Genomic DNA, 57243 nt, shown 5'->3' on the forward strand with positions numbered 1-57243 from the left:
CAAGAAGAGCGTTTCCCATAACAAGCCTAATAAAACAAACCCCGGCTAAAAAACCGGGGTTTGTCATTAATCTGAAACCGCTCAAATGAGCGGTTTTTTGTATGCTATTAGCAATCGATTACAGGTTGCCAGCATTTTCAGACAGGTAAGCAGCTACGCCGTCTGGGCTACCTTGCATGCCTTTGTCGCCTTTGCTCCAGCCAGCTGGGCAAACTTCACCGTGTTCTTCGTGGAATTGCAGTGCATCAATCATACGCAGCATTTCGTCGATGTTACGACCCAGTGGCAGATCGTTCACTACTTGATGACGAACTACGCCTTCTTTGTCGATCAGGAATGAACCACGGAAAGCAACACCCGCTTCTGGGTGTTCAACATCGTATGCTTTACAGATATCGTGACGAGTGTCAGCAACCAAAGTGTATTTAACTTGACCAATACCGCCTTTCTCTACTGGAGTATTGCGCCATGCGTTGTGAGTGAATTGAGAATCGATAGAAACACCAATCACTTCTACACCGCGTTTTTTGAACTCTTCCAGACGATGATCGAAAGCGATCAACTCAGAAGGACATACGAAAGTGAAGTCGAGTGGGTAGAAAAAAACCACCGCTGGTTTGCCTTTGATTGCCGCAGTCAGATTGAAGCTATCTACAATTTCACCTGACCCCAGCACAGCTGCCGCAGTAAAGTCGGGAGCCGGACGGCCTACTAATACGCCCATTTTCTTTCCTCCATCTATGGATTGAGCAGTGAATAAAACATTCCGTTTTAACTACCCAAGCATTATAGGCGGTGGCAGCTAACTGACAACCTATTTATGATCCATATCACTGTTTTTAGAGTGTTATTAAGACAATTGATAACATTTGTCCAAAGCAATCGATGGTGTCTTAAGCAACTAACGGTTCGAGTTGTAACATATTCATCACTTGCGACTGGACAGCAGCAGTACACTTGCCGACAATAGCCTCCCCCATAAAAAGAACGATAAAACACAATATGAATGCTGTGGTGATTGCGGTCTGCCTGATGTTGGCAATGAGTATCGCACGAATAAATGTGGTTATCGCGTTAACCGTAAGTGCCGTGGCTGCCGGTTTAGTCGGCGGTTTGGACATAGATAAAACCGTGGCGGCATTTAACAATGGCCTAGGCGGTGGCGCACAGATCGCGTTGAGTTATGCCTTGCTGGGTGCGTTTGCGGTAGCGTTATCGCATTCAGGGCTGACCAACTTAGTGTCATCCTCGGTACTGAAATTTTTAGGCAAAGAGCAACAACACCAGAGCCGTGGCGTAGTACGTTATGTGCTGATTGCCGCGCTGGTAGCTATGTCTATCAGCTCGCAGAACATTCTGCCTATCCATATTGCCTTTATTCCAATCCTGATCCCGCCACTGTTGCAGTTAATGACGCGCTTGCAGTTGGATAGACGCTTGGTGGCCTGCTCGCTAACCTTTGGCTTAGTGACAACTTATATGGTGTTGCCATTGGGTTTTGGCGGCATCTTTTTGAATGATATTTTGTTGACCAACCTCAATAAAAACGGCTTATCGTTGACTTCAGCTGATGTGCCAACCGCCATGCTAATCCCTGCGGTGGGCATGCTGCTTGGGCTGCTAACCGCTGTATTCATCACTTACCGTAAACCACGGCAGTACCGTGAAGTCACCGAATTCACGGCCACAGAAGCTGCACGCGTGAGCAAGAAAGATTTAGCCATCGCAATATTTGCCATTGTGGCTACCTTGGCCGTACAACTCCGTACTGACTCTATGATCTTTGGTGCCTTGGTCGGGTTTATCATCTTTAGTTTTTCTGGCGCTCTCAAACAAGTCGATAAAGACGACGTGTTTACCCGAGGCACCAAAATGATGGCCAGCATCGGCTTTATTATGATTGCCGCTAGCGGCTTCGCATCGGTCGTCGAATCAACGGGGCAAGTCGCAGTGTTGGTACAAACCTTCGGTGAGGTGATTGGTGATAATAAAGGACTAGCGGCATTTTTAATGTTAGTGGTAGGCTTACTGATCACTATGGGCATCGGCTCATCGTTTTCCACCATCCCGATTATTGCCACCATTTATGTACCGCTTGCCTTGCACTTTGGCTTTTCACCGACCGCGACCGTAGCACTCGTTGGCACCGCAGCAGCACTGGGTGATGCGGGGTCGCCAGCATCCGACTCCACCCTTGGCCCCACCGCAGGTTTGAACGTAGACGGACAACATGATCATATTCGCGACAGCGTGATCCCGACCTTTATTCACTACAACATTCCGTTGCTGGTGTTTGGCTGGATAGCGGCGATGGTGCTGTAACGCAGCCAGCAATGCCCCATAATAAAAACGCCCGCATCGATTGCGGGCGTTTTTATTAACTTACGAGCAAGTTCAATTTATTTAGTGCCGAAGATCTTGTCACCAGCATCGCCGAGACCTGGCAAAATGTAACCATGTTCATTCAAACAACGGTCAACAGACGCGCAATACAGTTCAACATCTGGGTGCGCAGCTTCCAACGCTTTGATACCTTCTGGCGCAGCAACCAGCACCAAGGCTTTAATATTGCTACAACCGCGTTGTTTCAGCAGGTCGATAGTGGCAATCATTGAACCACCTGTCGCCAGCATTGGGTCGACCACTAAAGCCAAACGTTCTTCCAGATCGCTGGCGAACTTTTCAAAATATGGCACAGGTTCAAGGGTTTCTTCATCACGGTACATGCCAACAACAGAGATGCGAGCACTTGGAATATTTTCTAACACACCGTCCATCATGCCGATACCAGCACGCAGAATCGGTACAACGGTGACCTTCTTCCCTTTGATCTGCTCAACTTCCACAGGACCATTCCAACCTTCGATGGTCACTTTTTCTGTCTTTAAATCCGCTGTTGCTTCATAGGTTAAAAGACTGCCCACCTCGGACGCCAGTTCACGAAAACGTTTGGTACTGATATCGCCTTCGCGCATCAAACCAATTTTGTGACGGACTAATGGGTGTTTAACCTCAACAACTTTCATGGTAACTCTCCTGAACTATCTCGCGGGTTTGCCACAGACCAGCGTTGAGACTCGTCTGCAGCAGGCAAATTTGTGCAAGTTTAGTAGATTTGCCTGAAGTCGAAAACATAAAGTTTTGTTTATCAGTCAATTCGTGAGCCCTATCCGGTCAGGGATGCGCCACGTTTCGCTTTCGACCCCATCCTCAAGCTGTTAGAATAGCGCCGCATAATATTCATATACCCTGTACCCGAGAGGATCAAGTGAGTACTCCTACCCCACTGAGCTACAAAGACGCCGGTGTCGATATCGATGCGGGCAACGCCTTGGTTGATAACATCAAATCTGTTGTTAAGCGCACCCACCGCCCTGAAGTCATGGGGAATCTAGGGGGCTTCGGAGCCCTGTGCGAACTGCCGACCAAATATAAACATCCAGTATTGGTATCAGGCACCGATGGTGTAGGTACTAAGTTGCGTTTAGCCATCGACTATAAAAAACACGACAGCGTAGGTATCGACTTAGTAGCCATGTGTGTCAACGATTTGATTGTTCAGGGTGCTGAACCGCTGTTTTTCCTCGATTATTACGCTACTGGTAAGTTGGACGTAGAAGCCGCTACTGCTGTAGTGACAGGTATCGGTGAAGGTTGTCATCAATCAGGTTGTGCCTTGATTGGCGGTGAAACAGCTGAAATGCCTGGTATGTACGAAGGCGCCGATTATGATTTGGCAGGTTTCTGCGTCGGTGTGGTAGAGAAAGAAGCCATCATTGACGGCAGCAAAGTTGCTGCTGGCGATGCGCTGATTGCATTAGGCTCATCAGGTCCTCACTCAAACGGCTACTCACTGATCCGTAAAGTATTGGAAGTAAGCCAAGCTGACCCACAACAAGATTTAGCTGGCAAGCCGCTGATTGAACACCTGCTTGAACCCACCAAAATCTATGTCAAATCTGTGCTCGACTTGATCGAAAAACATCAAGTACACGCATTAGCGCACATTACTGGCGGCGGTTTCTGGGAAAACATCCCACGAGTACTGCCTGATAATGCCAAAGCAGTTATCAAAGGCGATTCTTGGCAATGGCCAGTCGTGTTTGATTGGTTGACCAAAGCAGGCAATATCGAAAAGTATGAAATGTACCGCACCTTCAACTGTGGTGTTGGGATGGTCATTGCGCTGCCTGCAGACCAAGTTGATGCGGCCATTGCATTGCTAACCAGCCACGGCGAAAAAGCTTGGCACATTGGTAAAATCGCCACTCGCGCTGACAACGAAGCAGCGGTGGAGATCATCTAATGTCGAAAGTGTGTCGCGTAGTGGTACTGATCTCTGGTAACGGCAGCAACCTGCAAGCCATTATCGATCAGAGCAGTAAAGCGCCTTATCAAGTGGTGGGTGTGATCACCAATAAGACAGACGCTTATGGTATTCAGCGTGCAGCAGCGGCAGATGTAGCCACCAGCACAGTGATTGCCCAAGCGGATGAACGCCGCGACCAATATGACCAACGTTTGCAACAAGCCATTGATAGCTATCAGCCTGATCTGATTGTGCTCGCTGGTTTTATGCGAATTCTGAGTGATGCCCTAGTTGAGCGTTATCAAGGCAAGATGCTCAATGTACACCCATCACTGCTACCACGTTTTACTGGGTTAAACACCCACCAGCGAGCCATTGATGCGGGTGATACCGAGCACGGTGCTAGTGTTCATTTTGTGGTGCCAGAGTTAGACGCAGGTCCTGTCATTTTGCAGGCCAAAGTCCCTGTATTTGAAGATGATACTGCCCAGTTCCTTGCTGACCGCGTGCATGAGCAAGAGCATGCCATCTATCCACTAGTGGTCAAATGGTTTGCTGAAGGTCGGTTGCAAATGGTGGACGGTGTGGCACTGCTGGATGGCAACCCACTGGCGGCACATGGCTACGCGGCTGATTAAATTAAAGAAATATTCATAAAAAGGAGCCTTGTGCTCCTTTTTTTATGCGGTCTTTCATAGTTTAATAAAATAGTCGGAAACATCATTGCAATTGTATGATAATTATCTTTGAATAGTGACAGTTTATAAGAAACGATGAGATGGGCATGAAAAATATTATCTGTGACATTGATGGCGTGCTAATGCACGACAACAAGCTGATCCCTGGCAGTGAGAAGTTCATCGCCCGGGTACTAGAACAAGGCAACCCATTAGTTGTACTGACTAATAATCCAGCCCAAACCGGTAAAGATTTACAAAACCGCTTGGCTTCCGCTGGCTACCCGTTAATCCCTGAAGAATGCTTCTACAGCTCTGCCATGGCAACGGCAGCATTTTTGAAACAACAATCTGGCAGCACTGGCGCTAAAGCCTATGTGATTGGCGAAGGTGCATTAACCCACGAGTTATATAATGCAGGCTTCACCATTACTGACATCAACCCAGATTTTGTTATCGTCGGTGAAACTAAAACCTTTAACTGGGACATGCTCCATAAAGCAGCACGCTTCGTGGCGAATGGGGCGCGTTTTATCGCAACCAACCCAGACACTCACGGCCCTAACTACTCTCCAGGTTGTGGCGCATTGTGCGCACCGATTGAAGTGATTTCTGGCCGTAAGCCGTTCTTTGTAGGTAAACCAAGCTCATTGATCATCCGCTCCGCGTTGAATCATATGGGCGCTCATTCAGAAGATACCGTGATCATCGGTGACAACATGCGGACCGATATCTTAGCGGGCTTCCAATCTGGGCTGGAAACCATTTTGGTGCTCAGTGGGGTGACCAAGCCGGAAGATATTGAACGTGAGCCGTTCCGTCCGAACCATGTATTCCGCTGCGCGGGTGAAATCGATATTTTGTAACGATTAATCGTACGCACCAGACTCAGCCCACCCGCAACAGAGGGTGGGCTTTTTTATCCAACCGACATATACAGTAACATTCTAGTTACATTCGTTATTAAATTCCTTGCTACTATGCCCGCAATAAATTGCGCTAATGGTAGGAAAATCTATGCGAGCTCTGCTCCCTCTTTGTGCGTTAACCCTATTGTTGGGGTGCAATGACGCCAGCTCAACAAAGGCATCAACCACAAAGGATACAAAAGCGACTGCGGTCGCAGCACATTTTAATGAACAGCTGTATCGGCAAGATCTCAAAACATTATCATCCGATGCGTTTGAAGGCCGAGCACCAACCACTCATGGCGAGCAAATGACGCTCGATTACCTCACCAAAGCCTTTACCGAGATGGGACTGACTGCGGCAGCTGATGGTAGCTACTTACAAGCAGTGCAGATGGTGAGTTACGAGGCTGACGAGCACCAACAGGTGACACTAGCAGGCGTGCCACTGCAATATCGTCAAGATATCGTGTTAAACACGCACCATAATGTCGAGCACGTTGCGATAGATAACGCGCCACTGGTATTCGTTGGCTATGGCATTAACGCGCCAGAATATGAGTGGAACGATTATCAGGGCTTAGATATGCACGGTAAAATTGCGGTCATCTTGATTAATGATCCTGGTTTTGCCCAACCCGATTCAGGCAAATTCAACGGTAAGGCCATGACCTACTATGGTCGTTGGACCTACAAATATGAAGAAGCTAGCCGCCAAGGCGCACTCGGAGCCATCATTATCCATGATACGGCACCCGCTTCGTATCCTTGGTCAGTGGTTGAACATAGCTGGACCGGCCCGCAACAAGATCTCGTTAGTAAAGCACAGGATTACCGCGTAGCCGTAGAAGGCTGGATGACACTAGATGCGGCGAAAAAAGTATTTGAAGCCTCAGGCTTGGCGCTAAATTCGGCCATGAAACGTGCTGCCCACAATGCCATCCAACTCCCACTGGAACAAACTGGCTCTATATTATTTAAGCAAACTGCGTCCTACACTCAGAGCTACAATGTGGTGGCTACCTTACCAGGCACCGATGCAAACAATGAGCACATATTAGTCACAGGTCACTGGGATCACTTAGGTCAAGATACCTCGTTAGAAGGCGACCAAATCTTTAATGGTGCGATGGATAATGCTACTGGCGTTGCCGGCATACTGGCCCTCGCCCGTCAGCTTAATCAAGCGGCCAAAGCGGGCAAACCATTAAAACGCTCAGTGACATTTGTGGTCACCACCGGCGAAGAACAAGGACTGCTGGGTTCCCGCTACTACACCGCTAATCCTATCTATCCCTTGGCGCACACCGTAGGAGTGTTCAATCTCGATAGCACTAACATTTATGGCCGCACTAAAGATGTCACCATCGTCGGCAAAGGTAAGTCAGAACTTGAGCTTTATATCGAACAAGCCGCCAAAAACCTTGGCCGTGAAGTAAAAGCCGAGTCACACCCTGAAGCAGGCGGCTACTTCCGTTCAGATCACTTCAGTTTTGCTAAACTGGGAGTGCCTGCCGTTTATGTTGCTGGCGGTAGCGAGCCGATTGATACAGCAACCGCCGCATATAAAGAGCGCATGCTGCAAACTATGCAAGGTTGCTATCACAACACCTGCGATGAGTACCATGAAGACTGGGATCTGTCTGGCACGCTCGATGATTTGCAACTGCACTATCAAGCAATTCGCGCTTTAGGCAACAGCGATGCTAAACCGGGCTATTACCAAGGTACGGAGTTTTACTCGTTGCGCCCAGCCAGTGGCATTGAGCTCAAAAAGTAACTGTCGCCAAGCTGATGGAACCTCGCTGTTCCATCAGCTTTTCGCCGCTACCGCTTATTTAATAACCGCTTAAAAATAAAGTCATTTCTATAGCGACAATTGGTTGTACTGCACAGCCATTACACTTTCGCCAAAATTAAACGCCCCCACAAGGTAAAAAAATATATTACTCACAAATTAACTGTTATTTTTGACGAATATTCATTTTAAATCGCAACATACTAAACTTGATCTCATAAAAAACCTAATTTTGATCAATATAAGACAAATTTACCACTTGCATTTTCACCGATTGCTGGCAAAGTAAGCGGCATATTGTTTGTGATTGCCCGGAGTTTTTCTTATGTGTTCGATTTTTGCCATTCTTGATATCCAGTCTGATGCGGCGTCACTGCGGCCAGTTGCCTTGGAAATGTCCAAACTCATGCGCCACCGCGGTCCAGACTGGTCCGGTATTTATACCTCTGACAAAGCGATTCTGGTGCACGAACGCTTAGCAATTGTCGATATTGAGCACGGTGCTCAACCGCTCTACAGCGAAGACGGCAGCATAGTGTTAGCGGTGAATGGCGAGATCTACAACCACAAAGAACTCAAGGCTCAGCTGGGTGATAAATATCGTTATCAAACCAACTCTGACTGTGAAGTGATTCTGGCGCTGTACCAAGAGTACGGTTGCGAGTTTCTCGATATGCTCAATGGCATTTTCGCCTTTGTGCTTTACGATGAGAAAAAGCAACAATTCCTGATTGGTCGTGATCATATCGGCATTATCCCGCTCTATACTGGCCATGATGCTGCGGGGAACTTCTATGTGGCATCAGAGATGAAATCGCTTATGCCCGTATGTAAAACAGTCGAAGTGTTCAAGCCAGGGCAATACCTGTTGAGTGGTGCCGCAGCACCAGTACCTTACTATCAACGTGAATGGCGTGACTACGAAGCGGTTAAAGATAATGCCGCCAGTGTGGATGAACTGCGTAGCGCGCTTGAAGCCGCAGTGAAACGTCAACTGATGTCAGATGTCCCCTATGGCGTGCTGCTGTCCGGCGGCTTAGACTCCTCGGTGATCTCAGCCATTACCCAAACGTATGCTAAGAAACGTATTGAAGATAACGACGAAACCAACGCTTGGTGGCCACAGTTACATTCCTTCGCCGTCGGTTTAAAAGGCGCACCGGACCTCATCGCAGCGCAAAAAGTCGCCGATGCGATTGGCACTATTCACCATGAAATTAACTTTACCTTCCAAGAAGGTTTAGATGCGCTAAAAGACGTGATTTATCACTTAGAGACTTATGACGTTACCACCATCCGAGCCGCCACCCCCATGTATTTGATGGCACGTAAGATTAAAGCCATGGGCATCAAAATGGTGTTGTCAGGTGAAGGTTCTGATGAGTTATTTGGCGGCTACCTCTATTTCCATAAAGCGCCCAACGCACAAGCTTTCCATGAAGAGTTGATCCGCAAGCTGGATAAACTCAACTTATACGACTGCTTGCGTGCTAACAAAGCCATGGCCGCTTGGGGCTTAGAAGCACGTGTGCCCTTCTTAGATAAAGAGTTTATGGATGTGGCGATGCGCCTCAACCCACAAGCGAAAATGTCCGGCAGCAACGGTAAAATTGAGAAACATATTCTGCGCGAAGCGTTTGAACATGCGCTGCCAGCTGAAGTCGCTTGGCGCCAGAAAGAACAGTTTAGTGATGGTGTCGGTTATTCATGGATTGATGGTTTAAAAGCCCACGCCGCTGAGATTGTTGACGATAAGGATTTAGCGAACGCGCGTTTCCGTTTCCCATACAACACGCCAGAAACCAAAGAAGCGTATTTCTATCGCGGTTTCTTTGAGGAGCTGTTCCCATTGGAATCTGCCGCACAAACCGTGCCCGGAGGCAAATCGGTAGCCTGCTCAACCCCTGAAGCGTTGGCGTGGGATGCGAGCTTCCAGACCATGGCCGATCCGTCAGGTCGTGCGGTACGCTCAGTGCACTCGGATGCTTATTAACACCTATTCGTTGTGCATTAAAAAAGGCGCTATAAGCGCCTTTTTTATCACTTTCGGCCCAACTCATCGACGAAAATAAGGAACTAATTTCGCCTGACGAGTGCGGCATAACGTTAAAATCTGCCGTTTTTCCATCGCGCTAGCCGTATGCCAAGCAGTAATTTCTGCCAACGTACGCCCACAGCCTAGACAAACGTCGTCCTCGTTTAAGCAACAGTTGCGCACGCAAGGTGATTGCAACTCATCATCACTAGGCACAGGGCGGTCACTCATGGCTTAGCCTTTAACGTAACTTAACGGCAAATCCAACACTTCAACCGACAAACTCGCCTCAACCATAGCCGCAATCGCATCGTAAACACCTTGGCTCAATGCCCGCTTTTGTTCCTCAGTTCGTCCGGGTAACAGCCTGATAGTAATATGTACAAAGTCGTCAGCTTCAGGCGCTCCAAGCCGAAAGAACTCATACGCCCGCGCACGCGTTTTAATCGCCATCGGATTGAACAAGCCACTGGCTTCAGTGGCTTGGTGGGCGCATTTAACTAACTCCGCCTCGGCAACCTGCTGCGCTACCGCTTGGCTGTATTCAATAATCACGTGAGGCATACGCTGCTCCTATTTCTATAGTGTTTGAATGATGCCGCTGATCAGGCCAATTAAGCCACCAAAAATACCGCCCCATACCACCAACCAACCTAAGTGACGACGGATCAGTTGCTGGACAATCTCTTTCACCATTTGAGGCGTCAGCTCATCCAGCCGCAGCGCTACAATCTGTTCTATTTTTCCGCGCAGATGCAGCATGGTGTCACCTTGCTGTAACTGTTGCTTCAGCAGCTCATTGAATTGCTCACCTTCAGCAATGTCGCTCAGTGACTGCTGCATCTTCTCAATAAAAGGCTGCTTCAATGGTGCTAACGCTTCCGCACCACCAAACATCGCCAACATGTTACCGAGCGATGATTGCGCCACCGTGTCCACTAAGGCATCAAACGCTGGCGCTAAGTCGATTTTATGCAACATGCCACTGATATCCAGCTTGGGTGCCGCCGACTGCTCAAGAAAGTTGTCGATATTCTGCTGATTAAAAAACTGCTCCATCATCATGGTGCTAATGGCACGTTTGAAGGCATCAAACCGCGCTGGGATCACACCAGAACCATAAAGGCCGGGCACCCTTTCAAACAACATGTAAATTGCCAGCCAGTTTGTCAGTGCGCCAGATAAGGCAAATAAACCGATACTGATCAAAATATTCTGCTGACATACGAGGCCAATCACCAAAAACAACGCCGCAACGAGGTTGGTAATCAGACTAACATTCACCTGCACTGGGCCAGATGCTTGAGACTGAGACAACACCATACTCCTACCTTGATAACAAACATCGCTATGTTAACCATGACATGCTACGAGTCAACTTCGCCATGACGATTTAAAAATCAATCGCCTGCGAACAGACTATTGCAAAGCCTTGTTAGTGGGTAAATGTCCACTAGCAATACAGCTTTGCCGATAAATCCTGTGCACCTTAGCAACTTAGCCGCTATGATGCTGTATCTACAAGCCTAAGGGATTGAAGTACACCTGTGAAAACATTAATCAACTTGTCACTGTCGCTATGTACCCTTGCTGCTATAACGGGTTGTGCCAGCAATACCGAGTTGGCACCGCTTGGACCAGTTACCGACGAATTTACCACGCAAATTCTTACCGATGGCACCAAGATGTTTACCTATCGTATCGACATGAAACGAGGTCACCCCAACGCCATCGCGGCTGATAACCGTCAATGGGCGCAGATGAACAACAGCCATAGCAACAGTCGCCGCGCCAGTGAACCAAGTTTACTGGAGTTGCATATGGTAGAAAACGTTAAACTGCGTCTACAACAAACTGGTTATTGTGCTGATAATTATTATGAATTATCACGCATGGTGATGAGAGAACATGCAGAATTGCGTGGAGAGTGCCACGAAGGGGCAAATGCCGAAGATAAATTAAAATTCCCGAATAAAAAATAACATTGTTAAATTTAACTTAATACTTTGCACAACGTTGTTTCTGGAATAAAAAAACGCGGAGCTTTATAGCACCGCGTTTTTAGCAAACTGTTAGTCAGTCTTAGCCGATAATTTGAACGTTTTCAGCTTGAGGACCTTTCTGACCTTGGGTCACAGTGAAGCTAACTTTTTGACCTTCGTCCAACGTTTTGAAACCGTCAGCTACGATAGCGCGGAAGTGAACGAAAACGTCTGGGCCCGCTTCTTGAGCGATAAAGCCGAAACCTTTGTCAGAGTTAAACCACTTAACAACACCAGTTACTTGAGACATAGTCTAAATTCCTGTAAATAAAACAATACTTAAGCCTTTGCGGCGGTGGAGCTGAAAATGCCGGTATTACTTATGTTTACAGGACGACACGGTCGAATTGAATACATAAAAATAAGCCCAACTTTCAAGCTATCCTGACTATAAATCATTCCCAAAATAAGTCAACTAACTTCAATGTCTACGGGAAGTTTTCGTACATATTTTTTATTAAATATTTATTGCAATCAGACTTTCTATTTAGAACGCTGAAAAATATCTATTTTAAAATCTATTTCGCAAATTAACCCGTTTAACTTCAATGTGTTTTTTTGCTGTTCAGAAAATTTCCAAGCGTATGGCGTCATTTGCAAAAAAGCACCACAAATGTCACCAGCGGGTAAGTCCATCGACCATTGCAAGCGCTCCTCATGCAGCAACTTAAAGCCTGACAATTGAGCTTGTCGCTCCGGATGTGGTCGCGGCTGCTCATAAATCAACTCTTTCACCGCAAAATGATGCTTTGGGCCAGCAGATACATTGATCACAATGCCTTTATCGGCGCAGATACGTGCAAGCTCATCATCACTGCCGGGGGCAAATATCCGCAACACCAAATCAGCAACGCCTGCGGCGAGCGGCAAATCAAACGCACTTGCCACCGCAAACTGAATATCGTTATAACGTTTGGCGGCATAGCGAACCGCCGCACGTGAGATATCAACCCCAATAACATCATGTTGCACTTGCTGCTGTAAACGAGAGGTGTAGTAACCTTCACCACAGCCCAGATCCACAGTGCATTTTGGGTGCAGCTCAAACTGTTCAATCAACGCGAGGATACGGTCAATCAATGGTTGGTAATGACCGCTGTCCAAAAACTGCCGACGCGCCGCCATCATCTCTTTGTTATCGCCTGGATCTTTACTGTTTTTCTTGTTCACCGGTAACAGATTGATATAGCCCTCTTTGGCAACATCAAAGTTATGCCCTCGCTCGCAGTGCCAAACATGGCTGCTGTGATTTAAAGGCTGCTGACATACCGGACACCGAAAATACATATTTCACCTTGCTATTCAATGAGAGAGCTTTTCCCCTCCTCTCCCACCATCATGTTTACTAACTCTGTTAACTCATCAGAAGCTAACATTTCATACAATGCTAAGCGCTGGGCATCTTGGCGTCCAAGACTGCAGTTGGCACTTTGGCCTAAGTTGCCGCGCTCCATTGCCACGCAGTAATGGCGATATACCCACTGCCGCTTGGCTTCTAATTGTTGCAGCAACTTGTCTATTGTCTGCATCAAGCTGGGCACTTGCACCAATGCGGTTTGCGTTGCAAAGGCTGTCAGTTCGCTATTGGCCTGCAATAGCTCGCTAAGCTCTAACACCAGTTGATTGGGGGCGGCAGTATAATCAAATGGTTGGTTAAGTACAGCCTTCGCGTGACTGATAGCACTGGGTTCACTGGTCAGATACTGGTCTTGCTCCAATGACACTAAGCTAAGAAAAGGCTCATCCATGTGTATCAGCAACCGCTCGTCTTGTGGGATGAACGTTACATCGATGCCCTGCTTTAACTGGGAAATGCAGGCATTTTTGCTCACTTTTAGCGCTTGATATACTCGACATCCCTGCCCGATGCTACGCGCGATGCTCGACACGGACACGGACACGGGCGCTGCGGCACAAGGAGACTCCGCATAAAAGCAGGGGTGTAACCGCAAGTTCACCGCCAATGCAGGGGGTTGCTCGCTATGTCTTACGATGATTTCGCAAATCGCCGTATTAGTGGCTTCGAGTAACAGCAGGTCATTGATACCGATAATCGGTAATATCTTAATACGACACGGCTGCAGCACATCAATCAGCTGCGGTGTCGACAATCGGTGTGGCAACATTCTAATCCATCAGAACTCATACTACTCAATACATATCACCATACACTGAATTGCGCCGCTTTGCGTTAGCGAGTGACTTACTATATGAATCAGTTAGCAAAATGAAGCATCGGAATTTTTCACCCACTTTGGCAAAAGTGGTAGACTGTCACAAATTTTCTGTATGAGTTGCAACTATGACGCAAGCGCCGCACGGAGCGAGCATATTTTGGCACGATTATGAAACATTCGGTGCCAGCCCAGCCACTGATAGACCTGCGCAATTTGCCGGGATCCGTACCGATATGGATCTGAATATCATTGGCGATCCAGAAACGTTTTATTGCCAAATTGCTCCCGATTATCTGCCTGCGCCAGAAGCGATTTTAATTACCGGAATCACGCCACAATTGGCCAACAATAAAGGCATGCCTGAGACTGAGTTTATGGGCAAGATTCATGACCTGTTCAGTGTGCCCAACACGTGCGTTGCGGGTTACAACTCGCTGCGGTTTGACGACGAAGTCACTCGCTATGGTTTTTACCGCAACTTTATCGATCCTTACGCACGCGAATGGCAACACGGTAACTCCCGTTGGGACATCATCGATGTAGTGCGTGCCTGTTATGCTTTGCGGCCAGAAGGGATCAATTGGCCAACCCGCGAGGATGGTAGCCCAAGCTTTAAGCTAGAACATCTGACGGCAGCCAACGGTTTAGGCCATGAAAAGGCGCACGATGCGATGTCAGACGTCTACGCCACTATTTCACTGGCTAAGCTGATTAAAGCACGGCAACCACGTCTGTTTGATTACTACTTTAATCTGCGTAAAAAGCAGCGGGTCGCCGATTTGATTGACGTCCTTAATATGACGCCGCTGGTACACGTGAGTTCTAAAATCCCTGCCGCTAATGGCTGTGCGACTTTGATTGCACCATTGGCATATCATCCAACCAATAAAAACGCCATCATCTGCATCAACTTAGCAATGGACGTGCAACCACTGCTCGATTTAGACGTAGCACAATTGCGTGAACGGATGTATACCGCCCGCGCCGAACTTGCTGAGGATGAACTGCCGGTTGGCATTAAGTTAGTGCACCTTAACAAGTGTCCGTTTGTTGCACCCGCTAAGACGTTTACCGATGAGCGCGCAGCGGCATTAGGCTTTGATAAAGACTTTGCCCGTGAGCAGTTTAAACGCTTGAAGAGTGCCCAGTATCTGCGGCAAAAACTCACTGAGCTATTCGAAACGGAATCGTTTAAAGCAACGACCGACCCAGATGTGATGCTGTACTCAGGTGGTTTCTTCTCTCCGGCAGATAAAGCCAAAATGGAGATGATCCGTAATACGGCACCACAAAACTTAGCGGCACTTGAGCTAAACTTTGATGATGCTCGCTTGCACGAGATGCTGTTCCGCTACCGTGCACGTAATTATCCCAACACTCTTAGCGATGATGAAAACCGCAAGTGGGCGCAGTTCTGCCAACAACGTTTGAGCGATCCAGATTACGTACTGCGTATTGAGAACCTGTTGGAAGAAACTGCTGATAATGACAGCAAGCAAAAGTTGCTCAAGGCCTTGGTGCTTTACCTTCAGTCGCTTTAGCTGCATCATGCTTACCCAATTCCGCTCGGATAATCGAACATGCAAGACAGATTTATCAAGCAGATAAGCCTGCTCCCTGCCAATTTAGCCAGTGAGCTAGTGCCGTTATTAAACCAGCAGTTTTCTGGCCATCTTGATGCGCAACAGGTGGCCACCCTGCTGGACAACACTGGCTTAACCAAAGCCGAGTTGATGTTCCAACTGCTCAATATTGCCAAAGCGTTAGCGCTTGCGCCAATCAGCCATTTCTATGTTGGCGCCATCGCCGAAGGTAACAGCGGCGATATCTACATGGGCGCGAATATCGAATTGCCCGGTTGCGCCCTGTGCCACTCAGTCCATGCTGAGCAACACGCCATCAGCCATGCGTGGCTAAGTGGTGAAAGCGGCATTCGCGATATTTGGATCAACGCTACGCCTTGTGGACATTGCCGCCAATTTATGAACGAGTTAGTTGATGGTGGCAATATCAACATCCATCTTCCGGATACCCAAGCGCAAACTCTGCAATATTACTTGCCCAATGGCTTTGGCCCGAAAGACCTCGGGATCAACCTGCCATTAATGCAAAAACAGCAGCATGAGTTATATTGCGAAGACCATAATGATCCGCTGATTATTGAAGCCCTTGATCATGCCAGTTTGAGTTACTCGCCTTATAGCCATAACCACAGCGCGGTGGTGCTTGAGCTCGCTGACGGTCGTACTTACTCTGGCCGCTACGCTGAAAACGCCGCCTTTAACCCAAGCATGATGCCGATGCAGATGGCAATAGCCAGTCTGGTTCGCCACAATCAAAGCTTTGCCGATATTAAGCGCGCCTTGTTGGTGGAATCGTCCGTGGGCAAGCTGTCGTTGATTGATGTCAGCAGCGATGCGCTGCTGTCAGTATCGATGGTGCCGCTCGAACATATCGTGGCCGAACCCGTGTAACGCGTCGCACCAATAAAAAACGCAGGTCATTGGCCTGCGTTTTTTATTGAATGAATGGGAGTTACTTTTGCTGACACTTCTTCTGCCGCGCCATCAAGCTTGAGGTATCCCAACGGCTACCGCCCATGGCTTGAACTTCCGCATAGAACTGATCAACTAACGCTGTCAGTGGCAAAGTAGAGCCGTTGCGGCGCGCTTCGTTCAGCGCAATGCCTAGATCTTTACGCATCCAATCGACCGCAAAACCAAAGTCATATTCATCTTTTAACATCGTTTTATAACGATTTTCCATCTGCCAACTTTGTGCAGCGCCTTTGCTGATCACCTGCACCACTTTCTCACCATCCAGCCCGGCGTTTTGCGCAAAGCTCAATGCTTCAGCCAAGCCTTGCACAATCCCCGCAATACAGATCTGGTTGACCATTTTAGTCAGTTGACCCGCGCCGCTGTCACCCATTAACACCGCACTTTTAGCGTAGCAATCAATAACCGATTTGACTGATGCAAACACTTGCTCGTCGCCCCCAGCCATTACCGTCAGCACGCCATTTTCCGCACCAGCTTGTCCGCCAGAAACTGGCGCGTCGATAAAGCTGATCTGTTTATCAGCCAACGCTTGCGCTAACTCGCGTGCCACATCTGCCGAAGCGGTGGTGTGGTCAACAAATACTGTATTGGCAGCCATGCCGTGTACGGCACCTTCGGCACCGAGTATCAACTCGCGCAAATCGTCATCATTACCGACGCAGCAAAATACCATCTCTTGTCCTTGCGCTGCTTCCGCCGGAGTGGCGCAGCAGCGACCACCGTGTTGTGCGACCCAAGCTTCGGCTTTCGCGGCGGTACGGTTATATACCGTGACCTCGTGCCCATGCTTCAGCAAATGTCCCGCCATAGGATAGCCCATGACACCCAATCCCAAAAACGCCACTTTAGCCATTGGAAGTCCTTAATCTTTTATCGGTAAAAACAAAAGGCATTTGCCGAAACAAACGCCTTTTAAGATGAAGGGTTATTTAAGGATGCACATGGGCTTCCATTTCTACCCCGATTTTTTTGCGCATCTCCATCAAACGAATCGCCGAGTCACGCAGCTCAATATCTCGCGCTGTTTGCGGCACCCACTCTGGCACCTCAGTTGGCGATCCATGTTCGTCCACCGCTACCATGATCACAATACAATGTGTGGTCAGTTGGCGGTCGCAGAATTTAGGATCGCAGGCTCGCACATCAATACCAATATGCATTGAAGTACGACCGGTGTAGATTACCTTAGCGCCAACCTCAACAATATTACCAACGAGGATCGGTTTTACAAATCGAATGCCACCAGCATATGCCGTGATGCAATACTTGCCGCTCCAGCCTGCTGCGCAGGCATAAGCCGCTAAGTCGATCCATTTCATTACCGCTCCACCATGAACTTTGCCACCAAAGTTCACATCACCCGGTTCAGCCAAAAAGCGGAGGGTAATTTCTCTTTCCATACCGGCCATTAATGTCCTCTCATTGTCCCGTAGGCTTGACGCAATCGCGCTTACCGTTTGAGTGTATTCGAATTTATCGGTTAAGGAAATCTTTAGTAAGCTCCCTCGCATGAATCATCGACACTTATTGACTGCTGATAGTGAGATGCTCTCGCCGCACTTAGCACTGATATGAGTTGGCTATGCCATCATTAATCTTATGTGCTCTATATCCTTTATTATAAGTTGATATATGACTGATTATTGTACGGTAAAAACACAAAAGGCGAGCCGTTAGCTCACCTTTTCATTACCATTTATGGCTTAGACTTTTTTCAACAACAGTGAACCGTTAGTGCCACCGAAGCCGAACGAGTTACATAAAGCGTATTCCATATTCACTTGACGAGCGGTGTGCGGTACGAAGTCCAGATCACACCCTTCATCAGGATTATCCAAGTTAATGGTTGGCGGAACCGCCTGCTCTTGTAATGCTAATGCAGTGAAAATTGTTTCTACCGCACCGGCAGCCCCCAGTAAGTGGCCCGTCATCGACTTAGTTGAGCTTACCATCACTTTATTGGCCGCTGCGCCAAATACCGCTTTAACAGCTGCCGCTTCAGCTTTGTCGCCGGCTGGCGTTGATGTGCCGTGAGCGTTGATGTAACCCACTTGCTCTGGATTCAAGCCACCATCACGCAATGCATTAACCATAGCTGCTGCCGCGCCTTTACCGTCTGCTGGAGGCGATGTCATGTGGAATGCATCACCACTCATACCAAAGCCAACCAGTTCAGCGTAGATTTTGGCGCCGCGAGCTTTAGCGTGTTCGTATTCTTCGACCACCATGACACCAGCACCGTCGCCGATAACGAAACCATCACGGTCTTTATCCCAAGGACGGCTAGCTTTGGTTGGGTCATCGTTACGGGTAGACAGTGCTTTAGCTGCACCAAAACCACCAACACCTAACGGGCTAGTCACATCTTCAGCGCCGCCAGCAACCATAACATCGGCATCACCGTAGGCAATAGTACGCGCCGCAAAACCGATGTTATGCACGCCTGTGGTACAGGCAGTAGTCACAGCAAAGTTCGGGCCGGTCATGCCGTACATGATCGACAGATGGCCAGCAATCATGTTGATGATAGTGCTTGGCACAAAGAACGGGCTCACTTTACGCGGACCGCCATTCATCAACGCGGTGTGGTTTTGTTCAATTAACCACATGCCGCCCATCCCCGCACCAATAGCGGTACCCACACGGGTTGGGTCTTCTTGCACCATATCCAAGCCTGAATCACTGATAGCTTGAATACCGGCGGCCATGCCATACTGGATGAACAGATCCATTTTGCGAGCATCTTTTTTGCTCAGATACTGTTCAACATCAAAATCTTTTACAGAACCGCTAAAACGGGTAGTAAATTCACTGGCATCAAATTTGGTGATGGGAGCAATACCGCTCTTGCCAGATAACAATGCTTTCCAAGTGCTATCGACATCATTACCGACTGGCGTAACCAGGCCAAGCCCGGTGATCACAACTCGACGTTTAGTCACTTTAGTCACCTTTTCGTAGAATAAACCTGCGTCAGCAGCGTAGATTAGCTCAGAAATAACTTTAAGAGAGGCTGCCGGCGGGGAACACTATAAAATAGTGGCGGAACAAAAACAGGCGGCAAAGTTGCCGCCTGTTTTCTAGAATTCAGTATTACTGATTTTTTGAAACGTAATCGATCGCTGCTTGAACAGTAGTGATCTTTTCAGCTTCTTCATCAGGAATTTCGGTGTCAAACTCTTCTTCCAGAGCCATAACCAACTCAACGGTGTCCAGAGAATCTGCACCCAGATCGTCTACAAAAGAAGCAGATGCTTTAACGTCTTCTTCTTTAACGCCCAGCTGCTCAACGATGATTTTCTTTACACGTTCTTCGATGTTGCTCATTAGTTTTCTTTCCTATTCAAATTACGCACTTGCGTAAGATTGCGAGTAGTTTATTCGATTCAACCAACATTGCAAGTCCAGTTTTCGTGGTCTAACCACGAATTAGACTCCAATGGCTTAGGATTTAGGCACAATCCTGACTATATTAATTCGCCAATAAGCCCTTAAACCATATACATCCCACCGTTTACATGCAAGGTTTCCCCTGTAATGTATGCAGCGGCATCTGAGGCCAAGAACAATACGGTGTTAGCAATTTCTTGTGCCTGTCCCAGACGTTCCATTGGAACCTGCGACATGATGGCTTTTTGCTGTTCTTCTGTCAGCTCGTCCGTCATATCTGTCTGGATAAAGCCTGGTGCAACCGCGTTTACAGTGATCTGACGCGATGCAACTTCACGAGCAAGCGACTTAGTAAAACCAATCAAACCTGCTTTAGCTGCTGCATAGTTAGCCTGACCTGGATTGCCCATAGTGCCCACTACAGAACCAATGCTGATAATACGACCATGACGTTTTTTCATCATGGCACGCAACACAGGTTTAGAGAGGCGGAACAATGATGTCAGGTTAGTATCGATGATATCTTGCCATTCATCATATTTCATCCGCATCAACAAATTGTCACGGGTAATGCCAGCATTGTTGACCAGAATATCAATATCGCCGACTTTTTCCTTGATCGATTTAAACAATTCTTCGATAGATGCAGGATCTGTGACATTGAGCACTAAACCGTGGCCTTTGTCACCCAAATAGTCCGCAATTGCGGCGGCACCTTTTTCACTAGTAGCGGTACCAAATACGGTCGCGCCCGCAGCAGCCAAGGTGGTTGCAATTGATTTTCCGATGCCACGGCTAGCACCGGTCACCAGTGCCACCTTGCCAGATAAATCGATAGCAATACTCATGTAAACTCCTGTTATTCAGTGATCGCAGTTAACGATGCGTAATCATTAACTGGCTTAGCGCTCAGCGCCTTGCTGATACGTTTTGTCAAACCAGCCAATACCTTGCCTGGACCAACTTCAAGTATTTCTGTGACATCATCGGCCGCCATCAGTTCAACTGTTTCAGTCCAACGTACAGGGCTATACAGCTGACGAACTAAGGCGTCTTTGATGGCTTCAGCCGCATCTGGTGAAGCCACGTCCACGTTATTAATCACGCGAATGCTCGGCGCATTGAAGCTAACGTTAGCTAATGCTTCAGCCAATTTATCTGCGGCAGGCTTCATCAATGCACAGTGAGACGGTACGCTAACTGGCAGGGCAACGGCCATTTTGGCACCGGCTTCTTTACAAGCTGCGGCTGCACGCTCAACAGCATCTTTTTCACCAGCGATAACCACTTGCCCAAGGCTATTGTAGTTAACTGGGCTAACAACTGCGCCTTGTGCTTGTTGTTCACAAATTTTAGCAATGGTGTCGTTATCTAAACCGATAATAGCAAACATCGCGCCAGTACCCGCGGGGACCGCTGCTTGCATCAGCTGACCACGCAGTTCTACCAGTTTTACCGCATCTTTAAAGGCGATGACACCGGCACAAACCAGTGCTGAATATTCACCCAAACTGTGTCCCGCCATTACTGCTGGTGCAGCTTTGCCACTGGCTTGATAGGCGCGCCACAATGCGACACTTGCAGTCAACAACGCTGGTTGTGTCTTATCGGTTTCATTCAATGTTTCGGCTGGGCCGTTTTGCACCAATTGCCATAAGTCGTATCCCAACACTTCACTGGCTTCAGCAAAGGTGTCAGTAACTATCGGAAAGTGTTCCGGCAAATCAGCTAACATGCCTACGGCTTGTGAGCCCTGCCCCGGAAATACGAATGCAATAGCGGTCATCTTTTTAACCTTATTCTTTGAAAATGGAATCTTAGAAGCGAACCAATGCGCTGCCCCAGGCAAAACCTGCCCCGAAGGCTTCAAGCAATAATAGCTGGCCGCGTTGAATTCTTCCGTCACGTACCGCCTCATCGAGAGCAATCGGTACTGACGCCGCTGAAGTGTTACCGTGCTTACCCACAGTCACCACAACTTTATCCATGCTCATGTCGAGCTTTCTGGCGGTGGCGGCGATGATGCGTAAGTTAGCTTGGTGTGGCACTAACCAATCAAGTTCAGATCTATCGACTTGGTTGTGTTCTAAAGTTTCGGTCACTAAGTGTGAAAGTTGCGTTACCGCGACCTTAAATACATCGTTGCCTTTCATGGTCATGTAGTGATTAACAGATTCGCTATCACCATTACGTGCTGGGAACGCACATTTCAGCAGATCACCTTGACGGCCGTCAGCGTGCAAATGGGTTGATAGAATACCCGGTGTATCACTGGCACCCACAACAACCGCTCCGGCACCATCACCGAACAGGATGATAGTACTGCGGTCAGCCGGATCGCACAGACGTGACAACACATCGGCGCCAATGACCAAGACTTTCTTAGCGGTGCCCGCTTTAACGAATTGATCAGCCACTGATAACGCATATACGAAACCAGAGCATGCTGCCGCAACGTCAAACGCAGGAATATTGTTAACCCCGAGCATGGCTTGAATTTCACAAGCAGCGGCAGGGAAAGCATTTGCCGCACTGGTGGTGCCACAAACGATTAAATCAAGTTCAGAGGGATCGATACCCGCCATCTCAATTGCCTTGAGAGCGGCTTGATGCCCCATAGTGGCGACAGACTCGTCACCACCGGCGATGCGGCGCTCAGAGATACCTGTACGTTCAACAATCCACTGGTCACTGGTTTCCACCATCTGTTCCAGATCCTGATTGCTACGCACCTGCGCCGGCAAATAACTGCCAGTACCAAGAATTTTTGTGTGCATAAAGAGAAATCAGCTGTTTATGTCTAAGAGAATCGACTCGAGACGAGAACTAATCTGGTCAGGAAGACGACGTGTAGCTTCGGTCACAGCCAGGCTGATTGCCTGCAAGTATGCGGATTGATCCGCATTCCCATGGCTCTTGACAACTATTCCGCGCAATCCTATCAGACTTGCACCATTATAGTGGTCGGGGTTCATTTGTCGCAGTACTCGCGAAATGCTAGGTGCTAATAATTTCGCCAACAATCTGACAAAGAAACCCTGCTTTAACCCTTGCTTTAGTTGATGTACCAACAGACGGGCGATGCCCTCTGAGGTTTTTAAGGTGATATTGCCGACAAAGCCATCACAAACAATGACGTCCACTTTGCCGGTATACAACTCATCGCCTTCAATAAAACCATGATAGTTGATTTCTGGCGTATGCTGCAGCAGCTGAGCAGCTTGCTGCACTTGTCCGTTACCTTTGCACTCTTCACTACCAACATTCAGCAGCGCTACCGATGGTCGCTGTTGCTTGTTAATCACTTCACATAGTACCGAGCCCATCACCGCGAACTGAAATAAGATATCGGCATCGCAGCTGACATTCGCGCCTAAATCCAATAGATAAAGCGGCTTATTGTTGACTGTCGGTAAACGGGTCACCAACGCTGGACGTTCAACACCGGGTAAAGTACGCAGCACCACCTTTGACATGGCCATTAATGCACCGGTATTACCTGCGCTCACGCAAGCGTCCGCCTCACCATCTTTGACACATTCCAAAGCTAAGCGCATCGAGCTTTGCTTTTTGCAGCGCAAAGCCACCACAGGACGTTCATCCATGGCAACGCATTCATCGGTATGTTTGATTGTGATTCGGCTACGGTAAGAGGCACCGCATTCTTGAAGAAGAGGTGTTATCTGGTGTTCATCGCCAACCAGAACGAGTTTGAGGTGTGGATATAATCGAAGTGCCTGCATTGCAGCAGGCACTGTAACGTGGGGGCCATGATCGCCACCCATCACATCCAACGCAAGCGTCAGATCTGTCATAAGACAATCAACAAATTACTTGTTGATTACCTTTTTGCCACGGTAGTAACCGTCAGCAGTCACACAGTGACGACGATGAATCTCACCGCTGGTCGCGTCTACTGACAGCTGAGCAGTGCTCAGAGCATCATGAGAACGACGCATTCCGCGCTTTGAACGTGATTTTTTATTCTGTTGAACAGCCATTGATCTGTCTCCTGGATTACTTGCTCTTCAGTTTTTCTAACACTGCAAACGGATTCGGACGCTCTTGCTGAGCTTCTTCGATCTCGCCTACGGCCATATCTTTCGAACCTAGATGACATTCTGCAACGTCATGCGAAGGTACTAAAGGAACGGCCAGCATCAATTCATCTTCAATTAAACTGTGAAGACGAACCTCACCAATCTCATCGCACTCAATAGGATCGTACGCATCCGGGAGCTCATCGATTTCTGCCTGTGTCCTACAAGGACTAAAGCAAAATTCAACTGCCGCCTCAGTGGTAAATAGTGTCATGCAGCGTTGACATAACAGAGTGAGCTCCGTCACAGCCTTCCCTTTCAGGTAGACTATCCCCTGTAAATCTACACCACACTCAAGTGACACTGCCACGTCGGAACAGTTGCCGGCACATAAATCAGCTAATCTTTTCAACGTTTGCCCTGGAACAACACCTTCGTAAACGAGGCGGCTCGTAGCAGCGCGGAGAGGATCAATTGAAACCGGTATCTTTACTGTTTGCATAAGCAGGCGCGCATCTTATAGTTTGACGCCCTTTGAGTCAAAGAAAATCTCGCGAGTCCACTCACAATTATCAGTGAATACGCTGTTCCGCGACTTCAAGGGCCGAAATTGACGGACGCTAATTTTACTCAAGCGAGTTAGCCCACACAAGCACCAAGCGAGCAAAATCACGCCAATTAATGCTGATCGGGTGCCATTTATGCTGTGATTGCATTCATCCACGACTCACGCAACAATATATGCCTTTGCTCTTAGCCTTAATCTTCATATGTCCGCCACACAATCACCCAAGCTCGTATTAGCTTCTACATCCACGTTCCGCCAAGCATTGTTGCAAAAACTATTGCTGCCGTTTGAATGCTGCGCGCCAAATGTGGATGAAACACCGCTACCCAATGAAACCGCCATGGCATTAGTAGCCCGCTTAGCCGCAGCCAAAGCACTAGCGGGGGCAGATCAATATCAAGATGAGGTGTTAGTGATTGGTTCAGATCAGGTAGCGGTCATTGATGGACAGATTGTTGGTAAGTCGCTTACTGAAGCAAAAGCTATTGCGCAACTGCAAGCCGCATCAGGTAAAGCCATCACCTTTTATACCGGATTAGCACTTTATAATAGTGCCACCAAACACACAGAAACTGAGGTGGATACTTTCACGGTGCAGTTTCGCCAATTAACCGACGCACAAATCCGTTACTACGTTGCCATCGAACAGCCACTATATTGTGCAGGCAGCTTTATGTGTGAAGGATTAGGCATTGCCTTATTTGAACGCATGGAAGGCAAAGACCCTAACAGTCTGATCGGCTTACCGCTCATCACCTTGGTAAAGATGCTTAACCAGCAAGGGGTGGACGTACTCAATCCGGCGAGTCTTACCGCCTAGGCTAAACTCTGCGAGCCAGAAAACAATAAAGCGTGCCAAGGCAAGCTTTATTCATAATAACAGGTACAACTAGGCGCTGCTGATCTGTCACGTTTGATTTTATGCTCAAATAAAACGCGTGATGAACGAGGCGCGGTCCGCTTACTTAGTAAACTAAGCAAGCAGGATTCAACAAAGGTCACAACAGTTAGATATATGCTAACAGCTCTAACGGTTGATGAATCACCGCTTTAGGCTGACAGCTCAGCAGCTTTTGCTCACCGTGCGCGCCGTAAGAGACGCCCACCGCTGCCAACCCAGCGCGGTTCGCCATTGACAGATCAAGCTGCGAATCACCCACCATCATACTTTTATTGGCCGCCACACCTGTCACGTTCAACAGTTGCTGCAACATGTCGGGATGAGGCTTAGATTGCGCTTCATCGGCGGTACGGCTGAGGCTGAAGAAACGGTCTAACCCCGTTTGTACTAACATGCGGTCCAGGCCAACACGTGACTTACCAGTAGCCACCGCTAATTGGATATCACGCTGTTGCAATTCGGTCAGCAGCTGTTCGATACCATTAAATAACGGCAAGGGTTCATCAGCTCGGCGTAAAAAATGGTACCGATAACGCAGTTGCAACGCCTCTAACGTGGTTGAACCCACTCGAGGAAATAACTGTTTAACCGCCTTTGATAGCGAAAGACCAATCACATCACGACACGCTTGCTCGCTAGGAGCTTCCAAGTCTAAGTCATGTGACATATCTTGTAGACAGTCGATGATACGGCCGATGGAATCCATCAGCGTTCCATCCCAATCAAACACAACTAATTGGTATGCACTTTGACTATTTGAGGCGTACGACACAATCCGCTCCTAACACTTCTTCAATTTATCGAGTAACTGTTGCAACTCATCATCTAATCGCGCTTGCACTTCCATCACCTCTTCGGTGCCTGGATGAGTAAAGCGCAATTGTGCCGCATGTAGGAACAAGCGGTTTAAACCGAGGGCTCGCATGCTATCATCAAACGCTTGTTCACTGTATTTCTCGTCACACGCAATCGGATGACCCACATATTGGCAATGCACTCTAATTTGGTGCGTACGACCAGTCACAGGGCTTGCCTTTACTAAGGTACCTTGCTCATAGCGCTGCATAATACGGAAATGAGTTTCCGACGGTTTACCTTCCGCGTTAACGCGCACGATGCGCTCACCGTGCGGCAAGGTAATTTTTAACAAGGGGGCCTTCACCACACGATCGTGGGCTTGCCAAGCGCCGCGCACCAAAGCTAGGTAATCTTTCTGCATCTGTTTGTTGCGCAGTTGATCATGTAGATGCCGCAGCGCGCTACGCTTTTTAGCTACCAATAACACGCCAGAGGTTTCTTTATCGAGACGGTGCACTAGCTCAAGAAACTTCTGTTCCGGCCGTAACGATCGCAAGCCCTCAATCAGACCATAATCCACCCCACTACCACCGTGCACTGCAATGCCTGCTGGCTTGTTCATTACGATGAGGTGTTTGTCTTCAAACAGAATACGTTCTTCAAGCTGAGCAACGCGATGCAGATGCGGCGATGGCGCAGTACGCGGATCACTTTCGCTAACGCGCACTGGCGGAATACGCACTACATCACCGTCCTGCAGTTTGTACTCAGGCTTGATGCGTTTTTTATTGACCCGCACTTCCCCTTTACGCACGATGCGATAGATCATGCTTTTAGGCACGCCTTTTAACTTCGCTAACAGGAAGTTATCGATACGTTGGCCGGTATTGTCTTCGTCGATGGTCAGCATCTGTACTTGCTGAAACTGAGATTCGTTGTTGGTCATCTTTTTCACTGAGGAAAGTAAAGCGCCTTATTGTACATGAAGTCGCGGGATTTCATTGCTCTAATTTTTTAATTCAGCTATATTTCAGCAGCTAACAGAAACGTGACTGCTTGATTTTTTAGCATTCTAATCTGTTTTGCACTGTGGGCAAGAGAAGTAAAGTTTAAAAACTATGGTCGCATGTCATTGATATGCAGGCTGTCGCTGAACACAAATGACATTTATATAGTGTTGACAGTCAAACCTGAAAAACAATTAGCATTTCATACTTTTATCTTGGCTTGCTCTACAATGAAACGAATATATTAATGTTAACCAGTTATCGAACGACACATATCGCCTTTGGCATTACTGGAACAATTTAACGAATTTATGGGGTTGGTTGACGTTTAACAACGAATTCCTTGTTTTTGTCACTATTGAAAATAAGCCATAAATAGGAAGCTACACGCAGCGACTGCGTCTAACAGCAATGAGCTCCTTTGCCTGGGTTCCAACCGTGAGGTTGCGAGCAGAGTCCCAAGGCCCGTAATGTAGCGCTAATGTGCCGTTTAGATGACCAAATAGAAGATTATTGTCATCATGAAACGGATGCTTATTAACGCAACTCAATCTGAAGAGTTGCGCGTTGCCCTAGTCGATGGGCAGCAACTTTATGATCTGGATATCGAAAGTCCAGGTCACGAACAGAAAAAAGCGAACATCTACAAAGGTAAAATCACCCGCGTAGAACCTTCTCTCGAAGCTGCTTTTGTTGACTATGGCGTTGACCGTCATGGCTTTCTGCCTCTCAAAGAAATCGCCCGCGAATACTTCCCACAAGGCTATACCTTCCAAGGTCGTCCTAACATCAAAGATGTGGTCAAAGAAGGCCAAGAAGTTATCGTGCAGATTGATAAAGAAGAACGCGGTAATAAAGGTGCAGCACTCACCACCTTTATCAGCTTAGCGGGTTCTTATTTGGTATTAATGCCAAACAATCCACGTGCAGGCGGCATCTCTCGTCGTATCGAAGGTGACGAGCGTACTGAGCTGAAAGAAGCCTTGTCTGAGCTTGAAGTGCCAAACGGTATGGGGCTGATTGTTCGTACCGCTGGCGTAGGCAAAGCCTCTGGCGAACTGCAATGGGATTTAAAAGTCCTGCTGCACCATTGGAACGCTATTCAAGAAGCAGCAAACAGCAAAAGCGGCCCATTCTTGATCCACCAAGAAAGTAACGTCATTGTACGTGCTATCCGTGACTATTTACGTCGCGATGTGGGCGAGATTCTGATTGACCATCCACGTATTTATGAAGACGCCAAACAGCACGTATCACTGGTACGTCCTGACTTTGTAGAGCGTGTAAAACAGTACAAATCAGAAGTGCCATTGTTCACTCACTATCAGATTGAGTCGCAAATTGAGTCAGCCTTCCAACGTGAAGTGCGCCTGCCATCTGGTGGCTCAATCGTGATTGACCCAACTGAAGCGCTAACCTCTATCGATATCAACTCTGCTCGCGCCACTAAAGGCGGTGATATTGAAGAAACCGCGCTGAACACCAACTTAGAAGCAGCCGATGAAATCGCACGCCAACTGCGTTTGCGTGACCTCGGCGGCTTGGTGGTGATCGACTTCATTGACATGACCCCAGTACGCCACCAACGCGAAGTTGAAAACCGTCTGCGTGATGCCGTACGTCACGACCGTGCCCGCGTTCAAATCGGCCGTATCTCACGCTTTGGTTTGATGGAAATGTCACGCCAACGTCTGCGTCCATCTTTGGAAGAATCAGCTGCACACATCTGCCCTCGCTGTCATGGTCAAGGCACCATTCGTGGTACTGAATCATTAGCGCTGTCAATTCTGCGTTTGATGGAAGAGGAAGCGATCAAAGAGAACACTGCCCAAATCGAAGCGATTGTGCCAGTTGACGTTGCCGCCTTCCTGCTGAACGAAAAACGCAAAGCGATTCGCATCACTGAAGAACGTCACGACGTTGAAGTGTATATCATTCCAGATGCGAACATGACCACCCCCGACTACCGAGTGGTGCGTCATCGTACTGATGATGAAATTGACGAAGCAAGCTACGCGCGAGCTGAGAAGCCAGAAGCCAAACTGTACGAACCACGTAAACTGGAACGAGCTGCGGCCCCTACTCCAGCACTCAGTGGTTTTGCTACACCAGCCAAGGCTGACGTAGAAGCCAGTGCGAATAAAGCGTCTGCCGCAAAAGCAGCTAAACCTGCAGCGACCCAAGCCAAAGCCGCTGATGCACAACCAGGCTTGTTAGCCCGCTTCTTTAGCGCACTGTCATCTATCTTCTCTAGCGAAAGCAAAAAAGAAGAAGTAGAGCTAGAACGCAAACCACAGCAGAACAGCCGTAGCAACAACAATCGTAACCGCAATAATGAGCGTAACGATCGTCGTCGTAAGAACAACCGCAATGGCAAGCAAGCTAGCGATGTTGATAACAAAGATAAATCAACAGAAGAAAGCAAAACGGATAAGCCAAACAACAACAGCAGAAGACGTAATCAGAAAACTGATAACGTCAAAGCTAATCGTAATGAGCGCACAGCAAAAGCTGCTGAAGTTACTGCGAGTGATGAGGTAAAAGACACTGCCGACAACGCACAGCCGCAAAAAGAAGTGGTACGCGAACGTCGTCAGCGCCGCAACATGCGTCGCAAAGTACGCTTCGACCAAGATGCTCCAGCAACCAATACTGAAGCAGCGGCCGTTGAAACTGCACCAGCTAGCAACAATGAAACCGTTGCGAAAACTACTGACAAACCAGCAGAAAAAGCACAAGAGAAACCACGTCGTAATCGTCGTAACAACGATGATAAGCGTCAAGAAAAAGCCGTAACCACTGACGATAGCACTACCGAAATTGCCGCAGTGGTTACTGAGGTAGCAGCCACTGAGCTTAACGGTGCGGAAAGCGACACAGTGACAGCAGTTAAAGCCGCTACCGTTGACAACGTAGAGGTTGAAAGCGCAGATGCAAATGCCGAAGATAGCGCCGACAACATCGATGAAAACGGCCGTGAAAAACGCGAAGGCCGCCGTAATCGACGTAGCCCACGTCATCTGCGTGCTGCCGGTCAACGTCGCCGTCGTGAAAACGAAGAACAACAAGGTGAAGACAACGCGGAATCTGTTGCGCAAACAACAGCTGATGAAAATACTGCCAACGCGTCTGCACCCGTAGCCGCAAAAGCAGAAGTTGAAGTCGCAGTAAAAGCTGACAACAGCGTAGCGGTTGAAGCTAAAGCAGAAGCGGCACCAGCCAAACCTGCGGCAGAGCCTGTAGCTAACGAAGCTAAAGCAGAAGCGGCAACAGCCAAACCAGCGGTAGATCCTGTAGCTAACGAAACTAAAGCAGAAGTAGCACCAGCCAAGCCTGCGGTAGAGCCTGTAGCTAACGAAACTAAAGCAGAAGCAGCACCAGCTAAGCCTGCGGTAGAGCCTGTAGCTAACGAAACTAAAGCAGAAGCAGCACCAGCCAAACCTGCGGTAGAGTCTGTAGCTAACGAAGCTAAAGCAGAAGCAGCACCAGCTAAACCTGCGGCAGAGCCAGCAGAGAAATTAGCAAGTAATGCTTCAGCGCCAATGGCTAAGCCTGCATCTGTAGCAGCAGCGAGCAAACCTGCTGTTGCTACCACTGCGGCGGTAGCTGCTGAGCCTACAGCCGCCGCACCAGTGGCAGCTAAAGCGCCGCGTGCTAGCCGTTATCAATCGATGATTGGGGCGCAAATGACTAAGCCTGAAGTCGAACAACGTGAAAATGTTGCGGTACCGCAAGGTCATGAATATGCGTCTAACGGCCAACAAGTTGCGCCAAAAAGCCCACGCGCTAATAGTGCCTCGTCAGATATGGCTAAGCCTGAATAGCTGACCCACTAGCGTTGCAAAGCCATGCCTCTCGGCATGGCTTTTTTATTTGATGTGTTTCGCACTTTTTAAACATTCGTCAATCTGCTAGTATGCGCGCCCTCTAAGTCACCCTTTCAGATTGGAATCCTTTAACCACATGTTTGAGTTAAATCGCCACAAATCTGCGAGCGTACGCGCCGACGTACTCTCTGGCCTAACTGTCGCTATGGCCTTAATTCCAGAAGCCGTCGCGTTTGCTTTTGTCGCCCACGTCGCTCCTATGGTTGGTCTGTATGGCGCATTCATTATGTGCTTAGTGACCGCCGTGTTTGGTGGTCGCCCAGGCATGATCTCTGGTGCCACCGGTGCAATGGCCGTAGTAATGGTAGATCTGGTGGACAGCCACGGCTTGAGTTATTTACTGGCGGCGGTGGCCCTTGCTGGCGTATTCCAACTACTCGCAGGCGTATTTAAGCTAGGTAAGTTTATTCGTATCGTACCTACGTCAGTCATGGTGGGCTTCGTTAATGGCTTAGCGATTGTGATCTTCCTTGCGCAGATCGGCCAATTTAAAACCAAAGGCCTTGATGGTGAAATGCATTGGCTAGCAACGAGTGACATACAACTGATGTTAGTATTGGTGTTGGTCACGATGGCGATTGTGCACTTCTTACCAAAACTCACCACGGCAGTTCCTGCCTCACTGGTCGCTATTCTCGCTGTGACAGGCATAGTGCATGGATTCGACCTTGATACGCGTACCGTCGTGGACTTTCTCCGCAATATGAGCGGTGATGAGGCCTCCACCATTGCCGGTTCGCTACCAAGCTTTAATCTTCCTGCAATTCCAACGAATTGGGAAACCTTATACGTTGTGCTGCCCTACTCGGTGATCTTAGCGTCAGTTGGCTTGATTGAGTCACTATTGACGCTCACCGTCGTCGACGAGATGACCCAAACCCGTGGCCAAGGCAACCGTGAATGTTTAGCACAAGGTGCTGGTAACGTTGTCAGTGGTTTCTTCGGCGCTATGGGCGGTTGTGCCATGATTGGCCAGTCGATGATTAACGTAAACTCCGGCGGTCGCGGACGGCTATCGGGGATTACTGCCGGTTTAATGCTGTTGGTATTTATCCTGTTTGCAGCCAGCTTTATTGAGATGATCCCATTAGCGGCCTTAGTTGGCGTGATGATGATGGTAGTATTAGGCACCTTTGAGTGGGCCAGCTTCAAGATGATGCGCAAAGTGCCTAAACACGATGCCTTTGTGATCATACTAGTGACTATTGTGACCGTTTTTACCGACTTAGCCATTGCAGTATTCACTGGGGTGATCGTGTCGGCGCTGGTGTTTGCTTGGCAACATGCTAAGCATATTGAAGCCAAGCGCACCGACGCTGACGGCCATACGTTATATCAACTGAAGGGCCCGCTGTTCTTTGGCTCAACCTCCTCGTTCCTTGAGTTATTTGATGCCGAGCAAGACAGCGATGATGTGGTGATCGATTTTGGTCGCTCACGAGTGTGCGACCATTCTGCACTAGAGGCCATTGATACCTTGGCCGAGCGCTATGTCAAACTCGGTAAGAAACTACACCTACAACACCTGTCTGAAGACTGTAAAAAGCTACTCACAAAAGCGGGTGATTTGGTGGAAATCGATCTAGGTAGCGACCCCACCTATCGCGTAGCCGATGATAAGCTGGGCTAACCTATAGTTCACGCTGCAGATACTACAAGGGAAGCCACATCGGCTTCCCTTGTGATTATTGAGGCATCCAAGCGCTTAGGCTTTAAGATAACTGCGGTATTGCTGCCGAATCTTTGCCACTTTCGGATTAATCACCACCGCGCAGTATGGCTGCTGCGGATGACGCGCGAAATAATCGAGGTGTTCCTGCTCCGCACGATAAAACGTCTGATAGGCGCTAATCTCGGTGACTATCGGCGCATCAAACACTTGTTCAGCGGTCAGGTCGGCAATCACTTTATTGGCAATATCCGCTTGCTCAGCATTGTGAACGAAAATCACCGAACGATATTGGCTTCCAACGTCGTTTCCTTGGCGATTCAATGTGGTTGGATCGTGGCTGGTAAAGAAAATCCGCAGGATCTCCTCATAACTGATCACGGTGTCGATAAATTTGATCTGCACCACTTCAGCATGTCCCGTATCGCCCCCGCACACTTGACGGTAATCCGCAGTTTCTGCCGTGCCACCAGCATAACCAGGCAATACTTCCAACACCCCTTCTATCTCTTTGAACACCGCTTCAGTGCACCAAAAGCAGCCACCGCCCAAGGTTGCTACGTTGTCGTTGTTCGTGCTTACTTCATCTGCAAGCGCTTCAAAAGTCATCGAAACTGAGTTGACACAATGACGAATATTTTTCTCGGTAAACTGCTCACCTTCAAACACATGGCCCAAATGGCCGCCACAAGCACTACAAGTAATCTCCACCCGCATACCGTCAGCGTCTGGCACCCGCGTGACTGCGCCAGCAATTTCATCATCAAACGCCGGCCAGCCACAATGCGCCATAAACTTGTGCTCAGACAAAAATAGCGGTGCACCGCACTTACGGCACAGATAACGGCCTTTGGCATGGTGATGATAATACTCGCCGCTAAATGGTCGTTCAGTACCTTTCTGCTCAATGACATACTGCTCAAACTCATTAAGAGGTGGCATGGATTTCATGAGGACTCCTGCTATAAAACATTAACTACCGCACACCAATTAACTGACTCACAATATCAACGGTGCTCGATGTGATTCAGATCACTTTACGTTGCCGCGCAACGGACATCAAGGTAGACTTGCCCCGCACTCACGCCCCGACTAAACCTTGTTCAGTCGTCACACAAGATGGTGGCTTACCACCGCAGCAGTGAATGGCACTTTTTAGAAGAGTATGACCATGAAATTAGAAACCATAGATTACCAAGCAGCCGATGCCCCACAGCGCTTTGTTGAGTCACTGCGTAATACTGGCTTTGGTGTATTAAGCAACCATCCGATAGCTCAACCGCTGGTGGAGCAAATTTATCGCGACTGGCAAGCGTTTTTCCTGTCGGACGATAAACAGCAATACCTGTTTAATCCGAGTACACAAGATGGATTTTTCCCTGCTAGCGTGTCGGAAACCGCCAAGGGTAATAGCCTGAAAGACATCAAAGAGTATTTTCATGTCTATCCTTGGGGACAAATACCCGCCGCGCTGCGCGACAACATTATTAACTACTACCAGTTGGCCAACCAACTTGCCGCCGAGTTGTTAGATTGGGTGGAGCAATATTCCCCCGCTGAGGTAGCGCAACATTATCGTGAGCCGCTGTCGAAGATGATTGCTGACAGCCAAAAAACCTTGCTGCGGATTTTGCATTATCCACCACTAACCGGTAGTGAAACGCCGGGGGCTATTCGCGCCGCCGCTCACGAAGATATCAATCTGCTGACGGTACTGCCGGCCGCCAACGAACCAGGCCTACAAGTGAAAGGCCGCAACGGCGAATGGATTGACGTCCCCAGCGATTTTGGCAACCTGATCATCAATATCGGTGACATGTTGCAAGAGGCATCTAATGGATACTTTCCGTCAACCACGCACCGCGTGATCAATCCGCAAGGCGCGGATATGCGTAAATCGCGTATCTCCCTGCCACTGTTTTTACATCCACGGCCAGAGGTGGAGCTTTCAGCGCGTTATACCGCCGACAGTTACCTAATGGAACGGTTGCGTGAGCTTGGGGTGATTTAACGCCAAACAGCGCCTACGGGCGCTTTTTTTTATTAGCTTTGCTAAAATATTGCAGTTAACAGATTTAGTAGGAAAATTAATCAGATGGCGATTCAATGGTATCCGGGTCACATGCATAAAGCCCGTAAAGAGATCGAAAAGGTCATGCCGCAGATCGATCTCGTTATTGAGGTGTTAGATGCCCGCATTCCGTACAGCAGCGAAAACCCGATGGTGGCGCAACTGCGTGGTGATCGCCCCTGCATCAAACTATTGAATAAATCCGACTTGGCCGACCCAGAAATCACCGCCCGTTGGATTGAATATCTGGAGCAAGAGCAAGGTGTTAAAGCGCAAGCTATTACCACGTTGCAACCCGGCATGGTAAAAAAGCTGCCCGATTTGTGCCGTAAACTGGTCCCCATTGAGGAAGGCAGTGTGAAGAACATTCGCACCATGATCATGGGCATCCCTAACGTGGGCAAGTCCACCATCATCAACCTGTTGGCTGGCCGCGTGATTGCTAAAACGGGTAACGAACCGGCAGTCACTAAAACGCAGCAACGCATTAACCTCAATAACGGCATTGTATTGTCAGATACGCCGGGGATTTTGTGGCCCAAAGTGGACAACGAAGCCAGCAGCTACCGCTTGGCTGTCACCGGTGCCATTAAAGATACCGCGATGGAATACGACGACGTTGCCCTCTTCGCTTGTGAGTATTTCCTTAACGCTTATCCGCAAGCCATGCAGGAACGCTTTAATCTGCCTGAACTGCCGCAAAGCGATATCGAGTTGCTAGAGGAAATCGGCCGTCGCCGTGGTGCTTTACGTGCTGGCGGTCGAGTCGACCTGCACAAAGCATCCGAAGCGGTATTGCACGACTATCGCTCGGGCAAGATTGGGCAGTTGTCGCTAGAAACTCCTGAGATGGCTGCAGCAGAAAAGATTGAAGTTGCCCAAATGCTGGCGGAAAAGGAAGCTGAAAAAGCTCGCCGTAAAGAAGAGATGAAACTGAAACACTCAGGCAAGCGTCATCAGGGGTAATCTGATTGAGCGACAGTATTTTTGTCGCTAAAACGCGCTAAAAAATAGCTGATAACTTCAGCTATCCCACGTTAAAACCTGTGTTAATATCGGCGGTACACTGTTCAAGGATGAATAAGGAACCGCCATGTCTTCTGGCACCACTTCACGTATTACACTGCAAGGCATCACTTTTAACTATTGGCTACGCTTCCAATGAATTGGATTAGCCATTGGTGTTGTAAGCTATTGGCTCAGCTATAGTGCTGGCCCCGCTGCTTCTGCATCTATGTACAAAAATTATGTCTATGAGTATCCAATCCTGTGGGGCATCTACTATCTGTTTAACGCCTTATGTTTCCCTTTTGGCTACTATGTTTACCAGCAAGTCATCCCTCGAATATTTGACCGCTATAAAAGTGAAGTACCACTGCCGCCAAATATTTTTAAAGTCGCCGAAGTGCTGATGGTACTGGTTTTTTGGAGCCTCTATTGGTTTTTGGCACTAGCGGGGTATATCTCAGACAAAAGAGCCAAACAACATCATGCTGAATCTCGACTCCAGCAACATCACTAACGGTTAAACGATCAATATGTGGCCTGCAGTTCATTGAACAGGCCATCAATCGCCTCTTCCAATAAATCGAGAACCCGCTCAAAACCATCGCTGCCGCCGTAATAGGGATCGGGCACCTCCACGGTACTGCCTTTACCAAATGCCATAATTAACGCCAGCTTATGCTGATACGCTTCCGGACAACGCCCCAGTAAATCAGCCAAATTCTGTTCATCAGCCGCCAAAATCAGGTCAAATTCGGCAAAGTCACTTTGCGTTAATTTGCGCGCGCGAATGCCACTAAAATCGATGCCTCGACGTTCCAATGCGGCTTGAGCGCGAATATCGGGTTGCTCACCTTGGTGATAATCAATGGTGCCCGCCGAATCAAACTCCAACGCCAACCCTGTATCTTGCGCTTTGGCTCTGGCAATCGCCTCAGCGGTAGGCGAACGGCAGATATTGCCCATGCAAACAAATAGAATTTTGCGAATGTTGGCGGTAAGTAGTGGCAACAAGTTAGTGCTCTCCGTTGTTAGAGGGTGACGCCGAGGTGGTGGCATCTCGAGATAATTCATAGTCAGATCTTACGCGAATAAAACGGGCAAACCTAGGTTTACCGCCTGAAGTGTAGCCGTTGTGGGCAAAGGTGATCCAACTGCCAATCACTGGCGGATGACGACGCTCGGCATCAGAAAAGCCAGTGCCGATCTTGAAACGTACTCCGTCACTCGTTTCCACCAGCAAAGAGCCCATCATGTCTTGATATTTGCCTTGGCCAGGCAGAATGGCCAACACCTTGGCCTCAGCATCATCAATTGGTTTCAATTTAAATAGGTAGGGACTACGGCCACTAACTAGCGGCGCGTCGCGCCGATGCAACACCAACCCTTCACCACCGCGCTGTACCACCTGTGCTAACTGTTGCTGCAACAGTTCAACGGTTTGCCCAACTTGTTGCGGGATCACTTTAAGGTAGGGCGTAGAGCCATCAAACAGGAGAAAGTGACGATAACGACGCTCAAAATTACCTGCTGCTGTAGGCGCATCAAACAACCAGTATTTCACCGTGTGCCAATCAGCTTCATCGCCTAAATCCCGTGCCAGCAATGACACTTTATCAAAACTGTTGTAGCCACCCCATAACTCACCTTCGAGTGGTTCATCAGGAAAACCTTGGGTAAACCAGGTTGGCGCATTGATACGCATGCCCGAACGGCTATATAACTGCTCGCCGTCCCAGCGAGCGCGCACACCATCCAGTTTTTCACTCACGAGATACAGTGACGGATCTTGCGGCTCGTCGGTTTGCCAAACTTTGGCTAATTCGGGTTCGGTTAACGTGGGTCGATAGCGATCGGGTTCTGTCCCTTGTGCTGCAGCGAATAGTGTGGAAAAAATCAACAAGCAATAGCATTTTACTAAATAACGCATAGTTGGCCTCCATGCCTTAATTATTTGTTAAGCCAGTCAAGTTGCAATAACACCTCACTAAACTGGGGCTGCTGTTCAATTCATTTGCCCCAGCAGCTCACTTACTAATACTGCACCAATCAACGGCGTTGAGGAAGCGATGACGACTAACCAATGGAGGTTATCAAGCAAAATCTGCGGTAATGCTTCGGCTTTATGCCCGCTATTTTCAATAAATTATGGTGCTATACTGGCGCGGCGTTGCGCTTTACCGTTAATCCAATTGCCACAGGATGTCAGCTATTCATTATGAAACCAGTTAATAATCACGGTATTAAACGCGTTGTTCGTGCGACGGGATTTTCAATAAAAGGCCTCAAAGCGGCGTGGCTACACGAAGCGGCCTTTCGACAAGAAAGTGTACTAGCATTCATCATGTTACCGATAGCTCTGTTGCTGCCGCTACCGACAGTAGAGCGATTATTGCTGATGATTACCGTCCTTATTGTGCTGATTGTAGAGCTACTTAATTCCGCCATAGAAGCGGTAGTCGACCGGGTTGGCGATGAAATCCACCCGCTCAGTGGTCGCGCCAAAGATATCGCCTCCGCGGCGGTATTTTTCAGCCTAGTGTTGTGTGGTTTAACTTGGGTCAGCATCTTATGGCCGCTACTGTTTTAGCATCAGCACACCATAAACACAGCCACGCTAACAGGATAGCATGGCTGTGTTATTAGAGCGGAGGCGTTCCACGCCTTAAGAAGTCAACCGCACGGCGAATTTCCGATAAGCGCTCGTTATTGGCTAAGTAGCTGATATAGACATTACGGCTAATGCTCGGCGCATTTTTCACCCAATGTAATACCCCTTTATCAATTTCTGTTTGCACCATGTTTTGCGGTAGAAACGCAGACCCGCCGTTATTAATCAAAAAGTCGAGTGCGATGCGCGCCGAACCCGTGTGCAACACAGGTAACGGCAGTTGTGCAAAATCTCTGGCATGTTGAATGTTAAACGCCGTGCCCCAATCCACTTTAATATATTGCCGAGCACTGAGCTGTTGGAGGTTATCCGCCGGTTCGCTCGCCACTAACGACAACACCACCTCACCTATCTGCAACAACTCAAACTCTTCCAATTTAGGCGGATCAAACGAAATAGCAATATCGAGCGTGCGTTCCATTAACTGTCGCGTTAGCACCGATTGTGTTAGCACCTCAGTTCGCAGGGAGATACCCATCATGCCTTTGTGGAGGTTTTGCAAAAACTCTTGTAAGAAGGCATCCCACAGATTCGGGGCAGCGCCAATGGCAAGTTGTACGGATTGATGTTGGCTCAGTGACACATCTTGCTTAGCACGTTCCCACGCCATTAGCACAGCTTCAGCATGCACTAACATACGTTCACCCGCCGGAGTGGGTTGAATGTTATTGCGCTGCCGCTCAAATAATTCTACCCCGAGGATTGTCTCTAACTGTTTGACACGAAAAGAAACCGCGCTGCGCGTTAGAAAAAGATTATCCGCCGCCTTACCAAAATGACGGGTATGAGAAACTTCCAAAAAAGTTTTAAGCAGATCGGTATCCATAAAATTCTTTCAACAAGGGGGTAAAATTTTTTTGATTTATTTACGCATAATACTAGCCAATACTCTGCTTGAAAATCTCCTGCTCAGGTAAATTTTACGAGGAATGAGACTATGTTAAGCACTACTTCTACATCCATGAACACAGCAGTTTTGGTGAATGCAGAAACTGCGACTAGTTTTTCATCTGATCGTCCATTTTACGATGACGCTAATTTTCCAAGAGGTTTCAAACGCTCAGGCGACTTTACCAACAAAGAAGCTGAGTTATTGGAAACTTACGGTGTCGCATTACGGGATTTAGCCAAACGCAGCCGTACGGCAATCAATGCCGAAGAACAGCACTTTGTTGATGTTGTGAACGGCCAAGCCAACGCGGAAACCACCTTAGAGAAACTGTGGCTGAAATACACTAAATTAGCCATGGGCAAGCCGTTCTATGCGGTGGTTGGTACTACGTTGATCAAAAGCAGCAGCCATGTGGCTGACTCCGTCGAAACGTTGGAAGCGGATATTGAACTGGCTGAAGACAGCGATGAAGCTGAAGTGAGTGAAGTGGACTAAGACGCGACTTAGCAAAAAGGAGACCTCAGGTCTCCTTTTTCATTATTAGCGTAAAGCGCAACTTAACGGCCGTCTTGGGCACGGCGCTTTTTAAAGTCCGAATCTTCGAGCCATTTTGGCCAATCGCGGTTGTGGGTCAAACGATCAATCACGTCGCTGATCAGCGTCAGATCTTGTTTCACACCATCCAGCTTCCAACTTGGGTTGTAGTCGTCCGCCGCTTGGTGATATTTGTGAGCTATATAATCTGGGTCGGTATCGCCCAAACTCATAAACAGCAATCCAGGCACGCCCTCTTTGGCAAACGCAAAATGGTCAGAACGGAACATCAAACCGTTTTGTGGACGTGGATCGGGTTTCACATGACGCCCCTGCTTCGCTGCAGCATCCGCCATATATTTTTCCAACTCTGACACGCCATCACCATAACGCAAAATGTAATCCACGCCTTGGCCCATGTTCATACCGTCGATATTCAAAAACGCCGCAATCTGTTTGGTTGGCATTGGCGGGTTTTCTGCAAAATATTGCGCACCAATAAGGCCTGTTTCTTCTGCGGTAAAGTTCGCAAAGATAACTGAACGATCCGGAGCGTCATCCCCCGTCAAACTCTTGAAGTGACGCGCTAAATCAAGCACACCAGCCACGCCAGACGCGTTATCAACAGCACCGTTATAAATCACAGGTTTGCCATCAACCAGCTCTTTACCGAGGTGATCCCAGTGAGCATGCATTATCACATATTCATCAGGATACTTAGTGCCACGCAACACACCCGCAACGTTGTGCGATTCAGCACGTTCAATACGGTTTTTCAGCGTCAGGTTAGCTTTCATATCCAACGGAATCGCTTTAAAGCCAGGTTTCTCAGCGGTGTGTTTGATTTGGTCAAAATCGATGCCAGCTTTGGCAAAAAGCTTTTGTGCCACATCATGTTGAATCCAGCCCATGATGCCGACTTTTGACATATTGTCGTGGTCATCCACTAAGGTAAAACGGGTGCTGGTGCCGCCTGCAGCGACAACATTCCACCCATAAGCCGCAGGGGCAGTTTCGTGCACGATGAATACCGCTTTAGCGCCTTGGCGTGCCGCTTCTTCATACTTGTAAGTCCAACGGCCATAGTAAGTCATGGCGTTGCCTTTAAACACATTAGGGTCTTGTGTAGCAAAGCCTGGGTCATTGACCAGCACAATCACGGTTTTGCCTTTTACATCAACCCCGGCATAATCGTTCCAGCCATATTCAGGCGCATTGATACCGTAACCCACAAAGACAACGTCGCTATCTTTAACGTCCACTTCTTCGGCTAACTGCTCAGTACGTGCGATGAAATCATCAACTAACTTAAAGCTCATGTCGCCAATACTAAGTTGCATGTCTTTGTTAAGCGGTGTAATTTTCGCCATCGGCACTTTCTGCAGAAAGTTTTTACCAAAAGCAGGTTGTAGGCCGATATCTTTAAACGATTTTTCTAGGTAGGTTAACGTTAGCATTTCGCCTTTAGACAGTGGCGCGCGGCCTTCAAACTGGTCACTGGCAAGCGTTTTAACGTCGTTGCGATAAGCTTGTTCATGAAACTGATACGGCGCGGCCTGAAGCACTGGTGTCAACATCAACCCCGCAATACCTAACAAAGAACGGAATTTCACTGCATGTTCCTTCATATTGTTATAAATAGGCATTCATTCTAGCAGCGAATAACCTCACGGCAATCGCCAGTTACGCATTGTTAGCCGCGAACATTTGAATTTTTATTCAAAAAATCGCGATGATAAGTACCACAATGCCAGTGAGTTTGAGCGAATTAAGCGAGATGAAATCGGGCAGCGACGCCTAAGACGGCTACACTAAAAATTGTAATTTGATGTTCCAGTCGCATTTATGGACAAAAATCCACGTTTAGGACTTTTTTATGACGTTATCTCTGCTGCAACAAGCAGCACAATATTTAAAAAAGGCATTGCCGCTAATGCTGAAGTACCAAATCCCTATTACTCCTACCAATTATGCGTTGTGGTATGCGTATGTAAGTGAGCAAAATGCCCCGCTCAACAGCCAACTGGATGAAATTGTTAGTCAATACCAAACTTGCCCGCCGTCCGCCGCAGAGCAACTGTACCGCGAACATATCAGTAGTGAACAAGATCTTAATACGCGAGAAATACGTCAGAGCGTTGAGGCTATGACAGTTGAGCTCAGTCAATCTTTGCGTGATACCAGCCTTGACACCACCACGTTTCGTGAACGCTTGGACAAAAATTTTGGCAAGTTAAACCAACTAGAACAACAAGCCACTAGCCTTGAGCAGATCATGGATATGGTGCGCAATTTAGTACAGGACTCTGGCGAGATCCTCGACAGCACCGACTATTTCAACCAGCAGTTAGAGAAGTCGCAAAAAGAGATTCTACAACTGCAGCAAAAACTGCAAGCCGCTGAAAAAGACGGTTTGTTTGATGCGTTAACTGGCTGCTATAACCGCCGTGCGTTTGATGTTGATGTCAAACTGTTGGTGAAAGAAGTCCCCAACAAGCTATGCGTGATTATGGCGGATATTGACCATTTCAAGCGTATCAATGACACCTATGGCCATATGTTGGGCGACCAAGTATTAAAAGCGGTTTCTGCACGGCTAAGGGAGAACTGCCGTGAAGGCATGAAAGTGTACCGTTTCGGCGGAGAGGAGTTTGCCATTTTAGTACCTAACAGTCAGCTGCGTATGGCACGTCACGTTGCGGAATCATTCCGCCGCAGCATTGAGAAGGTCAGTGTTAAAGACCGACGCAAGAATGCCACCATCAATAATATCAGTGCCTCGTTTGGCGTGTCGGAATGGCAAAATAAAGATAGCCCCGCAAAGTTGTTAGAACGTGCTGATGCACAACTTTACGAGGCTAAGCGTTTAGGGCGCAATCGAGTCATGCCGATCAGCAATGATTAACCGCAGCTTGACTCAATTCATCCACGTCGGCGGTATCATCCATGGTTGTCGCTGTTGCGACAGGTTCATGGCGTTGATTAAACACCGGTTTGGCATACATCTGCTGTAACCGCTCGGCGGTTGCAGCAGATAAACCTTCGCAGCGCTGCGCCAACTGCTGTTGTGCAGCTAACAGTTTGCTATCGGTCAAGGTTTGCCCTTGCAGTTGCTGATACGCCACGGTGTTACTTGGGTGCAGATAGTAATGCTGCCAAATCTGTTCGTTAATGGCGGCAGCCACGGCCTCAGCCGATGCTAACGGCTGCTGTAGCGGTTTGCCAAATGACAGATGGATATGTCCTTTCTGCCCCACAAAGCCCGCCACAATGCTGTCGAGATCTTCACTGTCCTGTTTTTCATAACAGCCGGATTCGGCGATACACTGCAACTCTTTTGCTTTGGCAATATCACAAGGGTCCCACTCGTAAGAGATGGCCACAGGCACAATGTTGAGCGAGGCAATATAGTCGCTAAATTCCATGGTTTTCGGACGATTAAGCCCCAGCATAGAGATCACCGCCGGATTGGTTCTATCGTCACCATCTTTGGCGCGCCCTTCACGTTGAGCAATCCAGATATGTTCGTTATCGCTGGTAAGCGATTGGTGAATAAAGGCCGAGAGCTGTTTCGAGGCTTTCAGTTTGTCACGCGGACTTTTAGCGGAACGCTTGACCACAAAACTCTTGTTCACGCGGATTAAATCTTCCACGTATTTTTCAGTCATCAAGTTGTCGCCCACCGCGATGCGTAACGTGCGTTGACCATTTTGATGCAGCGCATAGTTGACCAATGCGGGATCTAACACAATGTCGCGGTGATTACTGATAAACAAACAGGCACGATCTTTCGGTAGATGCTCAAGGCCCGACACGGTCAAATTGGTCACACTGCGGTCAATCATCTGTTGCAAATATTTCAGCACCAACAGTTGTACGTCATACACGCAGTTGAGCTTGGTCGCTTTACTGTGCAACCCACGACGGATAAGCGGCCGAATAATCCAAGGCAGATATTGAGCCAACTTAGGAAAACGTAAATGCGCCATCGCGCGAATAAAATCAGGGCTAGCCACAACACGCGCTAACACCTCGTTGACTTCGGAGTCATCATAGGGACGAATATCGTCAAAGTTATTATTGTTCATTCAATCCGTTCAGTTGCCGCCTTACTGCGCACAACTGACCTACTTCGCAATACAAAAAAGACAGGTAATGCTAACACTGCCTGTGTTTATCGCACAACGTCGATAAGTAAACCCTGCGACAACGCTAGCGCCGACTGACCATGCTTATGGCATTTTGTCCCTGCTGGCGCGTGTTTTAACCAGCGTTCCCAAAAACGCTGTCCCGTATCCAATCATTGGTCAGCAGAACGTCCAAGCTAACAGGTCAGCCGCCCGAAAGCTTGCTGACCTTTGTGCTATATTGCTTGCTGAGTTGGCTAGGCATCAGGATGCTCGCCTCGTTGATAACGCGATCAATGTAAACAACCATCAAATGCCAACGCCCAACCGCCACTAGGCCGAATGTTTCAATAATGGCATGGCAATTTCGTCTGCCTGCACCACAAAACGTAGCTCGGCGCCGCCATTCAAAGCATTGAATGGATAACAGGTAAGCAAGGTCAGCATGGGCGCGCCTTGATCTTGCAACCATTGTGTTTGCGATTGATGCACAATCATGGTCGAACGAATGCGGTAATAGTGGATATCCCCCGTCATCGACTGTAAGCGAAGCTCTTGTCCCTTCTTGGCATGCGCCAATACGGCAAAGTGCGTATCACGGTGTCCGGCAATCACCGTATTACCGCCTTTACCAGCAGCAGCACTGGAAAGCACCTGCGCTGGGCCAAACGCTAAGTTACGGCCGCTGGCCCCCGCGAGCACATATAGCGGCGGATTATCGCCAATCCACAGTTTTCCTATCGGATGGGTATCCGCCCAAAACCAAGGTTTGTGCGCTTCACCATCGTTAATGGTTTTGTCCCAGGCTTCCTCAATTAAGTATTGAGCAAACATCGCCTTGGCTTGCATATAGCCTCCTTTAGCCATTAAGGCCGCGCCCACTAATACGATGAGCAGCGCGGCTAGATGAACCCATTGACGCCGAATCATGATGCCAAACGAGGTTGTTTAGGGTGACGGCTCAGCCAACATACCGCGCCGCCGAGTAACAACAGCAAGGCACCTAACAGCAGTAACAAACGGCTGTTACTGGCAGTCTGTGGCAGGTTGCCCATGGGTGGCTGCCAGCCTGCGGGCATCTTACTGGCCAGCTCACTCTGCCGCGCATCTTGCGGTGTCGGATTTACCGGGGTGACATCGACAGCCACTAAACTGGTGTAACGACTCACTAAGTGATATTTCATCGCTAAGGCAGTGATTTGCTGTTCCGTACGGTCACGGTTGCTATCGTCCTGCGCCAGCTCCAGCGCACCTATCTGGCCGCGCGCCCATAACAGATCGAGTCCGCTATCGCGTTGCTCTGCCGTTAAATCCAGTTGTTGTTGCCAGAATTGCCCCGCCACATTGCCAGATATCGTGAGGGCACTATGACGGCCATGCGCTTGCTTAATGCTGACTATCACTGGTTCATCCAGATACAGGTCGGGTATTTGTGATGGCCAGTAGTCAGGCACTGTGCCGTCGTCAAAGCGCAACTGCACATCAGTCACTACTGGCGCGGCGATTTTCTCCAGCAGCGCCACCGTTTTAGTGGCGACATCTTCGCCATAACCTATATAGGTAAAGGTTCCTCGGCCCGCCTGTGCTGCCCGTTTCATAAAGTAACCATTCGGTGCACTACCGATACCGACAGTGAATAATCGGCTGTCGCCCAAGCGCTGATGGATAAAGTTAAACAACTGTTTTTCGTTACCCACGGCGCCGTCAGTCATGAAAATCACTTGCCGCAGCACGCCTTGTGGCACTTGGTACCGACTGGGTAGCGCACTATCCAACGCTTTACCCATTTCTGTACCACCATTGGCCTCTAGCGCGGCAACAAACTGCTGAGCGCGACCAATATTGCTCGCTGTTGCGGGTAAGCTTTGCGGTGACAGCGCGGTAACATCGTTATTGAATGCCAGCACATTAAAACTGTCTTGCGGCCTCAAGCTGGTCAGCGCAAAACGTACGGCGTCTTTGGCTTGTTGCATTGAGGCTCCGCTCATGGAACCTGAAGTATCCACCACTAACACCAAATCACGCGGCATGGGCTGTTCCGGCTTGCTTTGTGGCGGCATCAACATCAGTAAACTGTAATCTTGCGCCGCCGCAACGGATTGATTGGCAACCGCTGCGGGCTGATGGGTCTGCCCTTGTTGGCTGAACAATGCAGCTTGTGGCGTACTGCCATTAGCGGGTTGCCACCGAAAAATAAAATCACGATCCGCCCTCATATTGGCAAAGCTAAATTGCTGCTGGTCGCCATCATCGGCTAACTTGGTCAATGTATGACTCGGCGACGTTGCCGTAGCCAGCGGCAAACCCGCCTGCAACTCAAGTTTGATACTGACATTGCCAGCATTGGCAGCTTCATCGGCGGTTGCTGGTTCAAACGAACTGACGCCATGAATGGCCGCCGCATCGTCAACATCGGCATAATCTTGTGGCAGATAACGTGGGGTGTAAGTCATCGGAAAACGTACCGATAACGCGCCTTCGCGATAATCCACCTGCTGCTGATAACTAAATTGCACCTTAATCGTCTGACCTGGGCCTAAGTTAGCCACCTCGGCGGTAAATAAATTAGGGCGTTGCTGACTCAAAAGTGATGCTTGCTTACCTTGGGCTTTGGCTTCCTCAAACATCTCTTTTGCTTTCTGTTTCGGTTGGATCTGCCCTTCTATCACGCGCTCACCAATCTGCATATTGAGGGAGTCTACTGCGGCATTCTCCGGCAACGGGAACAGATAGCGTCCGTGCAACCATTGCTCGCTGTCGTTGGTGTAGCTTTGGGTCACGGTGACCCGATTGGTCCAACCGTTGATCTGCATATCCACTTGCGTTGTTAACTTAGGCGGTGCGACTTCGCCGCTACTGTTATACAACTGCATAGTGCCGCTGCCGGGCCAGTCTGGATTCAGCTTTGACTCGCGGTTAACCGACGCGGTGGCGCTGACTGAATTGAGTAAATTAAGTAGCAGCAATCCCAGCAGTAATAATCCGCCCGTAGACAGGCTATTGGCCAGCCACAAAGGTGGCTGGACTAGCGCTGCCAGCGCACATCGGCGCTGGCGGGATGGGTAGTTCATATCCATTAACTTGACCATCAGCTAAGCTCTCCGCCATTAGTTACGATTAGCGGTCATCGCTGCTTCTGGGTTTTGCAGGCGTAACGACACGCGACGGTCAAAGAAGTTACCTTCTGCGGTTTGCTCGGCCATCAACGGAGCGGTATCGCCATAAGCTTTGGTATGCAAGCGGCCGGCATCGACCCCATGGTTAACTAAATAGTCTTTCACGGCGGCTACACGTTGTTCAGACAATGCCAAGTTAGTATCCGAGTTACCTTGGCGGTCAGCATAACCTGACAGATCTAGCGTCAACTCTGGTGCCATACTCATGGCAAAAGCGATATCGTCCAACTGTTTAGCAAAGTGCGGCTCAATGTCGTAGGTGCCGGTTCGGAATTGCACATCCATGCCGATAGTCAACTCTTCCAGCTTAGCGGCACGCGCGGTTTGCACAGCTTTCAACTGGCGTTGCGCATCGGCATATTGGGCTTGCAGTGTTTCCAGTGATTGTTGGCGTTCATTCAACGCCACAATTTGTGCTTGTTGGTTTTGCACGGTTTTGTCTTGCTCTTTGATGTAGTCATCATCTGCGACAGATTTGCCCATCAATGCGCCAGCAAAACCACCGACGATGGCACCGATTGGGCCGCCGACGATAGCACCGGCTGCGATACCGCTGCCCAGACCGATAGCGGTTTCTTTATCACCGTGAGTCGCGGCGTTTTCTGCTGCCATTGCTGGCGCTGCTGACATAACTAAAGTTGAAGCGATTAAGGTGGCGACGATGTGCTTTTTCATAATGATATTCCTTGTTGTTTAATGTGTTCCGCAGTAGCTGCGTCGTTTCGATGGAGACATTAAACCGTAGCCAAATGGCAACGAAGAGGAGCAAAAGTGGCACTTCACCGATGAATTGTGGCAACAAAATGGCAAAGCACCTTAGCCGCTTTTTTCAGACGCAAATTGTTGTATAGTCTGCGCTAACTGATGAATAGGAAGTTACCGATACCATGAAACGCATTGCCATCGTTGAAGATGAAGCCGCCATTCGCGAGAACTATAAGGACGTATTACAAAATCAGGGATACAGCGTGCAGGCCTATGCTAATCGCCAACAAGCGATGCAAGCGTTTAATACCCGCCTGCCCGATTTAGCCATTATTGATATTGGCCTAGAAGATGAAATCGACGGTGGCTTTACCTTGTGCCAAGCATTGCGTGGATTATCGAGCACCCTGCCGATTATCTTTCTGACCGCGCGTGATAGTGACTTTGATACGGTATGTGGCCTGCGCCTTGGTGCCGATGACTATCTCAGTAAAGATGTCAGCTTTCCGCATCTGCTGGCGCGCTTGGCAGCACTGTTTCGCCGCAGCGAACTGGCAGCCAATGAAGCGCCAAGCACGACCCAACTGCTAGAGCGAGGCCCGTTGTCGATTGATGTTAACCGCATGCAAGTGAGTTGGAATGAACACCCGATCGAACTCACCGTTACCGAATTTTGGATGGTGCACGCCATGGCTAAGCACCCCGGCCATGTGCGTAGCCGAGGCGATTTGATGCAAGAAGCCAAAATCTACGTTGATGATTCCACCATCACCTCGCACATTAAACGGATCCGCAAAAAATTCATCGCCATCGATGCTAACTTTGATTGCATCGACACCGTATACGGCATGGGTTATCGCTGGGACGCTCACGGGTGAAGTTAACTATGTATCATCCGCCTATTGGCCTGCGTACCAAAACATTAGTGTTGTCCCTGTTCCTACTAGGTTTACCTTGGCTCGGTTATAAATATGTGTGGGAGATGGAAAAATACCTGCGCTACGGCCAAGAAAAAACCCTGGAAGGCACCACCCAAGCGGTCGCGACGGCACTGCACGAACGCCCTAAACTGTTTGATAAACAAGCCAGCTTTCTCAAGCAGGTAGAAAAAGGCCGCGACTTATATGCCTATCCACTCAACGGCCCGATCCAGCTTGATGGCAAATTGTCTGACTGGGACGAATACAGCCACAAAGCGATGGAATACGGCAGCGATAACCGGCTGTTTCTGGCACAAAATAGCGACTCGAAACTGCACTTCCGCCACATGGTGGGTAAATATTCCGGCTACCTGTACGCCTTTTTTGAAGTGAGCGATGCCAGCGTGGTTTATCGTGGCCGCAACAGCTTAGCAGTCGATCGCAACGACATGCTGGCGATTGCCACCTTGGCGCCGGACGGTAAATTCCGCCGTTATGTTATCGCCAATATGCAAGATGGCTGGCTCAGCGCCTTTGAACTGCCGGAAGATCCCACGCTAGATACGCCAGTAAAACCGGAGATCCGCATTCAAGGCCAATGGAAGAAAACCGACGTTGGCTACAACATCGAACTGCGCATGCCGTTAGAGATGGTGGGGTCGAAACTCGGCTTTGCCATTCACGATGTTAACGACAAAAACAGCCGCAATGTGGAAGCCATTGTGGGCACCTCCGCCACCGACAGCGCCGATAAGCTCGGCACTGTGTTGCTGCCCTCCCCTGAGATTGAAAGCATTATCAAAGGCATGGGACATAACAACTCACGTATTTGGGTGGTGGATATTCACGGCCGCGTACTGGCAAAATCCGGTAATTTGCACGACGGTGGCGGCGTGTGGGCCGAAGCGGAAAACGAGCCGCAGACCTTTTGGAGCAAGGTACAACAAAAATACCTTAACCCTCTGTATTACAAGATATTGACTCGACCACCGGATGACTTTGTTGATGCGCTGAAAGACTCCACCGAGCTACAGGGCAGCCATATTCAACAGGCGCTGTCTGGCAAGTTAGCGTCAACTTGGCGACTCACGCCCGATAAAAAAGCGGTCGTACTGGCCGCCGCCAGCCCGATTTGGATTGACGATAAAGTGATGGGCGCAGTGATTGCCGAGGAAACCACCCACGGTATTCGTACACTGCGTAACCGCGCGTTGGAAAAGCTATTTAACATCATTCTGTTAGTGATGAGCATTGGCACCTTAAGCCTATTTTTCTTTGCTTCCAGCATCTCCAGCCGCGTGCGTAAATTGCGCGACCAAGCGGAGCAATCGATCGACAGCCAAGGCCGCATCCGTAACGCCATTGTGCCATCACCAGTACGGGATGAGATTGGCGATCTATCACGCAGCTTTGCCAACGTGGTTGGCCGCCTCAGCCAATACACCCATTATTTAGAAAACATGTCGTCGCGCTTATCGCATGAATTACGCACCCCCGTAGCGGTAGTGCGCAGTTCGCTGGAGCACCTGAGTTTGCAGTCGATTGATAGTGATGCCATGAAATATGTTGATCGGGCACAGGAAGGTGTTAAACGGCTATCACTGATCTTGTCTAACATGAGTGAAGCAACCCGTTTGGAAGAGTCATTATCCAATGCCGAAGCCGATCAGTTTCCGCTCAGCAAGGTGATCAGTGGCTGTATCGCCGGTTATCAGATGACCTACCCGAACGAGCAATTTGCCTTCACCGCCCCCAGTGAGCCGATGATGATGCTGGGCGTACCAGAATATATTGCGCAACTGATGGATAAACTCATTGGCAACGCCATCGAGTTCCATACGCCCGGCAGTATTGTGCAGGTGAAGCTGATCCAACAAGCCAAACATGCCATTCTCACGGTAGAGAACTTAGGGCCACAACTGCCGGAAAATATGGCAGAGGAGATTTTTGAATCCATGGTGTCGGTGCGCAACCAAAATACCCAGCAAAAACCCCATCTGGGGTTAGGGCTATATATTGCTAGATTGATTGCGGCTTTCCACGGTGGCAGCATCCGCGCCGCGAACTTAGCCGATGGTACTGGCGTAGTATTTACCGTGACCCTGCCACTACAAGCAAGTTAGTTTAGGCTAACATGCAACAGGCGCGTTCGAAGCAATATCGAGCGCGCCTTTTTGTTTTATCGCCAACCTTATCCCAACGTGGTGTCGAGGATCATCATCAATGCAAAGCCCACCATTAAGCCTTGCGTCGCCAGCATTTGGTGGCCGTTGCGGTGTGTTTCGGGGATCACCTCGTGCGACACTACAAACAACATGGCACCACCGGCTAACCCCAAGCCAATCGGATAAGCCAGCATAAAGCCGCCAGCAAGTCCGACGCCAAGCAGCGCGCCGAGCAACTCTAAAATACCGGTAGCACTGGCCACCAGCACCGAAAACAGCGGCGTAAAGCCTACCGCACGCAAGGTTAGCGCCACCGCTAAGCCTTCAGGAATATCTTGCAGCGCAATGGCGGTCGTCAGCGGTAAGCCGATAGACACATCACCTTGCGCAAAGCCCACGCCCACCGCCATGCCTTCTGGCAAGTTATGCAGCGCAATGGCAAATACAAATAACCAGGCACGGCCACAGCGTTCGTTACCTGGGCCGCACGGGCCCGTTTGCGCGTGTTCATGCGGGGTAAAATAATCCAACCCCATCATCAGCGCCACGCCCACCGCCATCCCTAAAATCACCAAACCGCCGCCCGCAATCTTGCTGCCCGTGATCTCGGTGCCCGCTTCAACACCCGGTAATAACAGTGAAAATGCCGACGCCGCTAACATCATGCCCGCCGCAAACCCCAGCATGGCATCCTCTAACTTTTGCGGAATTGATTTGAGCAGTAATGCAGGGATTGCCCCCGCGCTGGTACCAATAAAACACGCTAATCCCCCCAAAGCGGCATACTGCATAAACTGCTGTTGTTCAGGCGATTCCAGCAGGAACAGGCTCTGCGCAAACAGCGCAATCACCAGCAGCAAAGAGCTTAACAGCCCTGCCGTCATCAACGGATGGGCCTTGGCGTGGTCGCGCAGAATTCCCCACCAAGAAGCATTTGATTGAACACTAAAATCCATAAAATTCCTCGCACAAACCTGTGTCAGGTAGCTCATCACAGCAATACGCTGTAGCTAGAAAAAAGAGTTAACCGCTGGTTGACCAACGGGGGAATTGCGTTGTTATTGAAGGCGCGACATTATCCTCCAACACTGTAGCGTTAGCGCGCCGAGCTGTCATATGGAATCGTTCGATTAACGCAACCGATTAATAATATGGCGAGCTAGCGCCTAAACTCTGGCATATCGCGCCGCAGTGCTTGAAGATTTTTCATTATGGAATTTGCTGTTTTAGCGCCGACAAATCGCCAAATAAGGTGTTAAGATGCCAATCCACAAGTGAATCAAAGGTGTATTGCCCATCTCGCTATCAAACCCTCAGTAGTTGGATGCAGTTAAAGAGTCGCACATGAAAAAAGCCACGCAGATCGTCTCACTCGGACGCGATAAAAAATGGAGTAAAGGGGTGGTAAACCCACCGGTTGTACGCGCTTCTACCGTTATTTTTGACACGTTGGAACAGATGAGCCACGCCGCAGCCAAACGTGGTGAAGGCGAGATGTTTTATGGCCGTCGCGGCACCGATACGCACTTTGCCTTGCAAGCCGCCATTGCCGAGCTTGAAGGTGGTGCGGGTACTGCTCTTTATCCATCGGGTGCCGCAGCGATTAGCGGCGCGTTATTATCGTTTCTGAAAAGTGGCGACCATCTGCTGATGGTAGACAGCGTCTATGAACCCACCCGCGACTTATGTGACAAAATCCTCAAAGGCTACGGCGTTGAAACCACTTATTACGATCCACTGATTGGTGCTGGTATTGACGCCTTGATTCGCCCAAACACCAAAGTGCTGTTTTTAGAATCGCCCGGCTCTATCACCATGGAAGTGCAAGATGTGCCCACCTTGTGCCGCATCGCCCATCAACATGGCTTAATCACCATGTTGGATAACACGTGGTCATCCCCCATCAACTGCCGCCCATTTGAACTCGGCATTGATATCTCAATTCAGGCCGCCACCAAATACATTGTGGGCCACTCCGATGTGATGATGGGTACCGCCACCGCGACCGAACAGTACTGGCCACAACTACGTGAAAACAGCTACTTGCTTGGTCAGTGTGTCTCCGCCGATGATGCCTACCTCGCCCTGCGTGGCTTGCGTACCCTAGGCATTCGTTTGGCACAGCAAGAAAAGAACGCGCTGGAAATCGCCCACTGGTTGGATGCCCGCGATGATGTCGATCATATTCGCCACCCAGCCTTTCCATCTTGCCCCGGCCACGAGTTTTTCAAACGCGACTATCTTGGCAGCAACGGTTTGTTCTCATTTGTGCTAAAACAAGGCGGCAATAAGAAAGCGATGCAAGCCTTTGTTGAAGGTATGGAACACTTCAAAATGGGCTTCTCATGGGGCGGTTATGAAAGCCTCATTCTGGCCGAATTCGGCATTGAGAGGATTAGAACGGCTACTCAATGGGACAGCAGTAAACCTATGTTCCGCGTCCATATTGGTCTTGAAGATACTGAAGATCTGATTGCCGACTTAGACGCCGCCTTTGCCCGCTACCACGCGGCGCTAGGCGAATAGTCACCGACAGCAGATTGACTGCAAACGCCGCTCAAGCTAGCGCTATCCTCAAGGTTGGCGCGACACTTCAGCGGCGTTGTTGTATCGGTATTTTGTGTCTCCGAACGGCGCGCCCCTACTTTGCCATGCTCACTCGCCACACTTAATAGCCATTCACCAAGCAAACATTACTCTCACCGAATCATTACAGATAAAATGTGCGCCACGTGGCAGCAGCGACGATAAATCCACCAAAGGGCTTTGCAGCCCACTACGGCACTGCTACTCTCGATTGAAACTCTCGACAGACAAGGAATGAACTATGAGCTGCCATCGCATCAATGAATTACTCGACATGCTAAATCCCGCTTGGCAAAAAGACCCCAACCTCAATCTCGTGCAATTTCTACAAAAATTGGCCGACGAAGCGGGTTTTAAAGGCTCACTGAGCGACCTGTCAGATGATGTACTGATCTACCAACTCAAAATGCGCGACATCGACAGCAGCGCCCCAATTCCCGGCATTCAAAAGGATTATGTCGAAGATTTTAAGACCGCCATTTTAAAAGCACGCGGCATGTTGGATGAATAAAATACGCCGCTTGTGTATGGAGCAAATTAAAACGAAGACAGACATACCTATAAAAAAGCTGCCTGTCTGAATTGTATATACAGCCCAATAAATCAAAAATAGTGCTTAGCAAAGCGTCCACTATTACGGGAGCAGATCACCTCATCCTACTTCAAATTTCATACATTAGATTAAAGCAGTAAGACATTTTAGGTGTAAAAGTTGTTTATTAATTCCACAAAAACATGCTAAATTTCCGGCGCTCGACCAGATGCTCACAGATGCTCATGGTCGGATATGGATATTTTTCAAAGATAAGGAAATCAAGCATGAAGAAATTATGCGTGCTGCTATTGTCTACATCAGTAATGCTTGCTGGTTGTGGAGGAGACAGTAGTGATGACAATAAACAAGGTGATAGTGTTGCACCGACAATAACGCTCAATGGCGCTGCATCAATTACGCTAGAGTATGGTTCAAGTTATGAAGAACTTGGAGCAACCGCCGTAGATGCCGTTGATGGAGCTGTCAGTGTAGATATTTCAAATACGCTAGATTTATCTGTATTAGGTACATATGTTATTAATTACACCGCCTCAGATAGTTCGGGAAATACCGCTACTGCCACTCGTGAAGTTAATGTTGTAGATACTACACCGCCAGTCATAAACTTAATTGGTGGCAATACAATAGAGTTATTAGCTTCCGAAACCTATGAAGACCCTACTACAGCTACTGATGGCTACGACGGTGAAATAGCCGTAGAAACCTCTGGCGACTTAGATACAAATTCAGAGGGAACTTACACCGTCACTTACACGGCAACAGACACTTCAGGTAATACGGCGTCTGAAACTAGAACAATTCAAGTTTTAGCCAGTGACAATCTCAATATTCAAGCTAAAAATTATTTTACAGGGGAGCCCATCCCTAGCGTAGATATAAGTGTAAATTCTATTCGTTCTGAACACACGATTACTCGAGAAGGTAGCACTGATACAAGTGGAAGCATCTCCATTTTAACGAGCCATGATGCAACTAAATTGGTTGTTAACGCCGATGCGCGAGGATACGGCGAATACAGTACGATTGCATATAACGGAGATAATATTGTTACTGTATTTTTACAGCCTGTTAATGCCACTGTTGAATTTTCAGCATCTGCAGCAGCGAGCTTAGATGTTGAAGGGCAAAATATTGTAACGCTACCAGCAAACGCTATCGTAGATGAAAACGGTAATGTTCCATCCGGTAATATAAGCGCCGAAATAACGATTATTGACCCTAGCGTTGATCCGAGCTTAATGCCTGGCAATTATGAAACGGTTAATAATGAAACTGGCGAAATTAACACCATCGAGAGTTTTGGTGCTGTTAGCGTTCAGTTTGTTGATGATGCGAATAATCAGTACAACTTAGCCACAGGACAGACAGCCACGATAAGAATTCCGGCAACTGGAACCACACCTCCTAGTTCTATTCCACTTTACTATTTTGATCGTGAAAGTGGCTATTGGATAGAAGAAGGAACGGCAACGCTTACGGCTGATGATAGTGGTAATGAGTACTTCGAGGGAAATGTTAGCCACTTTACTACGTGGAATGCTGACATCACCTACGATTCAATTCAAATCCAAGGCTGCGTTATAGATACCGAAGGTACGGCGATATTAAATGCCGACGTCAGCACTCAAGGGAACGATTATTTAGGGCAATCTTGGGCACGAACAGACATCAACGGTGGCTTTTCTATCGCTGCCAAAAAAAATGCGTCAGTGTTGTTATCAGTTAAATCGAATACAGGTGCAAGTCGTACCCTAACCATAGACACAGATGAAAGCGATTATACTGTGAATGAGTGCATGCAATTAGCTCCAGCAGCAGCAGTTATCACTCTCACCTGGGGCGAAAATCCACGTGATTTGGACACACACTTCTTCGGACCAAATAGTGAATTGGGGGATCAACCATTTACACTAGACTTTTTCACTCCTGAAGTTTTGCTCGGCGACAGCACCATTTGGTTAGATGTCGACGATGTTTATAGTTATGGCCCAGAGGTCACCACCATAAGCTCGTTACCATATGCTGGTCGCTATAGTTATGCTGTGTATCACTTTTTCGGGGAGGGAGATATTGCCTCCTCGCCTGCACGTGTAAAATTAGAATACGCAGGTCAAACGCAGGTATTCTCACCACCGGCTGGCGCAGCTACAGAATGTTGGGCTGTATTTGACTTTGTTGTATCTGAAGCGGGGACGGTGACTGTTGAGCCAGTTGCTAGATGGACTGACGAAGCTTACTGTCATGCAGAGTATTATGATATGCCGCAATCAATAGTCACTCCACAGAACGCCATGCAAAAAAACAACAAGGCGTTGTTACCTAAAATGATTAAGTCTAAATATTACGATAGCAAGTAGCATTTAGGCGCTGTATATAACGACAATGCTTTAAGACGAAGGCGAGCGTTTAACACGTTCGCCTTAATTGTGGTCACCTCTGTGTAGCAACTCACACGGAGCATTAAGAAAATGGCTGCAACGTTGTTAACTGCGGCAATTTGGACAGCGACGAAGCTCGGTCAATGAGTGAATAGTTGCTCGAATGTATCGACGGCACTAAGTCAGCGATATAACCTTCCGCCTTGATGACTAGGGATAGTGAAAAGTAATTAAAAAATACTCTCTTATCGGTGCACAACAGCAGTGTCTGCTTCACTCATAAAACCAGCAACAAAGTACCACCACATGATGAACATCCCCTTTAGTGTGTTTTATATCTGTCACACCCATGTCATTTGGTCCTTTAATAATGACAAGATACTCTCTGTCATTTTTATTGAATCTTCCGGCTGGTTGAATTTTTTCTTTAATTCTAGTTGAGTACTCCAAATCTCAATTTGGTCTAATGGTTTATCACGATCTAATGGAATACCATCTGGCGACATCTGAGCTGGATCTAAAACGAATTGCATTTGCGAATTTTGCTCATCTGTAATTAAGGGCAACCGCATGAATGCTTATTAATTGAACACACTGCTAAATCCCGCTGTTAATACGTCCTCCAGATAATCGGTTTTCATCCAAGCGCGTTTTTGCTTTGCTGGAATAATGCCTTTTGATGATTCTGCA

General features: G+C 48.5%; 54 protein-coding genes. 23 read left to right on the forward strand and 31 right to left on the reverse strand.

Annotated elements, in window-relative coordinates:
- Positions 1–118: 118 nt before the first annotated feature.
- Positions 119–724 (reverse strand): peroxiredoxin, encoded by a 606-nt coding sequence (locus ACN0TT_RS15775; RefSeq protein WP_417763106.1) that lies wholly within the window; start codon positions 722–724, stop codon positions 119–121.
- Positions 725–1002: 278 nt separating this feature from the next.
- Between ACN0TT_RS15775 and ACN0TT_RS15780 the strand changes: the two genes are divergently transcribed.
- A complete protein-coding gene (locus ACN0TT_RS15780; protein WP_417763107.1) occupies positions 1003–2322 on the forward strand; it encodes a Na+/H+ antiporter family protein in 1320 nt (439 codons plus the stop codon).
- Between the two features lie 77 nt (positions 2323–2399).
- Here ACN0TT_RS15780 and upp read toward each other — a convergent pair whose 3' ends face one another.
- Positions 2400–3026 carry a uracil phosphoribosyltransferase gene (gene upp, locus ACN0TT_RS15785; protein WP_417763108.1) on the reverse strand — a complete coding sequence of 209 codons (627 nt, stop codon included), beginning with the start codon at positions 3024–3026 and terminating at the stop codon, positions 2400–2402.
- A gap of 242 nt (positions 3027–3268) precedes the next feature.
- On the opposite strand from upp, the gene purM reads away from it, so the two are divergent.
- The 5 genes from purM (at position 3269) to asnB (ending at position 9685) form a co-directional block, all read left to right on the forward strand.
- A complete protein-coding gene (gene purM / locus ACN0TT_RS15790) occupies positions 3269–4306 on the forward strand; it encodes a phosphoribosylformylglycinamidine cyclo-ligase (RefSeq protein WP_417763109.1) in 1038 nt (345 codons plus the stop codon).
- Positions 4306–4947: a phosphoribosylglycinamide formyltransferase gene (gene purN, locus ACN0TT_RS15795; RefSeq protein WP_417763110.1), complete on the forward strand. Its 642-nt coding sequence runs from the start codon at positions 4306–4308 to the stop codon at positions 4945–4947. The genes purM and purN overlap by 1 nt, the downstream gene beginning before the upstream one ends.
- A 146-nt stretch (positions 4948–5093) precedes the next feature.
- The gene (locus ACN0TT_RS15800; RefSeq protein WP_417763111.1) at positions 5094–5852 is read left to right on the forward strand and encodes an HAD-IIA family hydrolase; all 759 of its coding nucleotides are present in this window, start codon (positions 5094–5096) and stop codon (positions 5850–5852) included.
- A gap of 151 nt (positions 5853–6003) precedes the next feature.
- Positions 6004–7674, forward strand: a complete 1671-nt coding sequence (locus ACN0TT_RS15805; RefSeq protein WP_417763112.1) for a M28 family metallopeptidase — start codon at positions 6004–6006, stop codon at positions 7672–7674.
- Positions 7675–8017: 343 nt separating this feature from the next.
- Positions 8018–9685 (forward strand): asparagine synthase B, encoded by a 1668-nt coding sequence (gene asnB, locus ACN0TT_RS15810; protein WP_417763113.1) that lies wholly within the window; start codon positions 8018–8020, stop codon positions 9683–9685.
- A 63-nt stretch (positions 9686–9748) separates the two neighbouring features.
- On the opposite strand, the gene ACN0TT_RS15815 is transcribed toward asnB, so the two are convergent.
- Genes ACN0TT_RS15815 through ACN0TT_RS15825 form a run of 3 tightly spaced genes read right to left on the reverse strand, consistent with a single transcriptional unit; the run spans position 9749 to position 11011 of the window.
- Positions 9749–9958 (reverse strand): DUF1289 domain-containing protein, encoded by a 210-nt coding sequence (locus tag ACN0TT_RS15815; RefSeq protein WP_417763114.1) that lies wholly within the window; start codon positions 9956–9958, stop codon positions 9749–9751.
- A gap of 3 nt (positions 9959–9961) precedes the next feature.
- Complete coding sequence (locus tag ACN0TT_RS15820; RefSeq protein ID WP_417763115.1) at positions 9962–10291, reverse strand: 5-carboxymethyl-2-hydroxymuconate Delta-isomerase; 330 nt, start codon at positions 10289–10291, stop codon at positions 9962–9964.
- A 15-nt stretch (positions 10292–10306) separates the two neighbouring features.
- Positions 10307–11011 (reverse strand): DUF445 domain-containing protein, encoded by a 705-nt coding sequence (locus tag ACN0TT_RS15825; protein ID WP_417763153.1) that lies wholly within the window; start codon positions 11009–11011, stop codon positions 10307–10309.
- Positions 11012–11274: 263 nt separating this feature from the next.
- On the opposite strand from ACN0TT_RS15825, the gene ACN0TT_RS15830 reads away from it, so the two are divergent.
- Positions 11275–11709: a hypothetical protein gene (locus ACN0TT_RS15830; RefSeq protein WP_417763116.1), complete on the forward strand. Its 435-nt coding sequence runs from the start codon at positions 11275–11277 to the stop codon at positions 11707–11709.
- 100 nt (positions 11710–11809) lie between these two features.
- Here the strand turns inward: ACN0TT_RS15830 and ACN0TT_RS15835 are convergent, their stop codons facing one another.
- From ACN0TT_RS15835 to ACN0TT_RS15845, 3 genes are all read right to left on the reverse strand, one after another.
- Positions 11810–12019 (reverse strand): cold-shock protein, encoded by a 210-nt coding sequence (locus ACN0TT_RS15835; protein WP_207356271.1) that lies wholly within the window; start codon positions 12017–12019, stop codon positions 11810–11812.
- Between the two features lie 233 nt (positions 12020–12252).
- Positions 12253–13056 carry a 23S rRNA (guanine(745)-N(1))-methyltransferase gene (rlmA, locus tag ACN0TT_RS15840; RefSeq protein WP_417763117.1) on the reverse strand — a complete coding sequence of 268 codons (804 nt, stop codon included), beginning with the start codon at positions 13054–13056 and terminating at the stop codon, positions 12253–12255.
- A gap of 11 nt (positions 13057–13067) precedes the next feature.
- Positions 13068–13895, reverse strand: a complete 828-nt coding sequence (locus tag ACN0TT_RS15845; RefSeq protein WP_417763118.1) for a hypothetical protein — start codon at positions 13893–13895, stop codon at positions 13068–13070.
- 176 nt (positions 13896–14071) lie between these two features.
- Between ACN0TT_RS15845 and sbcB the strand changes: the two genes are divergently transcribed.
- Together sbcB and cdd are read left to right on the forward strand one after the other, a co-directional pair.
- The gene (sbcB, locus tag ACN0TT_RS15850) at positions 14072–15487 is read left to right on the forward strand and encodes an exodeoxyribonuclease I (protein WP_417763119.1); all 1416 of its coding nucleotides are present in this window, start codon (positions 14072–14074) and stop codon (positions 15485–15487) included.
- Positions 15488–15526: 39 nt separating this feature from the next.
- Positions 15527–16420, forward strand: coding sequence for a cytidine deaminase (gene cdd / locus ACN0TT_RS15855; RefSeq protein ID WP_417763120.1), 894 nt, complete (start codon positions 15527–15529; stop codon positions 16418–16420).
- A 61-nt stretch (positions 16421–16481) separates the two neighbouring features.
- Here cdd and ACN0TT_RS15860 read toward each other — a convergent pair whose 3' ends face one another.
- The 10 genes from ACN0TT_RS15860 to yceD all read right to left on the reverse strand — a co-directional run bounded on the left by ACN0TT_RS15860 (position 16482) and on the right by yceD (position 24439).
- The gene (locus ACN0TT_RS15860; RefSeq protein ID WP_417763121.1) at positions 16482–17360 is read right to left on the reverse strand and encodes an NAD(P)-dependent oxidoreductase; all 879 of its coding nucleotides are present in this window, start codon (positions 17358–17360) and stop codon (positions 16482–16484) included.
- Between the two features lie 76 nt (positions 17361–17436).
- Entirely contained in the window at positions 17437–17916 is a 480-nt protein-coding gene (locus ACN0TT_RS15865) for an acyl-CoA thioesterase (protein ID WP_417763122.1), read from the reverse strand.
- 294 nt (positions 17917–18210) lie between these two features.
- Complete coding sequence (gene fabF, locus ACN0TT_RS15870) at positions 18211–19449, reverse strand: beta-ketoacyl-ACP synthase II (RefSeq protein WP_417763123.1); 1239 nt, start codon at positions 19447–19449, stop codon at positions 18211–18213.
- A gap of 151 nt (positions 19450–19600) precedes the next feature.
- Entirely contained in the window at positions 19601–19834 is a 234-nt protein-coding gene (acpP, locus tag ACN0TT_RS15875; RefSeq protein ID WP_037440015.1) for an acyl carrier protein, read from the reverse strand.
- 164 nt (positions 19835–19998) lie between these two features.
- Entirely contained in the window at positions 19999–20745 is a 747-nt protein-coding gene (gene fabG / locus ACN0TT_RS15880) for a 3-oxoacyl-ACP reductase FabG (RefSeq protein ID WP_417763124.1), read from the reverse strand.
- 11 nt (positions 20746–20756) lie between these two features.
- Positions 20757–21683 (reverse strand): ACP S-malonyltransferase, encoded by a 927-nt coding sequence (fabD, locus tag ACN0TT_RS15885; protein WP_417763125.1) that lies wholly within the window; start codon positions 21681–21683, stop codon positions 20757–20759.
- Between the two features lie 31 nt (positions 21684–21714).
- Positions 21715–22674 (reverse strand): beta-ketoacyl-ACP synthase III, encoded by a 960-nt coding sequence (locus ACN0TT_RS15890; protein ID WP_417763126.1) that lies wholly within the window; start codon positions 22672–22674, stop codon positions 21715–21717.
- 9 nt (positions 22675–22683) lie between these two features.
- Complete coding sequence (gene plsX / locus ACN0TT_RS15895; protein ID WP_417763127.1) at positions 22684–23712, reverse strand: phosphate acyltransferase PlsX; 1029 nt, start codon at positions 23710–23712, stop codon at positions 22684–22686.
- A gap of 15 nt (positions 23713–23727) precedes the next feature.
- Positions 23728–23898, reverse strand: a complete 171-nt coding sequence (gene rpmF, locus ACN0TT_RS15900; protein WP_238896074.1) for a 50S ribosomal protein L32 — start codon at positions 23896–23898, stop codon at positions 23728–23730.
- Positions 23899–23914: 16 nt separating this feature from the next.
- Positions 23915–24439 carry a 23S rRNA accumulation protein YceD gene (yceD, locus tag ACN0TT_RS15905; protein WP_417763128.1) on the reverse strand — a complete coding sequence of 175 codons (525 nt, stop codon included), beginning with the start codon at positions 24437–24439 and terminating at the stop codon, positions 23915–23917.
- 268 nt (positions 24440–24707) lie between these two features.
- Between yceD and ACN0TT_RS15910 the strand changes: the two genes are divergently transcribed.
- A complete protein-coding gene (locus ACN0TT_RS15910) occupies positions 24708–25325 on the forward strand; it encodes a Maf family protein (protein ID WP_417763129.1) in 618 nt (205 codons plus the stop codon).
- Positions 25326–25512: 187 nt separating this feature from the next.
- On the opposite strand, the gene ACN0TT_RS15915 is transcribed toward ACN0TT_RS15910, so the two are convergent.
- Both ACN0TT_RS15915 and rluC read right to left on the reverse strand, forming a co-directional pair.
- A complete protein-coding gene (locus ACN0TT_RS15915; RefSeq protein ID WP_417763130.1) occupies positions 25513–26178 on the reverse strand; it encodes an HAD-IA family hydrolase in 666 nt (221 codons plus the stop codon).
- A gap of 9 nt (positions 26179–26187) precedes the next feature.
- Entirely contained in the window at positions 26188–27150 is a 963-nt protein-coding gene (gene rluC / locus ACN0TT_RS15920) for a 23S rRNA pseudouridine(955/2504/2580) synthase RluC (protein WP_417763131.1), read from the reverse strand.
- Positions 27151–27732: 582 nt separating this feature from the next.
- Here rluC and rne point away from each other — a divergent pair.
- Together rne and ACN0TT_RS15930 are read left to right on the forward strand one after the other, a co-directional pair.
- Positions 27733–31035: a ribonuclease E gene (gene rne, locus ACN0TT_RS15925; RefSeq protein ID WP_417763132.1), complete on the forward strand. Its 3303-nt coding sequence runs from the start codon at positions 27733–27735 to the stop codon at positions 31033–31035.
- 139 nt (positions 31036–31174) lie between these two features.
- Positions 31175–32728, forward strand: a complete 1554-nt coding sequence (locus ACN0TT_RS15930) for a SulP family inorganic anion transporter (RefSeq protein ID WP_417763133.1) — start codon at positions 31175–31177, stop codon at positions 32726–32728.
- A gap of 75 nt (positions 32729–32803) precedes the next feature.
- On the opposite strand, the gene ACN0TT_RS15935 is transcribed toward ACN0TT_RS15930, so the two are convergent.
- Positions 32804–33709 carry a bifunctional methionine sulfoxide reductase B/A protein gene (locus ACN0TT_RS15935; RefSeq protein ID WP_417763154.1) on the reverse strand — a complete coding sequence of 302 codons (906 nt, stop codon included), beginning with the start codon at positions 33707–33709 and terminating at the stop codon, positions 32804–32806.
- A gap of 229 nt (positions 33710–33938) precedes the next feature.
- Between ACN0TT_RS15935 and ACN0TT_RS15940 the strand changes: the two genes are divergently transcribed.
- The 3 genes from ACN0TT_RS15940 to ACN0TT_RS15950 all read left to right on the forward strand — a co-directional run bounded on the left by ACN0TT_RS15940 (position 33939) and on the right by ACN0TT_RS15950 (position 36360).
- Positions 33939–34778, forward strand: coding sequence for an isopenicillin N synthase family dioxygenase (locus tag ACN0TT_RS15940; protein ID WP_417763134.1), 840 nt, complete (start codon positions 33939–33941; stop codon positions 34776–34778).
- 84 nt (positions 34779–34862) lie between these two features.
- Positions 34863–35804 (forward strand): ribosome biogenesis GTPase YlqF, encoded by a 942-nt coding sequence (gene ylqF / locus ACN0TT_RS15945; RefSeq protein ID WP_417763135.1) that lies wholly within the window; start codon positions 34863–34865, stop codon positions 35802–35804.
- A gap of 268 nt (positions 35805–36072) precedes the next feature.
- A complete protein-coding gene (locus ACN0TT_RS15950) occupies positions 36073–36360 on the forward strand; it encodes a hypothetical protein (protein WP_417763136.1) in 288 nt (95 codons plus the stop codon).
- Between the two features lie 11 nt (positions 36361–36371).
- Here ACN0TT_RS15950 and ACN0TT_RS15955 read toward each other — a convergent pair whose 3' ends face one another.
- Together ACN0TT_RS15955 and ACN0TT_RS15960 are read right to left on the reverse strand one after the other, a co-directional pair.
- Complete coding sequence (locus tag ACN0TT_RS15955; protein ID WP_417763137.1) at positions 36372–36857, reverse strand: low molecular weight protein-tyrosine-phosphatase; 486 nt, start codon at positions 36855–36857, stop codon at positions 36372–36374.
- A 1-nt stretch (position 36858) separates the two neighbouring features.
- Positions 36859–37773, reverse strand: coding sequence for a DNA ligase (locus ACN0TT_RS15960; RefSeq protein WP_417763138.1), 915 nt, complete (start codon positions 37771–37773; stop codon positions 36859–36861).
- 288 nt (positions 37774–38061) lie between these two features.
- Here ACN0TT_RS15960 and ACN0TT_RS15965 point away from each other — a divergent pair, with 288 nt between their 5' ends.
- Positions 38062–38433 (forward strand): diacylglycerol kinase, encoded by a 372-nt coding sequence (locus ACN0TT_RS15965; protein WP_417763139.1) that lies wholly within the window; start codon positions 38062–38064, stop codon positions 38431–38433.
- A gap of 52 nt (positions 38434–38485) precedes the next feature.
- Here ACN0TT_RS15965 and hdfR read toward each other — a convergent pair whose 3' ends face one another.
- On the reverse strand, positions 38486–39340 hold the full coding sequence (gene hdfR, locus ACN0TT_RS15970; RefSeq protein ID WP_417763140.1) for an HTH-type transcriptional regulator HdfR: 855 nt from the start codon (positions 39338–39340) through the stop codon (positions 38486–38488).
- Between the two features lie 111 nt (positions 39341–39451).
- Between hdfR and ACN0TT_RS15975 the strand changes: the two genes are divergently transcribed.
- On the forward strand, positions 39452–39901 hold the full coding sequence (locus tag ACN0TT_RS15975) for a DUF413 domain-containing protein (RefSeq protein ID WP_417763141.1): 450 nt from the start codon (positions 39452–39454) through the stop codon (positions 39899–39901).
- A 62-nt stretch (positions 39902–39963) separates the two neighbouring features.
- Here ACN0TT_RS15975 and ACN0TT_RS15980 read toward each other — a convergent pair whose 3' ends face one another.
- Positions 39964–41517, reverse strand: coding sequence for a M28 family metallopeptidase (locus ACN0TT_RS15980; RefSeq protein ID WP_417763155.1), 1554 nt, complete (start codon positions 41515–41517; stop codon positions 39964–39966).
- A 299-nt stretch (positions 41518–41816) separates the two neighbouring features.
- On the opposite strand from ACN0TT_RS15980, the gene ACN0TT_RS15985 reads away from it, so the two are divergent.
- Positions 41817–42845: a GGDEF domain-containing protein gene (locus tag ACN0TT_RS15985; protein WP_417763142.1), complete on the forward strand. Its 1029-nt coding sequence runs from the start codon at positions 41817–41819 to the stop codon at positions 42843–42845.
- On the opposite strand, the gene ACN0TT_RS15990 is transcribed toward ACN0TT_RS15985, so the two are convergent.
- The 4 genes from ACN0TT_RS15990 to pdsO all read right to left on the reverse strand — a co-directional run bounded on the left by ACN0TT_RS15990 (position 42832) and on the right by pdsO (position 47918).
- Positions 42832–44028, reverse strand: coding sequence for a 1-acyl-sn-glycerol-3-phosphate acyltransferase (locus ACN0TT_RS15990; protein ID WP_417763143.1), 1197 nt, complete (start codon positions 44026–44028; stop codon positions 42832–42834). The genes ACN0TT_RS15985 and ACN0TT_RS15990 overlap by 14 nt on opposite strands.
- 372 nt (positions 44029–44400) lie before the next feature.
- Positions 44401–44997, reverse strand: a complete 597-nt coding sequence (locus ACN0TT_RS15995) for a class GN sortase (RefSeq protein WP_417763144.1) — start codon at positions 44995–44997, stop codon at positions 44401–44403.
- A complete protein-coding gene (locus ACN0TT_RS16000; protein ID WP_417763145.1) occupies positions 44994–47156 on the reverse strand; it encodes a marine proteobacterial sortase target protein in 2163 nt (720 codons plus the stop codon). The genes ACN0TT_RS15995 and ACN0TT_RS16000 overlap by 4 nt, the downstream gene beginning before the upstream one ends.
- An 18-nt stretch (positions 47157–47174) precedes the next feature.
- Entirely contained in the window at positions 47175–47918 is a 744-nt protein-coding gene (gene pdsO / locus ACN0TT_RS16005) for a sortase-associated OmpA-like protein PdsO (protein WP_417763146.1), read from the reverse strand.
- Positions 47919–48130: 212 nt separating this feature from the next.
- Between pdsO and pdsR the strand changes: the two genes are divergently transcribed.
- Positions 48131–48826, forward strand: coding sequence for a proteobacterial dedicated sortase system response regulator (gene pdsR / locus ACN0TT_RS16010; protein ID WP_417763147.1), 696 nt, complete (start codon positions 48131–48133; stop codon positions 48824–48826).
- Positions 48827–48834: 8 nt separating this feature from the next.
- On the forward strand, positions 48835–50991 hold the full coding sequence (pdsS, locus tag ACN0TT_RS16015) for a proteobacterial dedicated sortase system histidine kinase (RefSeq protein ID WP_417763156.1): 2157 nt from the start codon (positions 48835–48837) through the stop codon (positions 50989–50991).
- A gap of 68 nt (positions 50992–51059) precedes the next feature.
- Here pdsS and ACN0TT_RS16020 read toward each other — a convergent pair whose 3' ends face one another.
- On the reverse strand, positions 51060–51989 hold the full coding sequence (locus ACN0TT_RS16020; protein WP_417763148.1) for a ZIP family metal transporter: 930 nt from the start codon (positions 51987–51989) through the stop codon (positions 51060–51062).
- 388 nt (positions 51990–52377) lie between these two features.
- Here ACN0TT_RS16020 and ACN0TT_RS16025 point away from each other — a divergent pair, with 388 nt between their 5' ends.
- The 3 genes from ACN0TT_RS16025 to ACN0TT_RS16035 all read left to right on the forward strand — a co-directional run bounded on the left by ACN0TT_RS16025 (position 52378) and on the right by ACN0TT_RS16035 (position 56532).
- The gene (locus tag ACN0TT_RS16025) at positions 52378–53559 is read left to right on the forward strand and encodes a cystathionine beta-lyase (protein ID WP_417763149.1); all 1182 of its coding nucleotides are present in this window, start codon (positions 52378–52380) and stop codon (positions 53557–53559) included.
- A gap of 301 nt (positions 53560–53860) precedes the next feature.
- Positions 53861–54130 carry a YihD family protein gene (locus tag ACN0TT_RS16030; RefSeq protein ID WP_417763150.1) on the forward strand — a complete coding sequence of 90 codons (270 nt, stop codon included), beginning with the start codon at positions 53861–53863 and terminating at the stop codon, positions 54128–54130.
- Between the two features lie 308 nt (positions 54131–54438).
- Complete coding sequence (locus tag ACN0TT_RS16035) at positions 54439–56532, forward strand: immunoglobulin-like domain-containing protein (RefSeq protein WP_417763151.1); 2094 nt, start codon at positions 54439–54441, stop codon at positions 56530–56532.
- A 362-nt stretch (positions 56533–56894) separates the two neighbouring features.
- On the opposite strand, the gene ACN0TT_RS16040 is transcribed toward ACN0TT_RS16035, so the two are convergent.
- Positions 56895–57125 carry a hypothetical protein gene (locus ACN0TT_RS16040; protein WP_417763152.1) on the reverse strand — a complete coding sequence of 77 codons (231 nt, stop codon included), beginning with the start codon at positions 57123–57125 and terminating at the stop codon, positions 56895–56897.
- Positions 57126–57243 lie beyond the last annotated feature (118 nt).

This window comes from Shewanella sp., assembly GCF_048265805.1.
Taxonomy (GTDB): Bacteria; Pseudomonadota; Gammaproteobacteria; order Enterobacterales; family Shewanellaceae; genus Shewanella.

Excerpts from the sequence above, each read along its gene's own strand:
- ACN0TT_RS15820 (WP_417763115.1), bottom strand. The coding sequence starts at position 10,291 with ATGCCTCACGTGATTATTGAATACAGCCAAGCGGTAGCGCAGCAGGTT.
- ACN0TT_RS15950 (WP_417763136.1), top strand. The coding sequence starts at position 36,073 with ATGTACAAAAATTATGTCTATGAGTATCCAATCCTGTGGGGCATCTAC.
- asnB (WP_417763113.1), top strand. The coding sequence starts at position 8,018 with ATGTGTTCGATTTTTGCCATTCTTGATATCCAGTCTGATGCGGCGTCA.
- yceD (WP_417763128.1), bottom strand. The coding sequence starts at position 24,439 with ATGCAAACAGTAAAGATACCGGTTTCAATTGATCCTCTCCGCGCTGCT.
- sbcB (WP_417763119.1), top strand. The coding sequence starts at position 14,072 with ATGACGCAAGCGCCGCACGGAGCGAGCATATTTTGGCACGATTATGAA.
- ACN0TT_RS15860 (WP_417763121.1), bottom strand. The coding sequence starts at position 17,360 with ATGGCTAAAGTGGCGTTTTTGGGATTGGGTGTCATGGGCTATCCTATG.
- ACN0TT_RS16020 (WP_417763148.1), bottom strand. The coding sequence starts at position 51,989 with ATGGATTTTAGTGTTCAATCAAATGCTTCTTGGTGGGGAATTCTGCGC.
- ACN0TT_RS16000 (WP_417763145.1), bottom strand. The coding sequence starts at position 47,156 with ATGGTCAAGTTAATGGATATGAACTACCCATCCCGCCAGCGCCGATGT.
- ACN0TT_RS15805 (WP_417763112.1), top strand. The coding sequence starts at position 6,004 with ATGCGAGCTCTGCTCCCTCTTTGTGCGTTAACCCTATTGTTGGGGTGC.
- purN (WP_417763110.1), top strand. The coding sequence starts at position 4,306 with ATGTCGAAAGTGTGTCGCGTAGTGGTACTGATCTCTGGTAACGGCAGC.
- ACN0TT_RS15960 (WP_417763138.1), bottom strand. The coding sequence starts at position 37,773 with ATGCGTTATTTAGTAAAATGCTATTGCTTGTTGATTTTTTCCACACTA.
- ACN0TT_RS15965 (WP_417763139.1), top strand. The coding sequence starts at position 38,062 with ATGAAACCAGTTAATAATCACGGTATTAAACGCGTTGTTCGTGCGACG.
- fabD (WP_417763125.1), bottom strand. The coding sequence starts at position 21,683 with ATGACCGCTATTGCATTCGTATTTCCGGGGCAGGGCTCACAAGCCGTA.
- ACN0TT_RS15910 (WP_417763129.1), top strand. The coding sequence starts at position 24,708 with ATGTCCGCCACACAATCACCCAAGCTCGTATTAGCTTCTACATCCACG.
- ylqF (WP_417763135.1), top strand. The coding sequence starts at position 34,863 with ATGGCGATTCAATGGTATCCGGGTCACATGCATAAAGCCCGTAAAGAG.
- ACN0TT_RS16030 (WP_417763150.1), top strand. The coding sequence starts at position 53,861 with ATGAGCTGCCATCGCATCAATGAATTACTCGACATGCTAAATCCCGCT.
- ACN0TT_RS15980 (WP_417763155.1), bottom strand. The coding sequence starts at position 41,517 with ATGTTGACACCAGTGCTTCAGGCCGCGCCGTATCAGTTTCATGAACAA.
- rne (WP_417763132.1), top strand. The coding sequence starts at position 27,733 with ATGAAACGGATGCTTATTAACGCAACTCAATCTGAAGAGTTGCGCGTT.
- ACN0TT_RS15780 (WP_417763107.1), top strand. The coding sequence starts at position 1,003 with ATGAATGCTGTGGTGATTGCGGTCTGCCTGATGTTGGCAATGAGTATC.
- ACN0TT_RS15930 (WP_417763133.1), top strand. The coding sequence starts at position 31,175 with ATGTTTGAGTTAAATCGCCACAAATCTGCGAGCGTACGCGCCGACGTA.
- pdsS (WP_417763156.1), top strand. The coding sequence starts at position 48,835 with ATGTATCATCCGCCTATTGGCCTGCGTACCAAAACATTAGTGTTGTCC.
- ACN0TT_RS15935 (WP_417763154.1), bottom strand. The coding sequence starts at position 33,709 with ATGCCACCTCTTAATGAGTTTGAGCAGTATGTCATTGAGCAGAAAGGT.
- ACN0TT_RS16040 (WP_417763152.1), bottom strand. The coding sequence starts at position 57,125 with ATGCGGTTGCCCTTAATTACAGATGAGCAAAATTCGCAAATGCAATTC.
- plsX (WP_417763127.1), bottom strand. The coding sequence starts at position 23,712 with ATGACAGATCTGACGCTTGCGTTGGATGTGATGGGTGGCGATCATGGC.
- ACN0TT_RS15990 (WP_417763143.1), bottom strand. The coding sequence starts at position 44,028 with ATGAACAATAATAACTTTGACGATATTCGTCCCTATGATGACTCCGAA.
- ACN0TT_RS15775 (WP_417763106.1), bottom strand. The coding sequence starts at position 724 with ATGGGCGTATTAGTAGGCCGTCCGGCTCCCGACTTTACTGCGGCAGCT.
- ACN0TT_RS15845 (WP_417763118.1), bottom strand. The coding sequence starts at position 13,895 with ATGTTGCCACACCGATTGTCGACACCGCAGCTGATTGATGTGCTGCAG.
- rluC (WP_417763131.1), bottom strand. The coding sequence starts at position 27,150 with ATGACCAACAACGAATCTCAGTTTCAGCAAGTACAGATGCTGACCATC.
- ACN0TT_RS15865 (WP_417763122.1), bottom strand. The coding sequence starts at position 17,916 with ATGGCCGGTATGGAAAGAGAAATTACCCTCCGCTTTTTGGCTGAACCG.
- rlmA (WP_417763117.1), bottom strand. The coding sequence starts at position 13,056 with ATGTATTTTCGGTGTCCGGTATGTCAGCAGCCTTTAAATCACAGCAGC.
- pdsO (WP_417763146.1), bottom strand. The coding sequence starts at position 47,918 with ATGAAAAAGCACATCGTCGCCACCTTAATCGCTTCAACTTTAGTTATG.
- ACN0TT_RS16035 (WP_417763151.1), top strand. The coding sequence starts at position 54,439 with ATGAAGAAATTATGCGTGCTGCTATTGTCTACATCAGTAATGCTTGCT.
- fabG (WP_417763124.1), bottom strand. The coding sequence starts at position 20,745 with ATGAGTATTGCTATCGATTTATCTGGCAAGGTGGCACTGGTGACCGGT.
- cdd (WP_417763120.1), top strand. The coding sequence starts at position 15,527 with ATGCAAGACAGATTTATCAAGCAGATAAGCCTGCTCCCTGCCAATTTA.
- ACN0TT_RS15985 (WP_417763142.1), top strand. The coding sequence starts at position 41,817 with ATGACGTTATCTCTGCTGCAACAAGCAGCACAATATTTAAAAAAGGCA.
- acpP (WP_037440015.1), bottom strand. The coding sequence starts at position 19,834 with ATGAGCAACATCGAAGAACGTGTAAAGAAAATCATCGTTGAGCAGCTG.
- ACN0TT_RS15890 (WP_417763126.1), bottom strand. The coding sequence starts at position 22,674 with ATGCACACAAAAATTCTTGGTACTGGCAGTTATTTGCCGGCGCAGGTG.
- ACN0TT_RS15835 (WP_207356271.1), bottom strand. The coding sequence starts at position 12,019 with ATGTCTCAAGTAACTGGTGTTGTTAAGTGGTTTAACTCTGACAAAGGT.
- ACN0TT_RS15995 (WP_417763144.1), bottom strand. The coding sequence starts at position 44,997 with ATGATTCGGCGTCAATGGGTTCATCTAGCCGCGCTGCTCATCGTATTA.
- ACN0TT_RS15940 (WP_417763134.1), top strand. The coding sequence starts at position 33,939 with ATGAAATTAGAAACCATAGATTACCAAGCAGCCGATGCCCCACAGCGC.
- upp (WP_417763108.1), bottom strand. The coding sequence starts at position 3,026 with ATGAAAGTTGTTGAGGTTAAACACCCATTAGTCCGTCACAAAATTGGT.
- pdsR (WP_417763147.1), top strand. The coding sequence starts at position 48,131 with ATGAAACGCATTGCCATCGTTGAAGATGAAGCCGCCATTCGCGAGAAC.
- rpmF (WP_238896074.1), bottom strand. The coding sequence starts at position 23,898 with ATGGCTGTTCAACAGAATAAAAAATCACGTTCAAAGCGCGGAATGCGT.
- hdfR (WP_417763140.1), bottom strand. The coding sequence starts at position 39,340 with ATGGATACCGATCTGCTTAAAACTTTTTTGGAAGTTTCTCATACCCGT.
- ACN0TT_RS15975 (WP_417763141.1), top strand. The coding sequence starts at position 39,452 with ATGTTAAGCACTACTTCTACATCCATGAACACAGCAGTTTTGGTGAAT.
- ACN0TT_RS15815 (WP_417763114.1), bottom strand. The coding sequence starts at position 9,958 with ATGAGTGACCGCCCTGTGCCTAGTGATGATGAGTTGCAATCACCTTGC.
- ACN0TT_RS15800 (WP_417763111.1), top strand. The coding sequence starts at position 5,094 with ATGAAAAATATTATCTGTGACATTGATGGCGTGCTAATGCACGACAAC.
- ACN0TT_RS16025 (WP_417763149.1), top strand. The coding sequence starts at position 52,378 with ATGAAAAAAGCCACGCAGATCGTCTCACTCGGACGCGATAAAAAATGG.